Genomic DNA, 47,579 nt, shown 5'->3' with positions numbered 1-47,579 from the left:
TGGCAGTCCTGCTGCTCCTCAGCGGTGCAGTCCTGATCGTCCTGGGACAGAACGACTAGCCCTTTGAGGCCGAACGACGCTGTTGCCAGCATCAATCGCGACGGCCAGTTCCAGGCCCTGAGCAAAAGAAATAGTGACGCCGCCGAGGTCCCGCCAATCATTCTCAGGACCTCCCTGCAGCTCACGGTGACCTGCGTCAGATCGAAAGGATTTCTATGAAAAAAGTGCTAGTGCTGGTCACCACAGCTTTGCTGCTCAGCGGCTGTGTCGTGTATCCGAACGGCTACTACGACGACGGATACAGAAAACCCCACCCTCATGGGTGCCCACCTGGGCAGGCCAAGAAAGGCAACTGCTAGCACTGAACCTCGCTGTGCTCAGCCCATAAGCACTTGCAGGCATGAATCCATCTGATTGACCGTCATTGGCCCACCATGGAGCCACCGTCGACACAGGCTGACTGCCGGCACAGACCGGGACCAGGCGGTCACCAACTAAGGCAAATTTTCTAGACGACGCAGAGCCACCAGTTGCCATATCGACAGAATGAATGTTGCCAGCATCAACGCAATCGACATGGGCTGAATGAACGACTCGCTGCCTTGGAAGAAGAAAAACGCGTGAATGCCTACGGTTAAAAGGCCGAGACAGGCCAAGAGCTTGTAGTAAGGCAAGCCGGTTTTCAGGTTGGCGACAACCCGGCTGTGCGAGTACATGACCAATCCAATGATTGGAATATTGAGGAGCAGGTTGATTTGATTGCCGCCAGGAATGAGGAACAGCTCCCATTCATGCCAGTAGGCTGCGTCAATTTGATGCGTGATCAGGATGGTGGCATTTGCCAGAAAAAGAAGGCGAAGGCGGTCTTGCATGGGCATTGACAGTGCTTCTGTCTATTTTGCCGACATAAAGACTACCCTGGCCGGACTCTTCAACCAATTCAATCGGGGATAGCCTCTCACGACCAAGAGCGATCGGTCATGAGCATTTGCGGACCGCTCGGGCTGAACTTGAGCAAGTGACTTTGACGCCTTGACGCAGGCTGCTCCCCATACAGTCAACGTGCCCCAAACCAGCCGTTGCCCGCAAACCCGTCAGATCCGGCCACGGGAAGACTGCACAGGCCAAGCATTCACTGCCGCAACCAATCCGCAAGAATTCGATTGCCGATGCCTGCTTGGTATCCACTTTCACCGGTCAAGCATCGCCGGTTGGCTGAATGCGTCAGCTCGTCGCGAATGCAGACAGTCTGTTGCCTCGGCCAACTCCATGTAGATATGGACTCAACGCACGATCAAAACCGGCATCCGTGCCAAGCGCAAGACTTTGCAAGTCACAGACCCGAGCAGTACGGCTTCTGTTGCCGTTAGCCCGTGGGAGCCGATGCAAATACCGAAGCAGCCAAGAGATTCAGCCAAACCCACGATAGCGATTGCATCATCACCCATGACGACATGAAGATGCCAGGGGACAAGGGTAGCTGATTCTGCGAGCGCTCGGCGCGCCCGGGCCGTGGCTGCCCAGCCGTATCGACCCAACTCGGTTTCCGCAGCCTCTTTGCTCAACCAGGGCTGCACATTCACGAGGTCAAGCATGCTGCCTTGCCCCATTGCCACCAAACGGGCACCAACGGCAACAGCACGCGAAGAGCATGCAGAGCCGTCCACTGCCACCAGCCAACGTTCGCCACCGGTATTTGCACAACTGCACTTGCCTTTCCACGTCAATGAAATCAGCCTGCCAAGGCTATCGCGCCGCTCGAGATCAGGCGCAGGCATGAGTGCAGGCATCGCTGCATCGCTCATAGAACACTCCTTGAAGATTTTCGGCCTGAGAGCTTCACGCTAAGCAGCACGGAAATCAGGACAATCGAGCCAACAATGAGTAGCGACCAATGCACGGGCATATGAAACCAGGGCATCATCAGCATCTTGCCCCCGATATAGATCAGTACCAGAGCAAGGCCGTACTTGAGCAGATGGAAGCGTTCGGCCATGTCGGCCAGCAGGAAGTACAGCGCCCTCAAACCCAGTATCGCGAAGATATTGGATGTAAAAACGATAAATGGGTCGGTGGTGACAGCGAAGATGGCTGGAATACTATCCACGGCAAAGACTAGGTCACTCGCCTCAATCATCAGAAGCACCAAGAACATCGGTGTTGCATGAAGCAATCCATCGATGCGTACGAAAAACGACTGGCCGTGAAAGCCTGGCGCTATACGCATGTGGCAGCGCAACCAGCGTAGCAGTGGATTCTTTTCCAGATCGGGCTTTTGCTCAGCCATGATCAACATCTTGCCGCCCGTGACCACGAGCAGCAGCCCAAAAACGTAGAGCACCCACTCAAACTCGGAAACGAGCCAGATTCCGCCAAGAATCATTGCTGCCCGCATCACGATCGCTCCAAGAACCCCATACAGCAGCACGCGTCGCTGCAACTCTGGCGGGACAGCGAAGTAGGTAAAGATCATCACGAAGACGAACATGTTGTCTACCGACAATGCCTGCTCGATGAGGTAGCCGGTAAAGAATTCAAGTGCCTTGCGATTGGCAATTTCACGACCTGCGGTAGCGTCCAAATACCACCACAACAACGCGCCGAATGTGGTGGCAAGAGCCACCCAGGTGGCAGTCCAGCTTGCCGCTTCCTTGGCCGACACGCGGTGAGCCTTGTTTCCTCCGAGGACAAATAGATCCAGGCCCAGCATGATGAGCACAAAGACAATGAAGCCGATCCACATCGGGCCGGTTGCCAAGGTTTCGATGTTGTGCATGAAATGGCCCCAAGCGTTTGCTTCTTTGCCTTGAGATACTGCTTGCACCATGGGCCGCTGACATGCCCCGGCCAACCGCAGAGACAAGGCGAAACAACGGCGTAGCGAGGGCAGTGCGAGCGGCTCTCAACGTCGCTGTCGAGCTCTTAACTGGAAGCCATCCATAGAGCCACAATGCCCGCTCCGGCACCGACTCCCGCTGGAATACCAATGCGCTCCAGCTTCGAGGCAGGCTCGCCCGGGATCACCTCTACAGGCACGCTGGTTCGCTCCAGCACCTGATTCGTCACTGAATTCTCGATAAGACGCACCAAGGAACTCTTTCGCGCCGTGCTCATGACAATCAGGTCGCAATGAAGCCTGCGCGCGACATCCACAATGCAGTCAACCTTGTTGCCGACTTCCGAGTGGACAGCATATGGAATCCCGGCGGCATCCAGCATTTGCCGAGTGGTCAAGAGCGCCGACTCCGTCTGCTCATGATGAAACTCCATCCGGTCACTCCTGCTTGAGTAATCGGTGATGAGTTTCGAGAATGGCGGCTGCACGTTCAGGAGATGAATCTCCAGATCTTCGCTCTTCCTGAACTCGTCGATCACGTGACGTATTGCAAACAACGAATTGGCTGATCCGTCTGACGGGACAAGAACTCTCAGCATGGTGCTTCTCCTTTGAGGTGAGCTGCTTGGTGCAGTGACTCACCTGAGTGGATCCTCGTTCAAAGACTGCTTGCGCCTTCTGATTCGAAGGTTCTCCGCCGAGCACTTCTCCTGGCCCTGGACAACACCAACAATAGCGATGCAGCAATTTAATAAAAGCAGATAATTTGGAAGCAATAGCTCCGAAAAGCCGAACAATGAGCCCTGGCTTCAGTTACAGGCACCTTTACTATTTTTGGGTTGTCGCCAAAGAAGGAGGCATGGCCCGTGCTGCCGAGCGCCTGGGCATGGCTGTACAAACTGTTAGCACCCAAGTTCGTGAGCTGGAGCGGTCACTGGGCTATGCACTGCTCAAACCTGCAGGGCGAGGCGTTGTCCTGACAGACGCAGGACTTGCCGCCATGCGGCAGGCAGAGCAAATCTTCCAGCTAGGGGAGCAGCTGCCTGCGGTAGTGCGTGACGCAGTGGGCATGCCGACCATGCGTTTGATCGTCGGCATCGCCGACGAGTTGCCCGAACTGGCGGTGCGAAGCCTGATGCAACCTGTGATGCAGGAACCCCATCTTCGACTTTTGTGCTTGGTTGACGAATTCGAGGATTTGCTGGGTGACCTGGCTTTGCATCGACTTGATGTCGTTCTGGCCGACCGTGCCGCTCCTCCAAATCCCAACCTCAAGGTCTATAGCCACTCTCTGGGCTCATCCCCATTGGCCTGGTATGCACCTGCATCCTTGTTTGCAGCAGCTCGGCAAGACTTTCCGCAGTCTCTGGCCAAAGTCCCCGTGCTTCTGCCAACGGCCCATGCAGCAGTGCGCGCAAGGCTTGATCAGTGGTTTGAACGAGAGTCCATCAAACCGCATGTCATAGGCGAGTTCGAGGACAGTGCATTGCTCAAGACGTTTGGAGCAGCTGGCATGGGTGTCTTTCCAATGGCCAGCTTGGTTCACGAAGACTTGACGACCCGATATGAGGTGAAGCGTTTGGGCGATTGCGAGGGTGTGGAGGAACACTTCTTCGCGATTGGTGCAAGCAGGAAGGTGCTACATCCTCTGGTGCAAAAGCTATTTTCGACAAGAGGCTAGATTTCCTCGTAAAGCAAGCGCTCAGCACTGTCGGCGAATCGAGGTGTAGTGAAGTTCGCGCCTGCGATCCAAAACCGTCTATGGCCGAAATCCCCAAGAGCCATCAAAGCAGACTGTTGTGAAATGTGAAGAAAGCGCTGTGCTGACTTATTCAAGCACAATCTTTACAAGTTCGGTATCACCAGTGCAGGTGCTTAGACAATATGAAATCAACTCATTGGTTTGCTATTGATCGCAGTCACTTCTCCAGCATTTCCTATGCAATGCTCTTCGTGGCTGGAGCAATTGCGCTCTCGATGGCGGCGATCTGCGCGGCAGCTCTTTATCAAAGTCGGCTGGACACGATGAAGCACGCGGTGGAAACATCGCGTAATGTGGCTCTTCTCGCCGAAAATGATGTGGTTCGAAATCTCGAACTCTATGCGCTGTCATTGCAGGCCGTGATTGATGGGTTGAACGATCCCGAAGTGATGGCGGCATCGCCGCACCTGCGCGAAGTTGCCTTGTTCGACAAAGCTGCGACTGCATCCTATTTGGGATCAATTCTGGTCTTGGATACCGAGGGAAACATTGCCATCGATGCACGAAAAGTCAAACCAGACAATGTCAACTTCTCCGGCCATGATTTCTTCACCGTGCATCGAGAAAATTCCGGCAAGGGGCTCTATGTGGGAGACCCATACGCATCACCGCTGCATGGCGGCGCCTTGAGCATTCCTCTGAGCCGTCGGCTTTCTCATGCAGACGGCTCTTTCGCAGGCGTAGTGCTGATCGATGTCCAGCTTGAATATTTCAGAAAACTATTTTCCGGGCTGTCGCTGGGTGAGAATGGATCGCTTGCATTGATAAGAAAAGATGGCGCGATGATGATGCGCCAACCCTTTGATGCCAAGGTCATAGGACGCAATATACGAAACGCAAGCACATTCAAGCGGTTCACTGCTGAGCCTGAGGGCAGCTTTTCAGATATTTCCTACCTTGATGGCACTCATCGCCTGTACTATTTCAAGAATCTTCCGAGCTTGCCGTTCATTATCATGGTCGCGAAAGCGCACTCCGATATTTTCACGGCTTGGCGACAACGTGCACTGATCATTGCCTGTCTGATGGGGGTGCTCACAGCAGCCTTTATCGGCTTGTCCTTTGCTTTCGTGACACAGCTCAAGCGACGAATACGCGCCGAGTCGGAGTTGGCCTTGCTAGCTCGAACCGATGGGCTGACGGGCTTGAACAACCGCCGCAGACTCGACGAAATGCTGGATCAGGAATGGCACCGGGCAAGACGAAACCATAGTATTTTTTCATTGCTATTCGTCGACATTGACAGGTTCAAGGTCTACAACGACACATACGGACACCAAGCTGGGGATGACGTCATCGCAACCATAGCCAAATGCATTGGTGACAGTATTCGCAGGCCAGGAGATATCGCAGCTCGTTATGGAGGCGAGGAGTTCATCGTTGTTTTGCCGGATACATCTCTAGAGGGCGCGTCATGCATTGCGGAAAACATCCGCGCCGCCGTTTCGCAACTCTCTATCGAGCACTCAGGAAGCGAATTCGGCTACATCACAGTCAGCATCGGTTGTGCGGCATGGGAGCCAGAACACGATGCAGATGTAGCCTCGGTGATCCGTTCAGCCGATGAGGCGCTATACAAGGCCAAGACGACAGGTCGCAACAAAGTTGTTGTATTCACCAAAACTCCGACACAGCGAGCAGCAGACTTTCGGGACACAACGCAAAGCCATAGCCAGTCCCTGATCTGAATCCGTCATGGAGGCGGCACCGGTGCTGATGCTCGATGAATCTAAGAAAGAATGACGAAAGGTTGCAATGCCGCTCGACAATGTCTGCTTGCCCTGGCTGCAGCAAAGGCTGCAACGGCTCAGAAGCTGTCTGTCACAAACTTCAGCTTCTGCGCTGGTGAGCTGCATTACGATCAACGCGAAAACTGCCACTACATTCCCAGCGAACCACTCGATCGACATCGAGTTGAGGAGCAGGCTGCATGTGCATTGGCTGCTCAGGTTCCCGGTCGCCACAGGCAATGTTGAAAGGCCATGCTCAGCCTGATTGCTGGAGCGTGATCTGCGAGCTCAAGGGTTCCAGGCTGAGAGCACTGCTGCCACCGGCCCTGCGGGCATTGTGAATGCGGCGCCAGCTACGCATCTAACGGTCAATTCAGCAGGAGTGAAGAGATGTCATATATCGATGGTTTCGTGATCGCTGTCCCCACCGCCAACAAGCAGAAGTTCATCGAGCACGCGCGCAAGCTCGACCCGATATTCATCGAGCTGGGCGCAATCAGGGTGATCGAGGCTTGGGGAGATGACGTCCCCGATGGCAAAGTTACCGACTTCCGCCGCTCGGTTCAGGCCACGGCCGAGGAGACAGTGGCTTTTTCATGGGTCGAATGGCCGGACAAGGCCACGCGCGACGCAGCCATGAAGAAGATGATGGAAGACCCGCGCATGGACCCATCCGCCCCCGGCAATCCGCCCATGCCCTTCGACGGCAAGCGCATGATCTTTGGGGGTTTCGAACAAGTCGTCGAAGTGAAGCCCTGAAGTCTGATGTTCAGCTCATTGAGCTGTCAGGTTCAAGCCCAGGCGACATCCCCCTCTCACCAGTTGCTTGATGCAATGCAGCCTGGTCTCCACCTAGCTGCGCCGGTGATCCCTGCGGCAGTCTCCTCATTGCGATGCACAAAGACATCGCCCTTGCGCATCCGGGCATTCTCTCTAGGGGGAGTGATGGGTGTGGCGGGGCGACATGCAGGGGGCTGTGCGTCATGAACTCCAAGAGCCGTGACGATCAACCGCAACTCATCGCCGTGGGTTGCGCCTGCAATTGCGGCAGTACCGCCACCCCGGGAATTTGAGTCCGGTGGGCTCAGCAAGCAGAAGCAGCCCGCCCTCACTGGATTGATGCGCCACTTGCCGATACCGGCTATCGCCACCTCCGGCACAAAGCCGGCAGCTGAGCGCTGCCTTGTACTGCGTCCAGTTGGTGCTCGATAGCGGGGCTGGACTGCTGCGGCGACACTGATTGATTCAACAATGCCGCCGCAAGCATCTGCCAGATGCGCCCTTTAATGACGGAAGCACCTGGGCACACATGGGCATCCATATGTGGCCGGGTGCATGCCAATCGTGCTTATTTGGGAGAGAACAGGAAGTTCATCACATCGCCGTCCCTGACGATGTACTCCTTGCCTTCGGCGCGCATCTTGCCGGCGTCCTTGGCACCTTGTTCGCCCTTGAAAGCGACGAAGTCTTCAAAGGCAATGGTCTGGGCACGAATGAAACCGCGCTCGAAGTCACCGTGAATCACGCCCGCAGCCTGGGGAGCCGTAGCGCCGACACGCACAGTCCAGGCACGCACTTCCTTTTCACCGGCAGTGAAATAGGTCTGCAGGCCCAGCAGCTTGAAGCCAGCACGGATCAGGCGGTTCAGGCCAGGCTCTTCCAGACCCAGCTCCTGCAGGAACATATCGCGGTCTTCGTCTTCCATCTCGGCCATCTCGGCCTCGATCTTGGCGCAGATGGCGACCACGGGTGCGCCCTGAGCTTCTGCATATTCCTTGAGACGATCCAGAAAAGGATTGTTTTCAAAGCCGTCTTCGGACACGTTGCCCACAAACATGGCGGGCTTGGCAGTGATCAGGCAGAAAGGCTTGAGCAGGGGCGCATCTTCCTTGGACACCGACACCACACGGGCGGGCTTGCCTTCATTCAGGGCTGCCTGAATGGGAGTCAGCAGTGCCACCAGCTTGGCGGCTTCCTTGTCGTTACCGGACTTGGCGGCCTTGCTGTAGCGATTCAAAGCCTTTTCCACCGTGGCCAGGTCGGCCAGGCACAGCTCGGTCTGGATGACTTCGATGTCGGAAATCGGGTCCACCTTGCCCGCCACGTGAATCACGTTGGGATCTTCAAAGCAGCGCACCACGTTGACGATGGCATCGGTTTCACGGATATGGGCCAGGAATTGGTTGCCCAGTCCTTCGCCCTTGGAAGCACCAGCCACCAGGCCGGCGATGTCCACGAATTCCACGATAGCGGGAACGATGCGCTCGGGCTTGACGACCTCGGAGAGCTGATCCAGACGCGGATCGGGCACTTCCACCACGCCGGTGTTGGGCTCGATCGTGCAGAAGGGATAGTTCTCGGCGGCGATGCCGGCCTTGGTCAGGGCGTTGAAAAGAGTGGACTTGCCCACGTTGGGCAGGCCCACGATGCCGCATTTGAGGCTCATGGAAATTCCTTATGTATCAATGCACTATCGAGCACCACACCCATGTGGCGGAAGTGCCCGATCCGCATCGTCGCGAATCCGGTTCTTTTGAAGCGTGACCCATAGGCACTCTGTTCACCCAGAGTTTCGTCCCGGTTTGGCCACGGAAAGCCCCCGATTGTAATGACCCGGCAATCTCTGCTCATCTGCGGTAGATTGCGCCACTGTTCCGGCCAGAAGGCAAAAAAGCCTGCGCAAAGACAGGCCTGGGAGAAAAAGTCCGGGAAATGTCGGATCAATCAGCGGTCAACGCCGGCGAACTCTGTCGCATGGGGCCAAACAGTTGCTCCAGCCCGGCCGTCTCCTCCAGCCGTCGGAACTGGGATTGCGGACTGCACAGATATTTGGTCATGCAGGGAGTCCGACAGCTGCGCATCAAGGCGGGCACCTTCTGGGCAAACTCCAGCACCCAGTCTCCGGCCTCACAGCCAATATGGCCATGACCGTCCGGCAGACAGAAATCTCTGTCGGGGGCACGAAAAGACAGGCGAGCGATCTTTCCGGCAAAAGCACTGCTGCCGGTGAGAACCACGAAATCGCCAGATTTGAATTCAGCCATGTCGCCCTCCCCCTCATTGCTGCTGCCAATGGCCTTATTGGACACTGGTTCTGCTGCATCACTATTACAGGGATGCCCCAAGTCTTTGAGGGTCAAAGGCCTACACCCTCAATCAAAGCGCAGATTGCCCGCCAGTTGCTGACCCACAGCCAGCTCTGCTGCAGCATCCGCAACGTCCGGCAGACCCAGCACCATGGCATTCATACCAAAAGTAATAGCACCATCCACGCGCGGATTTTGGCGATAGCTGGAAATTGAATATCCCACTGCCGTGCCGGGTACGGCGGTGTCGGGATCTATATCGGGAATCGGGCAGCGCGTACAGGGCTTGCAGGGCAGCAGGCTCAGACCGGGCAACTGGGGCAGATCCAGCTGTTCCACACGATCTTCATCATGGGCTTCGATATCGGCAATCACGATATTCGGACGAAAGCGCCGCGCATCGACAGCAGCCTCGCCGGCCTGCGTCAGTCGCTGATTGAGCTCGTCCACGGCCGACTGGCTGAGCAGCAGCAAAGGGTAGCCGTCGGCAAAATGCACCGGAGCGTCGCCATCGCCCACCCAGCGTTCGCTGGCCCGGCGCGGTTGCGAATTATCAAAGCGCACCAGATGGCAGTCCTGCGCCAGAGCCCGGCTCAGCCAGCTGCGTGCAGGCGCGGCCCATTCGCCGAGGTCCCAGGCATCGACCGTATCCTTCCAGACCCGCGCACGGCATTTGCTGCCCTGTACCAGCAAAGGAGTCTGCAAGCTGTCCATACCCGGAAAATGCAGCAGCAAGTATTCATCCGTAATCTCGGGCCTGATCAGCGCCATGCGCGGATGACTGCGCTGGGTCAAGAAATCGCCATTGGCATCGACCACCATCCAGTGCCTGTCCCATTGCAGGCCATGGCGCGAGAGCGCGGCCTTCGGCACGGCAATACCGGCGCAGGATTTGACGGGGTAGATCCACAGTTCGGCAATCCGGCCCTGCACGTCATAGGCGGTGTCGGTCATCACATCTCCTTCGATTACGGATTCATCTCTCATTTTGCCCTCTAGTCCCTGCTTGACCTGCACAGCCCGCTATCAACAACATAGTTGGCTGCGGTCGGCGACCGCATGGCATGAGGTTTCCTCTATGGGCGCAGGCCCTGCCCGCGCCTCCTACAATGCCGGACATGGCGCAAACCTTTGATGTATGTATTCGTGGAGCCGGCATTGTGGGCCGGACCTTGGCTCTTTTGCTGGCGCGTGAGCGTCTGCGTGTGGCGCTGGTGGCGCCGCCACAGCCTCGATCCCCGCAAAAGGATGTGCGCGCCTATGCGCTCAATGCCAGTTCCAGGGCCGTGCTGCAGTCGTTGCGCTGCTGGCCTGACGACGAGGATGCCACGCCCGTGGTCGGCATGCAGGTGTTTGGCGATCTGGACGGCCAGGTTCAGTTCGACGCAGCTTCTCAGGAAGTGCCAGCACTGGCCTGGATTGTCGATGTCCCCGCGCTGGAGCAGCGCCTGGCCGAGGCCGTGCGCTATCAACCCCAGGTGGAAATCGTCAAGGAACCGGTGGAGGCCGCACTCACCGCCGTCTGCGAAGGCCGCTCCAGCAGCACGCGCACCGAATTCGGCGTGGATTTCTCCGTCACGCCCTATTCCCAGCACGCCATTGCCACCCGGTTGAGCTGTGAGCTGCCGCATGGCGGCATTGCACGTCAGTGGTTCACGCCGGAAGGAATCCTGGCCTTTCTGCCCATGGGCGGGCCCGACGGTCACGAAGTGGCCGTTGTCTGGTCGCTGGAGCAATCGCTGGTGCCTGACTGGCTGGAAAGCGACGAAGAGAGCTTTACCACCCGCCTGCAGTCCATCAGCCAGGATGCGCTGGGCCAGCTGGAGCTGGTGGCCGAGCGCGCCACCTGGCCTCTGCAGCAGGCTGTAGCCGATCGTTGGTGCGGACCGCTGGACAGGAACAGCCAACAAAGCTGGGTGCTGGCAGGTGACGCCGCCCACAACGTCCACCCGCTGGCCGGCCAGGGTCTGAACCTGGGCCTGGGCGATGTGCAGACTCTGGCACGCATCCTTCAGGAGCGCGACTACTGGCGCAGCCCCGCCGATCTGAAGCTGCTGCGCCAGTACGAGCGTGAGCGCAAGGCATCTCTGGCCCCCATGGGCCTGGCCATGGACGGGCTGCAGCAGCTGTTTGCCCGTCCCGAAGTGCCTGTGCAGATGCTGCGCAACTGGGGCATGAAGGGCTTTGAGCGCAGCGGCCTGCTCAAGTCCTGGATGGCCAAGCAGGCCATGGGTCTGCTCTGAGACGCGGGCTCAGGGAACCCTTGGCTCAGTCCGTACTCCAAGCAACAGCCCTGCCATCCATGCATAGTGGATGGCAGCCGATCTCATTCTTTCCACGCTGCAGCGCGCTGCAGCCCACGACATCTTCCATGAAACTTGTTGCCTGCCTGCTGGCCACCGCCAGCCTGACCTTCGGCCTGAGCGTGCATGCCCAGGATGCCAACCTCAAGAAGACGCTGACCGAGCGCATTCCCCAGCTCGAGAAAATCGACGAGGTGCGCTCCACCCCCATGAGCGGCCTGTACGAAGTACGCGTGGGCACGGACATCTTCTACACCGATGCCAAGGGCAACTATCTGATTCAGGGCGAGCTGATCGACACCAAGGCGCGCCGCAATCTGACCGAAGACCGCATGACCCAGCTCACGGCCGTGGACTTCAAGCAGTTGCCCATCAAGGACGCCATCACCATCGTGCATGGCAAGGGCGAGCGCAAGATGGCCGTGTTTGAAGACCCGAACTGCGGCTACTGCAAGCGCTTTGAGAAAGACCTGCAGAGCGTGGACAACGTCACCGTCTACCTCTTCCTCTACCCCATCCTGAGCCCGGACTCGGCCGAGAAGTCGCGCAATATCTGGTGCGCCAAGGATCAGGCCAAGGCCTGGCATGAGCAGATGCTGAACAGCAAGAACGCACCAGCCGCCCAGTGCGACCCTGCCGCCATCCAGCGCAATCTGGCTTTCGGCCGCAAGTACAAGATCACCGGCACGCCCACCGTGATTTTTTCCAACAATGTGCGCGTGCCCGGCGCTATCTCGGCTGCCGAGGTCGAAAAGCACCTGGCCGTCGCCAAGTAATCCCTGTCTCATTGCCGGAGCAGCGTGCATCTGATGAAATTTCAGGCACGCTGCGATAGGTTCGCATGCTCCGGCCCGCATTTCTGGAGCTGCCATGACCTCTGCCCCCAATGCCTGCGGCATTCGCCCCGACATCCGCTTTGCCGTGCAGGCCAGCGCGGTGGACGCCCATCTTTTCGATGTGGAGCTGCATATCGCCCAGCCTGCGGCACAGCAGTTGCTGTCGCTGCCGGTGTGGATTCCGGGCAGCTATCTGGTGCGCGAGTTTTCCAAGAACCTGCAGGGCGTGAAGGCCACGCAGAACGGTCAGCCCGTGGCCGTGCAACAGCTCAGCAAGAATCAATGGAAAATCTCCTGTAACGCCGATGCAGATTGCGTTATCAGCTATCAGGTTTGCGCCTATGACACCTCGGTGCGCACGGCCTGGCTGGATCGCCGGCGCGGTTTCTTCAACGGCACCAGCCTGTGCCTGCGCGTGCATGGTCAGGAAAACCGCCCCCATGCGCTGGAGCTGCTCGGCAGCCCCGCCACGCAGGACTGGCAGGTGGCCACCGGCCTGACGCCCGCACAAATCGATGCCAACGGCTTCGGCCTCTACACGGCAGCCCACTACGACGAGCTGGTGGACTGCCCCGTGGAGATGGGCCGGTTCTGGCGCGGCAGCTTTGTAGCCGGAGGCGTGCCCCACGAGTTCGTGGTGGCCGGTGCCGCGCCCAGCTTTGATGGCGAGCGCCTGCTGGCCGATACGCAAAAGATCTGCGAGGCCGAGATCGCCTTCTGGCATGCCGACGGCAGCCAGCTGCCCATGGATCGCTATGTCTTCATGCTCAATGTGGTGGATGACAACTATGGCGGCCTCGAGCACCGCAACAGCACGGCATTGATCTGCGGCCGCCGCGATCTGCCGCGCAAGGGTGAGGCCAAGGCCGGCGAGGGCTATAACACCTTGCTGGGCCTGATCAGCCACGAGTACTTCCACACCTGGAACGTCAAGCGCCTGCGCCCGACCGAACTGGCCCGCTACGACTACGAGCAGGAGAACTACACCGAGCTGCTGTGGTTCTTTGAAGGCTTCACCAGCTACTACGACGATCTGTTCCTGCGCCGCGCCGGACTGCTGGACAACAGCCAGTACCTCAAGCTCGTCACGCGCACCATCAACCAGGTGCTGCAAACGCCGGGCCGCCTGGTGCAGTCCGTGGCCGAGGCCAGCTTCGACGCCTGGGTCAAGTACTACCGCCAGGACGAGAACACCGCCAATCACACGGTCAGCTACTACACCAAGGGCTCGCTGGTCGCTCTGTGCCTCGATCTGGCGCTGCGCGCCAACGGCACCAGCAGCCTGGACGATGTGATGCGCGGCCTGTGGCGCAGCAGTGAAGGCGGCCCCATCAGCGAAGCCGATGTGCTGGCAGTGGTCAGCGAAGTGGGCAACCCTGAGATTGCCGGACAGCTGCAAGCCTGGGTACATTCCACCGAGGACCTGCCGCTGCGCGAGCTGCTGGTCCTGCATGGCATCAAGAGCAAGGCCGAGCCCGCACAGTTGGCGCAGAAACTGGGTCTGCGTGTCCAGGAAAACCACAGCGTGCAGATCAAGACCGTGCTGCGCGGCGGCGCTGCCGAGCAGGCCGGCATGATGGCTGGAGACGAGTGGCTGGCCGTCGAGGCCGATGGTCAGCGCTGGCGCATCAGCAAACTGGACGATGTGCAGCTGTACGCGGCCGGCTCCAATCAGCTCACGGCCTGGGTAGCACGCGACCAGCAGATTCTGCAGCTGACGCTGAACACGGGCAGCCTGCTCGCCAAAGCCGCCAGCGAGGATGCAGATAGCGCCAGCCCCATCAGCAATCTGGGGCTGGAAATCAGCGACAAGGCCGCCGCAGAGCGCTGGCTGACGGGCATTGCGGCCTGAGCCCGGCCCCAAAGTGGCGCTGCAGCGCGACAGCTGGCAGCCAGACTCAGCGGTTATTCTTGGCAGCAGCCATTCATTCTTTAGCAGGAGACAAACTTGGCCTACGAAACCATCGAAGTCCGCGTGGAAGCGGACAAAGTCGGCGTCATCACGCTGAACCGTCCCAAGCAGCTCAATGCCCTGAACGACCAGCTCATGGACGAACTGGGCGATGCGCTCAGGAAGTTCGATGCCGACAAAAGCATTGGCTGCATGATCATCACCGGCAGCGAACGCGCCTTTGCCGCCGGTGCCGACATCGGTGCCATGGCCAAGTACAGCTTTGCCGACGCCTATGGCGGCGACTACATCACGCGCAACTGGGAAACCATTCGCAGCATCCGCAAGCCCGTGATTGCCGCCGTCGGCGGCTTTGCCCTGGGCGGCGGCTGCGAGCTGGCGATGATGTGCGACTTCATCATCGCTGCCGATAACGCCAAGTTCGGCCAGCCCGAGATCAAGCTGGGCGTGATTCCCGGTGCCGGCGGCACGCAGCGCCTGCCCCGCGCCGTGGGCAAATCCAAGGCCATGGACATGGCTTTGACCGCCCGCATGATGGATGCCAGCGAGGCCGAGCGCGCCGGTCTGGTCAGCCGCGTCGTGCCTTTTGACAAGCTCATGGAAGAAGCTCTGGGTGCGGCCATCATCATCAGCGGCTTCTCCCAGCTGGCCGTGATGGCTGCCAAGGAATCCGTGAACCGTGCATTCGAGAGCGGCCTGTCCGATGGTGTGATGTTCGAGCGCCGCCTGTTCCATGCCCTGTTTGCCACCCAGGACCAGAAGGAAGGCATGGACGCGTTTGTGAACAAGCGCCCCGCCCACTTCACCCATCAGTAAGCACCAGATTTTTCGCAAGAAATTTCAGAAAACCACTTGAAGCAGCCATTTTTTGCATATAATCGCTGTCTTCGGTCGTATAGCTCAGTTGGTTAGAGCGCAGCATTCATAATGCTGATGTCGTAGGTTCAAGTCCCACTACGACCACCAAACAGGAAACCGCAGTGCTTGCAAAAGCACTGCGGTTTTTTCTTTATCCCTGAGACCGCTGCAGGCCGCACACAAAAAATCCCAACTTGGCTGCCAAGGCCATTTCTTCCTATACAATTGCGGGCTGTCGGTCGTATAGCTCAGTTGGTTAGAGCGCAGCATTCATAATGCTGATGTCGCAGGTTCGAGTCCCGCTACGACCACCAAATCCAGGCCCCAGTTGCTCACGCAGCTGGGGCTTTTCGCTTTTTACAGAGGCGACATTGCGCCGCACTGCTCTTTCTGCCCCGCAGAAATCAACGCAGTCCGCGCCGCCATGCTCCAGCCGCTCAAACCTCCCCTTCAAGGACTTTTTCGTGCCCGTTGCACCTCAAGGATGCTGCACGCACGCTGCGTGCCCGCGCGCTGGTCTTGCGCCCAGCGAGGGCCTGCTTTTTTCTGCAAAAGCCGGCCTGCAGGCACCCACAGTCCGTCTTCGCTCAAGGACTCTCCCGTGACCATACAAACCACAGGCGCCGTGGCAGGCACAGCCGCGCCCGCCGCTCCAACAGAAGTCAACGGATACAGCTGGAAAGCACTCATGGGTTCGGCCGTCGGCTACGCCATGGACGGCTTTGACCTGCTGATTCTGGGCTTCATGCTCTCGGCCATCTCCAAGGACCTGAACCTCACGCCCGGCCAGGCCGGCTCTCTCGTGACCTGGACCTTGATCGGCGCCGTCTTCGGGGGCATCGTCTTCGGCATGCTCAGCGACAAATACGGCCGCATCCGCGTGCTGACCTGGACGATCGTGCTGTTTGCCGTCTTTACCGGCCTGTGCGCATTTGCACAAGGCTACTGGGACTTGCTGATCTACCGCACCATTGCCGGCATCGGCCTGGGCGGAGAGTTCGGCATCGGCATGGCCCTGGCCGCCGAGGCCTGGCCCGCACGCCATCGCGCACGCGTCTCGTCCTATGTGGCGCTGGGCTGGCAACTCGGCGTGCTGGGCGCAGCCATGCTGACCCCGCTGCTGCTGCCCTCCATCGGCTGGCGCGGCATGTTTCTGGTCGGCGTGATTCCCGCTGTCGTGGCCTGGGTCATCCGCAACAAGCTGCATGAGCCCGAAGTGTTCGTGGCACGCAGCAAGAAGGAGCAGCCCTCGGCCATGCAATGCCTGAAGCTGCTGATGAAGGACAAGGCCACGCGCAAGATCAGCCTGGGCGTGATCGTGCTGACCTCGGTGCAGAACTTCGGCTACTACGGCATCATGATCTGGATGCCCAGCTTTCTGTCCAAGCAGATGGGCTTCAGCCTGACCAAGTCGTCCATGTGGACGGCCGTCACCATCATCGGCATGTCGCTGGGTATCTGGGTCTTCGGCCAGCTGGCCGACCGCATCGGCCGCAAGCCCACTTTCCTGATCTTCCAGCTCGGCTCCGTGATCTCGGTGCTGGCCTATTCCCAGCTCACCGATGCCACGGCCATGCTGTGGGTGGGAGCCATCATGGGTCTGTGCGTCAACGGCATGATGGGCGGCTATGGCGCCGTCATCAGCGAAGCCTATCCCACCGAGGCCCGCGCCACGGCACAGAACGTGCTGTTCAACATCGGCCGCGCCGTCGGCGGCCTGGGCCCGGTCGTCATCGGTGCGCTGGCCATGGCCTACTCTTTCCAGGTGGCGATTGCGCTGCTGGCCGCCATCTATGTGCTGGACATGCTGGCCACGGTCTTTCTGATTCCCGAGCTCAAGGGCAAGGAACTTCATTAAAGATAGCTGCCATCGCAGACCCATCAAGCGCCAGAGCCTTATAGCCTGGCGCTTTTTTATTGCCACTGAGTCATCCCAAGGCAACAAGCCTCCGCTTGGGCGCCCGACGCAGGGGCAGCGGCCACACGAAGCGGGCATGTGTGGGGGCCGAGCACCTTATCTGCGCTGCCCGAACACTTCGCTGACCAGGTCCCGCAGCCACTGGTTCGCGGGCTCCTGCGCAAAGCGCCAGCTCCAGTGCAAAGAGACATTGAAAGCACTCTCTGGCAGATCGGCCTGCAGCACCACATATCCGCCCTGTGCTTCAAAGGTCTCGGCAATCTCGGCGGGCATGATGACGGCCAGATCCGTCTGATGCACGATGGAAGGCACGGCCATGAAGTGGGCCGCCGACAGCCTCACCTGATCCTGCAACTCAAGCTTGCGCAGAATGCGCAGCGTCTCGGAATGCGAGCGCACGGCCACATAGTCGAGCCCGCGCAAATGTTCAGCGCTCAGCCTCTCGGCCTTCAAACCCCTGAGCACCGGATGCGCCTGACGCAGCAACAGGGCGTAGTGGTCGGACAGCAGCACTTTCTGCTGCGTGCCCGTCACACCAGGCAGAAAGCCGATGGCGATATCCAGCGAGCCGCGATCCAGCGCATCGGCAATCTCGCCCATGGGCATGGGCAGGGTTTCGAGCTGCACATTAGGGGCCTTCTCACGCAAGGCCTGCATCAGCGGTGGCAGGAAGCGCGCCTCGCCGATGTCGCTGAGGTGAATGCGAAAGCACTGATTCGCCTGCAAGGGATCAAAACTGTGTGCCTCTGCCAAGGCCACCTCCAGCGTTGCCAGCGCAGTTCTTACCGCCTGGGCCAGCCGCTCGGCACGCGGCGTGGGGCGTACGCCCCCATGCATGCGTTCGAACAGCGGATCGCCCAGCAAATGGCGCAGCCGCGTCACCGCCTGACTGGCTGCGGGCTGGGAAAGACCCAGCTCCTGCGAAGCGCGGCTGACGCTGCCATGGCGGAACACCGCATCGAAAACACGCAAGAGATTGAGATCCAGACCTGATATATCCATTAAACGAATATCTCTTAGATGATTTATTCAATTGCTGGAAATTATCTCCAAAGGCAGGATTGATGCCAACAGTGCCAAGGCCCAGTGCCTGCCCGATCCAAGGAGAATTTTTTGCCCGCCAACACCGCCCCCAATGCCCAGGCCGCCGAGGTCTTCACCGTACGCCACGCCGTCATCAACATGCTGCGCGAGCTGGGCATGACGCGCATCTTCGGCAACCCGGGCTCTACCGAACTGCCCTTGTTTCGCGACTATCCCGAAGACTTCTCATACATCCTCGGCCTGCAGGAAACCGTGGTCGTGGGCATGGCAGACGGCTATGCCCAGGCCACGCGCAATGCCAGCTTCGTGAACCTGCATTCGGCCGCCGGCGTGGGCCACGCCATGGCCAATATCTTCACGGCCTTCAAGAACCGCACGCCCATGGTCATCACGGCCGGCCAGCAGACGCGCTCGCTGCTGCAGTTCGACCCCTTCCTGCATTCCAACCAGGCCGCCGAGCTGCCCAAGCCCTATGTGAAGTGGAGCTGCGAGCCCGCGCGCGCCGAGGACGTGCCCCAGGCCCTGGCGCGCGCCTACTACATCGCCATGCAGGAGCCGCGAGGCCCGGTCTTCGTCTCCATTCCCGCCGATGACTGGGATGTGCCCTGCGAACCCATCACGCTGCGCAAAGTCGGCTTCGAGACCCGGCCCGACCCACGTCTGCTGGACAGCATAGGCCAGGCGCTGGAGGATGCGCGCGCACCGGCCTTCGTGGTCGGAGCGGCCGTGGACCGCAGCCAGGCCTTCGAGGCCGTCCAGGCCCTGGCCGAGCGCCACCAGGCGCGCGTCTATGTGGCGCCCATGAGCGGGCGCTGCGGCTTCCCCGAGGACCATGCGCTGTTCGGCGGTTTCCTACCCGCCATGCGCGAGCGCATCGTGGACAGGCTTTCGGGCCATGACGTGGTCTTCGTCATCGGCGCACCTGCCTTCACCTACCACGTCGAAGGCCACGGCCCCTTCATCGCCGAAGGCACGCAACTCTTCCAGCTCATCGAGGACCCCGCCATCGCCGCCTGGGCACCCGTTGGCGACGCGGCCGTGGGCAATATCCGCATGGGCGTGCAGGAGCTGCTGGCCCGCCCCCTGACGCATCCGCGCCCCGCGCTCCAGCCACGGCCCGCCATACCGGCGCCGGCGGCACCCGAGCCAGGCGAGCTGATGAGCGATGCCTTCCTCATGCACACACTGGCCCAGGTGCGATCACGCGACAGCATCATCGTCGAGGAGGCGCCTGGCTCGCGCTCCATCATCCAGGCCCATCTGCCCATCTACGCTGCCGAGACCTTCTTCACCATGTGCAGCGGCGGGCTGGGCCACAGCCTGCCTGCTTCCGTAGGCATCGCGCTGGCCAAGCCCGACAAGAAAGTCATAGGCGTCATCGGCGACGGCTCGGCCATGTACGCCATCCAGGCCCTGTGGAGCGCAGCCCATCTGAAGCTGCCGGTCACCTACATCATTGTCAAGAACCGCCGCTACGCTGCCCTGCAGGATTTCTCCAGGGTGTTCGGCTACCGCGAGGGCGAGAAGGTCGAGGGAACGGACCTGCCCGACATCGACTTCGTGGCCCTGGCCAAGGGCCAGGGCTGCGACGGCGTGCGCGTCACCGAAGCCGCCCAGCTGCCCCAGGTTCTGCGGGACGCCCTGCGCAGCCCGCGTGCCACGCTGGTCGAGGTCGAGGTCGCCTGACCCGGCCCCGAGCCCTCGGAGACAAGACATGCACAACACACAAGAGTCGCAAGCGGCCACCGTCGGCATCCTGGGAGCGGGGGCCATGGGCACCCTGTTCGGCACCCGGCTGGCCCGGGCCGGCATCCCCGTCACGCTGGTGGATGTCAACGCGCAGCTGCTCCAGGCCATACGCGAGCACGGCGTGCACTGCGAGACCGACCAGGGTCCGCTGCACGCCGGCGTTCAGGCCCTGCTGGCCCATGAGCTGACGCAACCGCCCGCGCGCTGGCTGATCTTCACCAAGGCCGCCCACACCCAGGCCGCGCTGCAAAGCATTGCCCACCTGATAGGGCCCGGGACCCTGCTGCTCAGCCTGCAAAACGGCATAGGACATATCGAGACCCTGCACGGATTTGCCGATGCCCAGCAGATCGCCGTGGGTGTGACGACATGGCCGGCCCGGTTGCTGGCTCCCGGAAAAGTGAGTTCGCTGGGCAGCGGCAAGATCCGCTTCATGCCGCGCACCGGGCAGGTGGACGCCGGCTTCCAGGACTTCTGCGACGACCTCAACCGCGCCGGACTGCATTGCGAGATCGATCCCGAGGTCGAGACCGCCATCTGGGAGAAGCTGGCCTTCAATGCAGCCTTCAACGGCCTGTGCGGCATCACTCGCCAGAGCGTTGACGGACTGGCCAGCCCCCTTGGCCGCAGCCTGATCCGCGAAGTCCTGGACGAGGTCGTTGCCGTAGCTGCGGCCAACGGCATCGCCGTGGACGCCCTGCGCATCCGGGCCACGGTGGAGGACGCCCTGAACCATCATGTGGGACACCAGCCATCGCTGCTGCAGGACCTGCTGGCGGGGCGCCCCACCGAGACCGACTCCATCCACGGCGCGGTGGTGCGCGCGGGCGAGCGGCATGGCATTGCCACGCCCATGACACGCACCCTGCACCAGCTCATCAGCATGGCACAGCAGCGCACGCCATAGACCCCGGACTCGGCGAAGACGCATCGAAGGCTCGGGAAAGACAGCCAACAAAGAGAAAGACAGCAGGGACCGAGCCCACAGATTCAATAACAAGGAGACAACATGCGCAGAACCTTTCTCAAAGCCGGCGCTGCTTGCGGTGTGCAGCTCGTGCTGGGTGCGGCCCACGCCCAGCAGGCGTCCGCCAGGCCCGTGGAATGGGTGGTCGGCTTTGCCGCAGGCGGCGGCTCGGATGCCGTGGCTCGCGGCGTAGCCGAGGCCTGGGCCAAGCCCATCCATCGCAACATCGTGGTGATCAACAAGCCGGGCGCCGGCACTAACATCGCCGCAGAATATGCGGCGCGCTCGCGCGACTATGGCAACCTGGTCTTCACCGCCGACTTCGCCACCCTGGCCGCCAACCCGCATCTGTTCCCCAAGCTGGCCTACAACGCCGAACAGGACTTCGTCCCCATCAGCCTGCTGGCGCGCTTTCCGCTGCTGCTGGTCGTCAACAACGAATTGCCGGTGCGCAGCTTCCAGGAGTTCTCGGCCTGGGCCAAGGCCAACCCCGACAAGCTCAGCTATGGATCTCCCGGGCTGGGCACCCCGCATCACCTGGCCACCGAACTGCTGGCCCAGAAGATGGGCGTGAAGATGACCCACGCGCCCTATCGCGGCGCCGGCCCGGGCATGCTGGATGTGATCGGAGGCCAGATTCCCTTCATGCTGGTGGACAGCGCCGCAGGCCTGCCCCACATCAACACGGGCAAGGTCCGCGCCATCGGCGTGGCCAGCGCGCAGCGGCTCAAGAGCCTGCCCCGCACGCCCACGCTCATCGAGCAGGGCGTGGCCGGCTTCGAGGCCTTCGCCTGGCAGGGCCTGGTCGCCCCCAAGGGCACGGATGACGCCACCATCCAGATGTGGTCCAGGACGCTGCAGGAAGCCCTGAAGACGCCGGCCGTGCAGGCCCGCTTCGAAGCTCTGGCCCTGGAGCCCCTGCCCAGCACTCCCGAGCAGATGCGCGAGTTCTGGCTCTCCGAGAAGAAGCGCTGGGGAGAGGTCATCAAGACCGCAGGCATCAAGCTGGACTGATCGATATCAATGACAAGCAGGAAAACGCATATGGAGACTCCCATCACTCAACGCCCCTTTGCGCACAGGAAGCTGCGTGCCCTGATCACCAAGGGCTGGGCCAGCCTGGGCATGGCGCTTTGTCTGGCACCGGCCGCCCAGGCGCAGACATGGCCGGATCGCCCCATCCGCCTGATCGTGAACTTCGCCCCTGGCGGCGCCGCCGATGTGATGGGACGCGCGATCTCGCCCACCATGAGCCAGGCGCTGGGCCAGTCCGTGGTGGTGGACAACAAGCCCGGAGCCAACGGCAATATCGGTATCAGCGAAACCGTGCGCTCTGCCAAGGACGGCTATACGCTGCTGCTGAGCAGCGGCGGCGGCATCAGCATCAATCCGCTGATCTACAGCAAGCTGCCGTTCAACCCTGAAAAGGACCTGATCCCCGTGGCGGCCGTGGCACGCGTGCATGTGTTTCTGGAAACCAACCCCAGCCTTCCTGTGAGCAATGTGCAGGACTTCATCAAGCACCTGCAGGCCAATCCGGGCAAGCTGTCCTACGGCTCGCCAGGCCCGGGCAGCTCGCCTCATCTGGCCGGTGAAATGTTCAAGCGCGCGGCCAAGGTCGATGCCAGCCATATTCCCTACAAGGGTGCCGGCCCTGCCTTGACCGATGTGCTCAGCGGTCAGCTGCAATACTGGTTCGATCCGGGCCCGGGACTCAAGCAGGTCGAGGCCGGCAAGCTCAAGCTGCTGGCCATAGGCAGCCCGCACCGCTCGCCTCTGTACCCCAAGGTACCCACGCTGGCCGAAAGCGGCCTGCCGGGCTTCGATGCCGACACACTGTTCGGCATCTACGCGCCGGCCGGCACGCCCGCACCCGTGGTGGATGCCGTGCGCGCCAGCGTGATCAAGGCACTGGAGCAAAAGAGCGTGGTCGATGTGATCCAGGGTCTGGGCGCCACGCCCGAGCCGCGCATGAGTCGCCAGGACTTCGTGGACCACCATGCCAAGGAGCGCGCCCGCTTTGCACCGCTGATCAAGGAAATCGGCTTGAAAGTGGACTAAGAAATTTCAGTTCAACGTGGGAGTCCGGTTACCCGAAAACTCCCTTTTGACCGCCCGTCTGAAAGGACCGGCGGTCTTTTTTTGGTTTGCGCAAACAAGAATGCTCAACAGACATACCTGCCGACAAAGCACCAAGCCAGATCCAAACTTGCGCAAGTCGTATTTCAGTGGGAGGCCACCGCCACTACTACCGCAGACTCGGCCACCTCCAGCCAGACATTGTCATTGGCCACCAGCCCGCTCATGGCCGGCGCAAAGCCCACGATCTGAGCACCCCAGCTCAAACGACAGATGGCTTCGTCGGAAGCCAGGCTCTCTTCCGTCACCGTGGCCGCTCCATAGGTCGCGCGCTGCACCACGGCAGGCCAGATATTGATGGGCTGCGTGGACCCTACAGGCCGCTCCTGCCCCAGCCAGACCTTGACGGCCGTGGCCTTGCACAGTGCCAGCACCTGCACGCCGGGTGCCAAACCCAGCAGCTCATAGCTTTCGGGCGTGATACGCGCGGCAATCGTCCAGTCCGAGCCTGCATCGCTTGCGGCACGCAGCCAGACACGGATCTGCCCGCCTATGGACTCGACCTTGAGCACGCTGCAAGGCCACTGATTGCGCATGCTGGTCATCAGGCCCAGATTGGGCTGCCCGCCACCGGGCGTGCCGGCCTGCATGCGCTGCAGCAACTCGCTGCGCAAGCGCATCATGGCCTCGGCAGCATGCAGCAATTCTTCGCCCGCCGGCGTGATCTGTGCACCGCCGCCCCCGGCGCCGCCCACGCTGCGCTCGACCAGCGGCACGCCGGCCAGATTGGTCAGGGTATCGATGGCCTGCCAGGCCGCCTTGTAGCTCACGCCCACATCGCGCGCGGCCTGGGAGATGGAGCCGCTTTGCGCAATCCCGCGCAGGATGGCAATGCGACGGTCGGCCATGTCATAGCCCAGCGCCTGGGAAACCGAGTCGGACGACAGTGCGCCACCCGGCGCCACCTCGTCGCCGGCCATATCCAATTGTTCTTGTTCGAAATTTTCTGTGTCTGACATAGACCGCCATCATGCCCTGACAGTCAATTTCCTCGCTCGACCTCAGTTGTTCATTCACGTTACACTCGCTATTCCATTAATGAATAGCGAAATTTCAATGACTCAGATCACTGCCCGCTCCACCGGTTTTTCCTTTCAACTGGCTCGCTCTGCGGCCGTGATCGGCACAGTCGTGCTGGGCCTGTGGTCTACGCAGGCGCAGGCCGCTGAAGTGGCGGTCGCCGTGGCAGCCAACTTCACCGCGCCCATGAAGAAGATTGCGGCCGAGTTCGAGAAGGATACAGGCCACAAGGCCGAGCTGTCGTTTGGCGCCACCGGCAAGTTCTACGCCCAGATCAACAACGGCGCGCCCTTCGGCATTCTGCTGGCCGCCGACGACACCACACCCGAGAAGCTGGCCAAGGAAGGCAAGGGCGTGACCGATTCGCGCTTTACCTACGCCATCGGTACGCTGGTGCTGTGGAGCCCCAAGGCCGGCTATGTGGACGACAAGGGCGATGTGCTCAAGAGCGGCGACTACAAGCACATCGCGATTGCCAATCCCAAGCTGGCCCCTTACGGAACAGCTGCCATGGAAGTGCTGAACAAGCTCGGCCTAAGCGCACAGGTGCAGCCCAAGGTGGTGATGGGCGAGAACATCGCCCAGACCTACCAGTTCGCTGCCACCGGCAATGCGCAGCTGGGTTTTGTGGCGCTGTCCCAGGTCATGGAGAACGGCAAGATCCGCGAGGGTTCGGCCTGGCAGGTGCCCGGCAACATGCATGAACCCATTCGCCAGGACGCCATTGTGCTCAACAGCGCCAAGGACAACGAAGCCGCTGCGGCTCTGATGAAGTACCTGCGCAGCCCCAAGGCACATGACATCATCCGCTCCTATGGCTACAGCTTCTGACGCTTGACCGGCAAATCCTGGAGCTCAAACCAATCCGCTCTACCCTTGGCGCTGCTCGGCTAAGCTGGGCGCTCCAAGGGTCTTTTTTTTCGACTTGCGCAAATTCGGATCAGACATGGTGCTTTGCCGATAGAAATGTCCGTTGTGCATGCTTGTTTGCGCAAGTCCTGTTTTTGATTCCATGCAACTGAATGCCGAAGACTACGCAGCCATCTGGCTCACGCTCAAGCTCGCGGGCGTGACTACCGTGCTGCTCATGCTGTTGTGCACGCCGCTGGCCTGGTGGCTGGCCCATACCCGTTCGCGCTGGCGCGGCCCGATCGGTGCCGTGGTGGCGCTGCCGCTGGTACTGCCGCCCACCGTCATCGGCTTTTATCTGCTGGTCACCATGGGGCCCAACGGCCCCATAGGCAAGCTCACGCAGGCCATGGGCCTGGGCAATCTACCGTTCACCTTTGCCGGCCTCGTGGTCGGCTCGCTGATCTACTCCATGCCATTCACCGTGCAGCCGCTGCAGCGTGCCTTCGAGGCATTGGGCCCGCGCCCCATGGAGGCTGCCGCCAGCCTGGGCGCCAGTCCGCTGGACCGTTTTCTGACCGTGGCCCTGCCGCTGGCGCGTCCCGGATTCATCACCGCCGCCGTGCTGACCTTTGCCCACACCGTGGGCGAATTCGGCGTGGTGCTGATGCTGGGCGGCAACATCCCCGGCGTCACGCGCGTGGTCTCGGTACAGATTTACGACCATGTGGAAGCCATGGAGTACGGCCACGCCCATATGCTGGCGGCCGGCATGGTGGTGTTCTCCTTCATCGTGCTGCTGGCTTTGAACTGGCTGCAACCCAAAGCGGAGCGCCGCGCATGACAGCCACCAATTTCATCACCGCACAGCTCAGGCTGAGCCGGCCTGACTTTGAACTCGATGTGGATCTGCAACTGCCCGGCCAGGGGGTCACGGCCCTGTTCGGGCCTTCGGGCTGCGGCAAGACCAGCTGTCTGCGCAGCCTCGCCGGGCTGGAGCGGGCGCAAGGTCGCGTCACCGTCAACCAGACTGTATGGCAGGACGATACCAGCCGACAATGGCTGCCCACGCACCAGCGCGCACTCGGTTATGTGTTTCAGGAGGCCAGCCTGTTTCCTCATCTGTCGGTGCAGCGCAATATCGACTACGGTCTCAAGCGCACGCCGCAGGAACGCCGCAAGGTCTCCAAGGAGCGGGCCGTGGAACTGCTGGGCATCAGCCATCTGATGGATCGCATGCCCGCCACGCTTTCGGGCGGCGAACGCCAGCGCGTGGCGATTGCAAGAGCGCTGGCCACCAGCCCCGAAGTGCTGCTCATGGACGAGCCCCTGGCCGCGCTCGACGCCCAGCGCAAGGCCGAGGTTCTGCCCTATCTGGAGCAGTTGCAGCGGCATCTGCGGATTCCCGTGATCTATGTGAGCCACTCCATGGACGAGGTTGCGCGCCTGGCCCAGCATATGGTGCTGCTCGGCGCGGGCAAGGTGCTGGCGCAGGGCTCCGTCACCGAACTGCTCTCCAGCCTCGATCTGCCGCTGGCCCATGGCGACGTGGCCTCCAGCGTGGTCCATGCCACGGTGCAGGCCCATGACGCTGCCGACCATCTGAGCACGCTGATCTTCGACGGCGGACAACTGCAGCTCGTCATGGCCAGACCGCGCGAGCCGGGCAGCACGGTGCCGCTGCGCGTGCAGGCACGCGATGTCAGCCTGAGTCTGCTCAGGCCCGAGGGCAGCAGCATTCTCAACATCCTTCCGGTGCAGGTGCTGGGCCTGCGCGAGGACGGGCCGGGGCAGGTCATGGTTTCGCTGCAGGCGGGCGGCACCCGACTGCTGGCCAGAATCACCCGGCACTCGGCCAAGGCCTTGCAACTGCAGGCCGGCATGCCGGTGTATGCACAGATCAAGGGGATGGCACTGCTGGACTGAGCGCAGCGCATCCGCCCCTTGCCGGCAAGGGATGCGCCTGCTGACTATCATCAGCCCATGACCGAGTCCGCCTGCCCCATCCCTGCCCAGCCGATAGCACCGCTGCACACCCATGCCGTGAGCTTCTTCAACGCCGGGCAGCAGGAGCGGCAGGAGCGCGTGCTGGCGGCCGAGGTGCCGATCGCGCTGGTCTTCAACGGCATCTCGCATGCGGTGATGATGGGCTCGCCCACCGATGTGGAGGACTTTGCGCTGGGCTTTGCGCTGACCGAGGGCATCATCGACAGCGCCACTGACTGCTACGGCATCGAAGCCCGCCCCGTGTCTGCCGCCGCGGCCGGCCTGCCCGAAGGCATGGACGGCATGGAAGTGCAGCTCGACATCGCCTCGCGCTGCTTTGCGCGGCTCAAGGACAAACGCCGCAGCATGACGGGCCGCACGGGTTGCGGTGTCTGCGGAGTCGAGAGCTTTGCGGCGCTGGACCTGTCGTTTGATGCCCTGCCGCCCCGGGACTGGCTGGAGCGGGTCGACGCAGCCACCGTGCTCAAGGCGATTGACGCCCTGCCGCCACACCAGATTCTCAATGCCGAGGCCGGCGCCATCCATGCCGCCGGCTGGGCCACGCTGGCGGGCGACATCACCGACGTGCTCGAAGACGTGGGCCGCCACAATGCGCTGGACAAGCTGGTCGGCCGGCTGGCGCGCACGGGCCGCCTCGGCGAACCCGGCTTTGTGCTGCTGTCCAGCCGCGGCAGCCATGAACTGGTGCGCAAATGCGCCAAGGTCGGCATCGCGGCGCTGGCCACGATTTCCGCGCCCACCGTCATGGGCGTGCGCATGGCGGAGCTGACGGGCCTGCGCTTCTGGGGGCTGTGCCGTCCGCCCAAGGCCGTGCTCTATGCCGCGGGCGGCAAAGCCTGAGCAAGCCCTGCTGCCAAGCGCCAGCCTCTAGAATCACGGCATTGCGGCCATGACTCCAGCTCTGACCGCCCCACGATCAGCCCCTGGATATACACCATGAACCGCTGCACCACCACCCGCTTCAGCCGCCGCCTTTGGGGCTGCGCCTTGCTGGCTGCTGCCGCCAGCGCCAGCCTGCAGGCCCTGGCCCAGGGCCTGCCCTCGGACGACACGCGCAACTTTCCGCCCACGGCGCAGTTCGGCGAACTGACGGTCACCAACTTCCCCGAAGTGGCCATCAACGGCACGACCATTCGCACCACGCCAGGCTTTCGCCTGTTCAGCCGCGAACGCAGCCTGGTCTTTGCCAGCAACTATGCAGGCCAGAAGCTGCTGGTGGGCTATGTGATCGAGCCGCAGACCCAGGGCCTGCACACGGCCTGGATTCTGACCTCGGCCGAAATCGAGAAATACAAGCCGATCCAGCCGCGCACCCTGCTGCAGCGCGTGTTCGGCAGCTGAGTCCGGCCCGCGCCGGCCGCTATTGATTGACGAGCTGCTTGCGCTTTTTCAGCAAGCTTTTCGAACTGTTTCCATATCCAAATCGAGTGATGGCAGGCGCCAGCCGCTATCACTTTGTGCTTGCAGACACTGCAGGCCCACCTGACAAGAGCGCCCCATGAGCAAGAAAGTCTTTATCAAAACCTTTGGCTGCCAGATGAACGAGTACGACTCGGACAAGATGGCCGATGTGCTGGGCGCGGCCCAGGGTTACGAGCCCACGCAGAACGTGGACGAGGCCGATCTGATCCTGTTCAACACCTGCTCGGTGCGCGAGAAGGCCCAGGAAAAAGTGTTCAGCGATCTGGGCCGCATCCGCCATCTCAAGGAAAAAGGCGTGCTGATCGGCGTGGGCGGCTGCGTGGCCAGCCAGGAGGGTGCAGAGATCATCAAGCGCGCTCCGTTTGTCGATGTGGTCTTCGGTCCCCAGACCCTGCACCGCCTGCCCGAGCTGCTCAATCAACGTGCGGCCAAGGCCAAGCCCCAGGTCGATATCTCCTTCCCCGAAATCGAGAAGTTCGACCACCTGCCGCCGGCGCGCGTGGAAGGCGCTTCGGCCTTTGTCTCCATCATGGAAGGCTGCTCCAAATATTGCAGCTACTGCGTCGTGCCCTACACACGCGGCGAGGAAGTCAGCCGCCCGTTCGAGGACGTGCTGGTGGAAGTCGCGGGCCTGGCCGAGCAAGGCGTCAAGGAAATCACGCTGCTGGGCCAGAACGTCAACGCCTACCTGGGCAAGATGGGCGACAGCAGCGAGATGGCCGACTTCGCGCTGCTGCTGGAGTATGTGGCCGAGATTCCCGGCATCGAGCGCATCCGCTACACCACCAGCCATCCCAACGAGTTCACGCCGCGCCTGATCGAGGCCTACGCCAAGATTCCGCAACTGGTCAGCCATCTGCATCTGCCCGTGCAGCATGGCAGCGACAAGATTCTCATGGCCATGAAGCGCGGCTACACGGCCATGGAATACAAGAGCACCATCCGCAAGCTGCGTGCCATCCGCCCCGATCTGGCCATGAGCAGCGACTTCATCGTGGGCTTCCCCGGCGAGACCGAGGAAGACTTCCAGAAGATGATGAAGCTCATCCACGATGTGCGCTTCGACAACTCCTTCAGCTTCATCTTCAGCCCCCGCCCCGGCACGCCTGCAGCCAATCTGCACGACGACACGCCGCACGAAGTCAAGCTGCGCCGCCTGCAGGAGTTGCAGGCCGTGATCAACACCAACATCAAGGAGATCAGCGAAGAGCGTGTCGGCACGGTGCAACGCCTGCTGGTCGAAGGCGTGAGCAAGCGCGACGGCAGCGAGCTGATGGGCCGCACCTATTGCAACCGCGTGGTCAACTTCCCCGGCAACGAGCGTTTGATCGGACAGATGGTGGATGTGAAGATTACCGAAGCCAAGGCCTACACCTTGCGCGGCGAAGTCCTGGTCAAGGATTGACAGCCCGACAGTCCCCAGCCTCATCCACAAAAAGCCTGCCTGCAATTCCAAGGCAGGCTTTTTTCATGACTGGTTATAAATTCTGTAACAAATGGTGATGCCTTGCCGGATGGCACACACCTCTTCAATCCGCAGCTAGGATGATGACCTATTGGGGCCAAGCTGCCTCGGATTGAACTCTGGACACCATGAACCAAACTGCCGCACTGCAGGGCGATGCCATCTACGCCCTGCTGGACCAAGCCCATGAGCTACTGAACGACTACAACGACGACAAGCCCGGCAGCATCAGCCGTCAGGACCGCATCGCTGCTGCGGTGGAGTTGATGGGGCAGCAGAACTTTGCCCCAGCCACCGTGCAGGAGCTCGAGCGCGTTCACGACTTCTGGCTCTACCTCGATCAGCCCGAAGCGGCCAACAAGCTGCTGCAGCAGCATCGCGACACCGCCCTGGCCGCTGCCGACGAACTGAGCCCCGCAGAGGCCGCGCTGCGCCTGAGCCTCAGCGACATCCAGAGCCGCATGGGTTTTGACCAGCCCTCCGCACAAGCCCTGCTGAGTGCCGCAGCACAGGCCATTGCCCGGTTGCCCGAGGATGTGGACAGCGACAACTACTGGCATGGCTGGCACTGGATGGCCTCGCAGCTCCAGGCCTGGGAAGCTGCGGCCACGGGCCTTGAGCTGCAACGCGCCCAGGAGCGTCGCAACCCCGACCTGGCCGAAGATGCGGCCTACCTCGATGCCATCCTCTGCGTTCGCAAGGCGGAAATGGCCCAAAAAAGCGGCCACGCCAGCGAGTCAGCCAGCCTCGTGCAAAACGCCATCAATATATTGCGTGATGCCGCGCCCGATCAGCAGGTGGACTTTGACCGCTGGATGACGCTGGCCGACCATGTGCTGCCGCTGGCCCCGCAAAGCCTGCCCGCCCTGCTCATGGCCTGCGAGCAGCAACTGGCCGCTCTGGAGAATCCCCCGCCCTCGCAAGCCGTCAAGGCGCATCGCCAGGTCAAGATCGTGCGGCTGCAAGCCCAGGCCTGTGCGCAGGCCGGTCAGCTGGAGGCAGCTCTGCAACTGGCGCCTCAGGGACACTTTGGCCTGACGGATGACTCGGGCGATCCCTTCAGCGCTTCCCAACTGGGTTGGCTGGTGCAGGCCGGTCGCTTGAAGGAGGCCGCCGATCTGGCGCTGGAGAGCGTGCTCCACGCCCGCCCCGTCTCGGCCGTGGCCGCTTTTCAACTGGCCAAGGAACAGTTCAGCAACGACCCGGCCAACGCCATCACCTGGGCACTGGTTCTCGCCATTGGCCAGACTGACGAAGACATGCGCCAGCTGCTCGCGCAAGAAGAGATGCCGCTGCATCCGGCGGATTTCTATCTGAACATGGTGCGCGCAGCCCAGCCGGCCCATCCGGTACTGGCTCTGCTCGACGGCCTGCGTCTGGCACGCAAGCGCCAGATGGAGCAGGCTCTGCCGCTGCTGGAAATCGGCGTGGGCCAGCACCCCGAGATGGCCGACAGCGACAAGCTGCCCGCGCTCTGGGCTGCCCGCTTTGCCGCGCTGCCGCTGGAAGAAGCGCTGGCTCGGCCTTTTCCCCAGGGCCATGGCGCGCACTGGTGCTACGCCGCCGGCGTGGTTCTTGACGATGCAGACGATCTGGCACCGCTGATGGGCGGCAAGAAGAAAGTGCCTGCGCAGGAGGTGCGCGAGCCTCTGGTCGTGCGCTACTACGAGGAGGGTCTCGCCCGCTTCGAGCATTTCTGGGCGACTGGCCAGGGCCGCTTCAAGGATGGCGACCTGCATGTGTACTCCATGCTCTGCAACAACCTGGCCATCAAGTACCGCTTCATGGACCGCTACGACGAGGCTGCCGAGCTGCACCACAAGGGCCTGGGCAGCAGCCCGTTTGCCGAACATCACAACGGCCTGCTGTGGTGCGCCGTGGGCAAGGATGACGACGCGCAGACCGTGGTCGAGGCCGAGCGCCTGTGGCATTTCGCCCAGGAGCATGGCTACAGCCGCCACGAACCCACACGTTACTTCTCCACCGTCGCCCTGTCGCTCTACAAGCTCAACCGCGATGACGAGATCAGCATCTGGATGGAGCGTCTGGACCAATGGTTCCACGACCTGGATGAAGACGAGCAGCGCGACGTGCGCCGCAACTACCTGGCGTCCCTGATGTCCATGCTGGACTTTTTCTCCAGCACACGCCCCGAGCTGGTGCTGCCGCGTCTGCGCGCGCATCAGCAAGAAGTCATTGCGCTGCAGGACTGCTATCCGCTGCGCCGCCTGGCCTGTGCGCTGGAAGCCTACCCCGAGCTGCTGGAAGAATCCGTGGCACTGCACAAGCAGGCCAACAGCTATCTGGACAAGGACGACGACGAGGACGAGCGGCGCATGTCGCAGTCCGGCATCGAGCGTGCCGAGCGCAAGCTGGCCGAACGCGACGCCCAGGCCGGTGCTGCGGCATCGGGTCGCAAACCATGGTGGAAATTCTGGTGAATCAGGTCGTCGAAAAAGCCGCTGCCGCCAGTGCCTACAAGGCGCGCGATGTCGTCAACGCCCCGGCCATCAAGCAGCGCATCAAGGAGCGCAGCGCAGAGCGCGGCGACGCAGCCGATGTCGCTGCCTGGCTGGGCAACCACTTCTACCGCCATGTGGTGGGCAATCTGCAGGCCGACGAGCCTGCCGTGCTGCGCATTGCCGACGTCCGGCAGCTACAGGAGCTGGCCGGCCGCCAGCAGCCGCCGGCCTGGGCGCTGGAGCGGCTGGAGCGCAGGCAGGCCGGCTTCGAGCTGCCCGAGCTCTGGTGGGTGCAGCCCGACAGCGCGGCCCTGCTGGCACTGGAGACACGGCTGGTGGAATTTCTCTCCACCCGCAAGGGCACCTCTCTCGAAGGCAAGCTGCAGCGCGTGAACTGCCCACAGGCGCTGGCGCGCTGGACGCTGGAGCATCTGGCTTTCGAGAAAAAACAGAACAGCGGCCGGGTTGAACACAGCCAGAGCGCCGTGCACGGGTTGCTGCGTGGCCAGCACGGTACCTTTGTGGAGTTTGACGGCACAAGTGCGCAGATGCGCCAGGAAATGGCCTATGAAAGCCAGATGATGGGCCACTGCGTGGGCCAGTTTGCCAACCGCAAGTCCTTCAGCGGCGGCTATGGAGAACATTACGCCGAGGGTCTCGAGTCGGGGCGCATGCGGCTGTTCAGCTACCGCACGGGCACGGCCCAGCCCCGCATCACCGTCAATGCCTATGTGCAAAAGGACGGCAAGCTTCAGATCGAGCAGATCAAGGGCAAGCAGAACCGACCGCCGATTGCACGCTATATGCCCGATGTGGTGACCCTGCTCAATCATCTGCCGCTCAATGACGAGGTGCCCGAGGACGCGCTGTCCATGGGCATTGTGCGCCGCCCGCCCGAGCTGCTGAAGTCCCATCCGGGGCTGGCGCCCTGGTGCTCGGTGCAGGAGCTGCAGACCGACGACGAGCAACTGTGGCTGATGCAGCAGCACCCCGCCCTGCTGCCCCGGCTCAATCTGCAGTCACCACTGATGCAGTGGATGGTGGCGGCACGCAAGGACTCGCTGGACAGCGAAGTCATTGAACGCATGCCCAAATCCGCCGCACTGAAACAGAGCTTGCTGATGGCCAGAAAGCGTCCCGGTCGCCCAGGAGTTCGCACATGAGCGGATGGACGATCTTTCTACTCATCGTGGCCCTGGTCTACTGGGTGCTGCGCGGCGGCTTCAAGCGCCTCAAGGAGGCCAGGCAACGCGGCGACATCATCAGCTACCAGGCGGGCAGCCAGGAGCGCAACTGGGCCCTGGCCCTGGCCCACCCCATGGCCTACCACGCCATGCAAGGCGGCTTTGCCAGCGATCTGCATGGCGCTGACGATGCGCTGGCCAGGCAGCTGCGCCCCATGATCCTGCACCATCTTGGCCTGCGCACCGACCTCAGCGACGAACAGGTGCGCCAGCAACTGCCCGACGCACTGCGCCAGCGCTGGTTCATGCTGGATCTGCAGCGCCTGCAGCGCAGCGACGACGTGCGCGCCGCAATGGCGTTTGCCTGCGCGCGCGTGACCTTTTTTGTGCGCAGCGCCAGGCTGCTGGAATGGACGGACGAAGCCCTGCATTGGGATATCCTTCAGCTCAACGCCCAGCGCGCCCAGCAATGCTTCGACAGCTGGCTTGCTTTCGGTCAGGCCTATGCACAGGGCCGCGCTCAATGGCTGGCACAAGGCCGCAGCGATGTGCTGGGCAAGGCCTTCACGTCCGAAGAAGTGGCGCAATGGGTGACGCAGGAGCAGCACCCCTGGCATGCGATGAGCTGGAATCTGCCGCTGACCGGCGATGAGGCAAAGCCCGCCTCCGAGCCTGCGGCATAAGTGCGGGACACCCGCAAAAACCGAGGGACTGCCAAGCAGTCCCTTTTTACATCCGCGGCGCGGGCATTCAGGCAAAGATGCTTCGGGCTTCCGTGAATCGCTTGGCGAAGTACACATTGTCCATGCGTACCCGCTGCACCGTTCCGCCGCTGGACGGCGCGTGCACGAACTGTCCGTTGCCCACAAAAATTCCCATATGGGAATAGCGCCCGCCCAGAGTGTTGAAGAACACGAAGTCGCCGCGCATCAGATCGCGTCCGTCCACCGGGTTGCTGGCCTGCGCCCATTGCGATGTGGTGCGGGGCAGGCGCATTTCCGTGATGCCCCCCACGGCCCACTGAATCAGGCCGCTGCAGTCAAAACCGCCTTCAGGCGAGTTGCCGCCATAGGTGTAAGGCGTGTTGACCACCAGCATGGTTCGCGCCAGCAGCGACTCGCGCAGCTCTGCATCCAGACTCAGGGCATTGGCCGGGCGCACGGAAGATCCGCCTTGCGCAGCAGGCCGGGGCTTGTCTTTGGTGGTGGAACACCCGGCCAGCACCGCAAGCAGCGAGCCCGCCAGCATCAGCGCGCCGCGGCGCTCCAGACATTGAGGCAGAGGTTGCCGCTGACCCGCCTCCACGAAAGTCCTGTCTTGTAGCTTCATGGAAAGGCATGTTCTCAGAAAGCCGCCCATACAGCCACCTTCTACCCACAATTACTGCGCTTCTTTACAAAAAAGTGAGCTGCTCTCGCTCGTCATTCCTTTGATTCAGATGCATTTCTCATCCAAACCTATGAACAACAAGCGCAAGCAGCTCACTTTATATAGATCGCTGATCTCAAACCAAGCACACCCCAACTCAGGGACAGCGAGCAAGCGCCTATGCCGGCCGCGCCGCCGCGCAGCGAGGCTGTCGTCCCCCTTGGGGGCGCCCGGCCAGGGGAAGCCGCGCAGCGGCTCAGGGGGATCAAATATCAGAACGGCAGCTTGGGCATGCCGCCCCCGCCCATCATGCCCTTCATGGCCTTCATGCCGCCCATCTTCTTCATCATCTTCATCAGACCGCCGCCCTTGAACTTCTTCATCATGGTCTGCATCTGCTCGAACTCCTTGAGCAGGCGGTTGACTTCCTGCACCTGCACGCCGGCGCCGTCGGCAATACGCTTTTTGCGCGTGGCCTTGATCAGGGCAGGGTTCTTGCGCTCCTTGAAGGTCATGGAGCAGATGATGCCTTCCTTGCGCTTGATCTCGCGCTCGGCCTTGTCCATATCGACCTGACCGGCCTTGCCGGCCAGCTCGGCGGGCAGCTTGTCCATCAGGGTCGAGAGACCGCCCATCTGCTTCATCTGCTGCAGCTGGGCCAGAAAGTCGTTGAGGTCGAAGCCGTCACCGCTCTTGAGCTTCTCGGCCATCTTCTGCGCGGCTTCCATGTCCACGCCCTTGGTGACCTGCTCGACCAGGGCCACGATGTCGCCCATGCCCAGCACGCGCTGTGCGTGGCGGTCGGCATCGAAGACTTCCAGGCCGTCGATCTTTTCCGAGACACCGGCGAACTTGATGGGCGCGCCCGTGATCTGGCGCACCGACAGCGCAGCACCGCCGCGCGAATCGCCATCGAGCTTGGTCAGCACGATACCGGTCAGCGGCAGCGCTTCCTTGAAGGCCTTGGCCGTGTTGACCGCATCCTGGCCCTGCATGGCATCGACCACGAACAGGGTTTCGACGGGCTTGAGCGTGGCGTGCAAATCCTTGATTTCGGCCATCAGCAGCTCGTCGATGGCCAGACGGCCGGCCGTATCCACCAGCAGCACATCGAAGAAATGCTTTTTGGCGTAGTCGATCGCGGCCACGGCGATATCGTGAGGCTTCTGGTCCGGAGTGGAGGGAAACCACTCGGCGCCAGCCTGGGCCGTCACGGTCTTGAGCTGCTCGATGGCCGCAGGGCGATACACGTCACCCGAGACCGTGAGCACCTTTTTCTTGCGCTTTTCGATCAGATGCTTGGCCAGCTTGGCCGTGGTGGTGGTCTTGCCGGCCCCTTGCAGACCCGCCATCAGAATGACGGCGGGAGGCTGGGCATTGAGGTTGATGTCGGCCACGCCTTCGCCCATGGTCGCCGCCAACTCCTTGTTGACGATGGACACCAGCACCTGGCCGGGCTGCAGCGAGCTGATGACTTCCTGGCCCAGCGCCTTTTCCTTGACGCGGGCAATGAAGTCGCGCACCACGGGCAGGGCCACGTCGGCCTCCAGCAAGGCCATGCGCACTTCGCGCAGCATGTCCTGCACATTGGACTCGGTGATGCGGGCCTGGCCGCGCATCTCTTTGACAAGGCGCGAGAGTTTATCGGTGAGTGCGGAGGCCATAAGCAAAAAGCATTCGAAAGTTATGGATGGACGGGAGTCGTGCGCGAGCGCGCAGCACGACTCTCCGGGCAGCTTGCGGACCCAGCTCAGGCGAGGCGAAGCTGCATGAACAGGCATTTTACCCGCTGCGCTTGATTGACGATGCCCCGCAAGCTTGTCCGTGATCTGCCTCAGGCGTGCAAGGCCGCTGCGCCCTGCCTCACAACTCCCTCGAAAGAGACCAGGCCGGTCCTGAATGGACCTTAATGGACCTGAATCGAGCTCTCCTGCAAGTCCTTGCTCGTGGCGCAGGACTGGCCGGCTGGGCGGGAAGACTGGAGACATCGCCCGGCTGAAGAAAATCATTGAAGAACGGGCTCAAAAGTCGACGATCTGCTCGCAAGCGCTCAAACCCACGCTCATGACCGGGTTCAGACAGCGCTTTATGCGCAAAATTGCCGGACGGCAGCGGCCTGCAAAAGATGAGTGAGGGCCAGCGGCACTATCATAGAAAGCATGCTCTCCCAACCGCTCACCGCAGCTGGCCCCATTGGCTGGATCCTGGCCATGGCCGCAGCCATTGCCTACGCCATTCCTGCACTTGCCACCCAGCACCTGCAAGAAGCCGGTGCCCGTCGCTGCCTGCGCCTGGCCTGGGCACTGCATGCCCTGCTGCTGGGCTGGGGTCTGCTTGGCGAGCTGCCGCACTTCGGCTTTGCTCCTGCACTCTCTATCACTGCCTGGCTGGTGCTGACCGTCTATGTGGTGGAGCAGCAGCTCTACCCGCAGCTGCGCTCGCGCTGGCCGCTGTCCATGCTGGGCAGCGTGGCCGTGCTTCTGGCCGTGGTGTTCCCCGGCACTCCGCTGCACGTCAACGCCTCGCCCTGGCTGCCGCTGCATCTGGCTCTGGGTATTGCTTCCTACGGCCTGTTTGCCGCAGCCGTCGTTCATGGCGCGCTGATGAGCCATGCCGAGCGGCAGATGCGCCAGGGCGGCGACCATGACAGCGGACTGCCGCTGCTGACGCTGGAGCGGCTGACCTTCCGTTTTGTCGGAGCGGGCTTTGTGCTGCTGACCGCCACACTGGCCGCAGGCTGGCTGTTTGGCGAGCAGCTCTACGGCAAGGCCTGGGTGTGGAATCACAAATCCATTTTCTCCCTGCTGTCCTGGCTGGCATTTGCCGTGCTGCTGTTCGGCCGCAAGCGATTCGGCTGGCGCGGCCAGAGCGCCGTACGTGTTCTTTATATCGGCGCCATCTTTTTGCTGCTGGCCTATGCCGGCTCGCGGTTTGTGATTGAAGTCCTGCTGGAGCGCGCAGCATGAAGTATTTGCTGGTCCTGCTGGTCGTGGTGGTGGCTGTCGGAATCTGGCGCAGCAAACGCCGCGCTGAAGTGGCCGATCAGACCAGGCCTGCCAGCACCCCCAAGCAGGCACAGACCATGGTAGCTTGTGCTCACTGCGGCCTTCACCTGCCGCAAGCAGATGCTGTCAACGACGCCTCGGGCAAGATCTTCTGCAGCGCGGAACACCGCCGCCTGGCCCAGCAAGACACTGCCCGCCACTGACCGCATGGTGAACTCCGCCTCGCCCTGGCAGCACACCGCCATCCCGCTCGATGAAGCCATCAGCCGGCGCGCGGACGCCAGTCTCAACGCCCCGTTCGTGCGCCTGTGGCAGGCCTTCCTCAGCGGCCGCGTGCTTCTGGCGCTGGCCCTGGTGCTGCTGCAGACGCTGAATCTGCAGCTGCAGAACATCAGCTCTCCCCTGGCCTGGCTGATCTGCTTCACCTATCTGACGCTGACCGTCGTGCTGCGCCTGGCTGCCGGACGTCATTTGCCGGCGCCTCGCGCAGCCCTGCAATGGCTGCCCGTGATCGGCGTCGACATTGCGGTGATCTTTCTGCTGCAGATCTTTCAGGTCGGCTCGCTCAACTACACCGCGCTGCTGGCCATTCCCGTCCTGATCTCCTCGGCGCTGGGCGGACTGATGCTGGCCTTTGGCACCACGGCCAGCATCACGCTGCTGACGCTGGCCTATACCTTCTGGCAATACCATGGCGGGCTCAACGACGGCGCCCAGTCTTACTACCAGACGGCTTTTTCCTGCGCCGGCTATTTCTGCGTGGCCTATCTCACGCACGAGCTGGCCAAGCGTGTCCGGCGCGAGCGTTCCCAGGCCCTGTTCAACCGCTTGCGCACCCAGACCCAGGAGCAGGTCAACAGCCTGGTGATCAACCACTTCTCCGACGGCGTGCTGGTGGTCGACTCGAGCTTGCTGGTTCTGCAGGCCAACCCAGCTGCCTTGCAGCTGCTGGGCCTGCCCATAGATCACCCCCAGCCTTTTTCCCTGCAGGCCCACAGCTGGTGGGAGCCGCTGGCGCATTCAACACAAGCCAGCTTTGCCCATGCCCGCCCGCTGTCCGCCACGATTCACCTGCAGGCCCATGAACGACACGGCGCCACGGGCATGCATGTGCGCACACGCATCACCGAAGTTTCGGCGCCCTATCTGGACGAGGGTCCGCAGGCGCAAGCCAGCCATTCGCTTTGCGTCATGTTTCTTCACGACCTGCGCGAAATGGAAGCGCAGCTGCGCACAGAAAAGCTGGCCTCCATGGGCCGTATGTCGGCTGCCGTGGCCCATGAAATACGCAACCCGCTGGCCGCCATCACTCAGGCCAATGCGCTGCTGGCCGAAGACCTGGCGAGCCAGCCCGGCCCCCAACAGCTATGCCGGATCGTGGGGCAGAACGCCGACCGACTGGCCCGCATCGCCGAAGAAATCCTCAACCTGGCACGCGTGCAGCAGGGCGCAGAAACCCATCAGGGCCAGTCGCTGCCGCTGGACACCCTGCTGGCCCAGATCAGCCATGAATGGCGCATACAGGCCGCTCCGCCGCGCCAGCTTCTGCTGCGGCTCAATGCAACGGCCCGCCACATCTTGTTCGATGAAGAGCATCTGCGCCGCGTGCTGATCAACTTGCTGGACAATGCCCAGCGCCACCGCAGCCATGCCGGCAATGAGGCGGGCCTGCAGTTGATCAGCGGCCACGGCCCCTTGAACGGTCAGATCCAGGGTCTCGCACCGCAGGACGACACCTGCTGGTTCATGGTCTGGAGTGATGGGGCACCGCTGGAGTCCAGCGTCGAGCGCCATCTGTTCGAGCCGTTCTTCTCCTCCCAAAGCCGCTCCAGCGGCCTCGGACTCTATATATGCCGTGAACTGTGCCAGCGCTACGATGCCTCCATCAGCTATCAACGCCTGGCTCGCAGCACACCGCAAGGCGAGGTGAACGGCAATGCCTTTATCGTGACTCTGCGCAGCGGCCCTTCATCCCTCGCGAGCCACTCCCTGTTTGACTCGATCATGGTGTAAGCCCAGTGACATCATCGCCTCACTCATCCGCAGCGGCCAGCATTCTCGTGGTCGATGATGAACCGGATCTGCGCACGCTCTACGAGCTGACCTTGCTGCGGGAAGGCTACCGCGTGGAAACCGCGGGCTCGGTCCAGGAAGGCATGACTCAGTTGCAAGGCCGCAATTTCGATGTCTTGATTACCGATATGCGCCTGCCCGACGGGATCGGCATGGAGCTGCTGCTGCAGCTGCGCGATCAGTCGCGCAGCGAGCGCTGCATCGTCATGACGGCCTACGGCTCTGCCGAAAACGCCGTCGAGGCCCTGCGCGCGGGTGCGTTCGACTATCTGACCAAGCCCGTGGACCTGCGCCAGTTCCGTCAGGTCGTGGCCTCGGCCGTGCAAGGCATTGGCGCGGTGCCCAAGCCCGGCAACCCGCAGACCAGCGACAGCTCGGCCGCCAGCGGCACTGGTGCGGGAACGCCAGCTGGCGCCCTGGAGGCTCTGGTTGGCAGGTCTCAGGCCATGCAACTGGTCAAGCAGCGCATTGCCAAGGTCGCCAAAGGCATGGCTCCCGTGCTGATCCACGGTGAATCCGGCACGGGCAAGGAACTGGTGGCACGCGCCCTCCACGGCTGCAGCCAGCGGGCCGGCGGCCCCATGGTCGCGGTCAACTGCGGCGCCATCCCGGAAAGCCTGCTCGAAGCCGAGTTCTTCGGTGCCCGCAAGGGCTCCTACACCGGTGCCACGCAGGACAGGCCCGGCTACTTCCAGGCCGCACAGGGCGGCACCTTGTTTCTCGATGAAATCGGCGACCTGCCCCTGGCCATGCAGGCCAAGCTGCTGCGCGCCATTCAGGAGCGCAAGATTCGTCCACTGGGCAGCACCCAGGAAGAAGCCGTCGATGTGCGCATCGTCAGCGCCACCCACCGCGATCTGGGAGCGGAAGTGCAGGCAGGCAATTTCCGCCAGGACCTGTTCTACCGCCTCAACGTCATCGAAATCGAGCTGCCCGCGCTGCGCGAGCGCCGTGAAGACCTGGGCCAGCTATGCCAGGCTTTGCTGCAAAAGCTGGCCCGCGAATCCGGACTGGCTACGCCGGAGCTGGACGACATCAGCCTGAGCCAGATAGCCCGGCTCCCGCTGCCTGGCAATGTGCGCGAGCTGGAGAACGTGCTGCACCGCGCCATTGCACTGGGCGAGGAAGGCCCGCTGCGTCTGCCCGAATCCGGCGTGCCGGCCGAGTGCGCTGGTGTGGCGGTAGCGGCCTCCTCGGGCGCTTGGGCATCGAGCGCACCGCCGCCGCAAACTCAGCACGCAGGCAGTCCGGCCATGCTGCCGGAGGATCTGCAAGGCTGGCTTGATGAGCAGGAGCGCAGCATCCTGGTCAGAGCGCTGCAGGACAACGGCTTCAACCGCACAGCCACGGCGGCCAGACTGGGCATCAGCCTGCGCCAGATTCGCTACCGCATCGACCGTCTGGGCATAGACCTGCCGGCCGAAGGCAGCAAACACCAGAGCGACAATGTCTGATTCCACGCCCCTTTCCTCCTCCCTGACCCAGCCCTGGCAGGCCGGCTGGTATGGTGCGGCGCGTCAGCTGAGATCTCCCAATTTCGGCCCTCGCCCCGAGGATGCGCAGATCGATCTCGTCGTCATCCACTCCATCAGCCTGCCTCCGGGCCAGTACGGCACAGGCGCGGTGCAGCAACTGTTCACCAATCAGCTGGACTGGGACGCCCACCCCTATTACCAGGGCATTCGCGGCCTCGAAGTCTCGTCACATTTCTTTATCACGCGTCAGGGCGAGATCTGGCAGTTCGTCAGCTGCGACGACCGCGCCTGGCATGCCGGTGTCAGTCAGTGGCGCGGGCGCGAGCGCTGCAACGACGACTCCATCGGCATCGAACTCGAAGGCCTGGAAGGCCTGAGCTTTGAAGCTCCGCAGTACCAGGCCCTGCAGCAGCTTTGCATGGCTATCGCGGCGCACTATCCGGTGCGCTACATCGCCGGACACGAGCACATCGCGCCTGGGCGCAAGCAGGACCCCGGACCCGGTTTCGACTGGCAGCGGCTGCAGCAGCAGCTGGCCAGCACAGACGGCACGCGCAGCTGGGAATTCCCCCCCAATCCTGCAGCCTCAGGCGCAGCCTGAAATTTTCATAGCACCTACCGCCTTTCAGCACTCGATTTCATACATATTCGCAGCTGAAATCTTTTATTCGCAGGCGCCATGTGCTCCTCATTTTGAGAATCCCAATCATCCATCGTTGCGGGGCGTCGAAACGGCATGTCAATGGCGCGCGCGCAACAACTGTCGCCTGCATCAAACACGCAAATTTTTTACATATTTCCGGCCCGATCTGCCGCCGCGCGCAACCGCGCCACAGGCCTTTATTCATGCGGGATGAAGTCATTTTTGCGGCTGTCAAGCGGCGCTTGAAATGCCAGATTCAGTAGTTTCATCAGGTCGCTCGGATTTAAGCGAGATACACTACCGGTAGTGTTTTGAAGAGCCTCAGACCCCATATCTAGTGTTTACAAGTTGTGCACACCCTGTGCAAACCATGTGTAAACCGAGGCGCCGAATCGTGTTTTTGATGGCCTGCCCACAGTGCAGGCCTTTGTCTGCCTATCCACATACTGACTCAGAGGAACTTATGCAAGAAGCGTTGAACTCACTGCCTTCTGCCGCGCCTGCCGGCGCAGCCAATTCTTCCTCCCCCAATGACAGCTATCAGATCATCCGCCGCAGCGGCGATGTGGTGGCTTTCGCGCCCCAGAAGATTGCCGTGGCCCTGACCAAGGCTTTCCTGGCTGTGCGCGGCGCGCAGGGCGCGGCGTCTGCCAGCGTGCGCGACACCGTCAACGAACTGACCGAAGGCGTGGTGCGCGCACTGGTGCGCTCGCGTCCCGATGGCGGCACCTTCCATATTGAAGATGTGCAGGACCAGGTCGAGCTGGGCCTGATGCGCGCCGGCCACCAGGACGTGGCCCGCGCCTATGTGCTGTACCGCGAGCGCCGCAACCAGGAACGTGCCGAGCAGAAGAAGGCCGCCGAAGTGGCCGCCGCTGCCGCCGCCAAGCCCGTGCTGCATGTGACCGACAACGGCCAGCGCGTGCCCCTGGACCAGGAGCGCCTGGAGGCTCTGATCGTCGCTTCCTGCCGCAATCTGAATGCCGACATCCAGTCCGCGCCCATCGTGGCCGAGACCCTGCGCAATCTGTACGACGGCGTGCCTCTGGCCGAGGTCTACAAGGCGTCCATCCTGGCCGCCCGTACGCTGATTGAAAAAGACCCCGACTACACCTACGTCACCGCCCGCCTGCTGCTGCACACCATCGTGCGCGAAGTCATGGGCCGCGACGTGCAGCCCGCAGAAATGCAGGCCGCCTATGCCGACTACTTCCCCGGCTTTGTGCAAAAGGGCGTGGACAACGAGCTGCTCAACCCCGAGCTGCTGAGCTACGACCTGCCCCGTCTGGCCAAGGCCCTGAAGGCCGAGCGCGACGAACAGTTCGACTACCTCGGTCTGCAGACCCTGTACGACCGCTACTTCCTGCACGTGCGCAAGACCCGCATCGAGCTGCCCCAGTCCTTCTTCATGCGCGTGGCCATGGGCCTGGCGCTGAACGAGCCCGACCGCAATGCACGTGCCATCGAGTTCTACGAGCTGCTGTCGTCCTTCGACTTCATGTCGTCCACCCCGACGCTGTTCAACAGCGGCACGCTGCGCTCGCAACTGTCGTCCTGCTACCTGACCACCGTGCCCGACGACCTGGACGGCATCTACGAATCCATCAAGGAAAACGCTCTGCTGTCCAAGTTTGCCGGCGGCCTAGGCAATGACTGGACCCGTGTGCGTGCCCTGGGCTCGCGCATCAAGGGCACCAACGGCGAATCGCAAGGCGTGGTTCCCTTCCTCAAGGTGGTCAACGACACGGCCGTCGCCGTGAACCAGGGCGGCAAGCGCAAGGGCGCAGTCTGCACCTATCTGGAATCCTGGCACCTGGACATCGAAGAATTCCTGGAGCTGCGCAAGAACACCGGCGACGACCGCCGCCGCACCCACGACATGAACACGGCGAACTGGATTCCCGACCTGTTCATGAAGCGCGTGATGGAAAAAGGCCAGTGGACCCTGTTCTCGCCCGCCGACGCTCCCGATCTGCACGATCTGTACGGCGAAGCCTTCGAGAAGGCCTACACCGCCTATGAAGCCAAGACCGACAGCGGCGAGCTCAAGCTGTTCAAGCGCGTGCCTGCCGTGGACCTGTGGCGCAAGATGCTCTCGATGCTGTTCGAGACCGGCCATCCCTGGATCACCTTCAAGGACCCCTGCAACATCCGCTCGCCCCAGCAGCACGTGGGTGTGGTGCACTCGTCCAATTTGTGCACCGAGATCACGCTCAACACCAGCGACACCGAAACTGCGGTCTGCAACCTGGGTTCCGTGAACCTGGTCCAGCACATCAAGGACGGCAAGATCGACCACGACAAGCTGCGCAAGACCGTGAACACGGCCATGCGCATGCTGGACAACGTGATCGACATCAACTACTACGCCGTGCAAAAGGCCAAGGACTCCAATCTGCGCCACCGCCCCGTGGGCATGGGCCTGATGGGTTTCCAGGACGCGCTGTATGAAATGCGCACCGCCTACGCCAGCCAGGGCGCCGTCGAGTTCGCCGACGAAGCCATGGAAGCCATCTGCTACTACGCTTACTGGGCGTCGACCGAGCTGTCCAAGGAACGCGGCACCTACTCCACCTTCAAGGGATCGCTGTGGGATCAGGGCATCCTGCCTCCCGACACCCTGAAGCTACTGGAAAAGGCCCGCGGCGGCTATGTGGAAGTGGACCGCTCCGCCAAGCTGGACTGGGATGCCCTGCGCGCCAAGATCGCCCAGGACGGCATGCGCAACTCCAACTGCGTGGCCATTGCGCCCACCGCCACCATCTCCAACATCGTGGGTGTGGATGCCTCGATCGAGCCTTCGTTCGGCAACCTGTCCGTGAAGTCCAATCTGTCTGGCGAATTCACCGTCATCAACCAGTACCTGGTGCGCGACCTCAAGCGCTTGGGCCTGTGGGACGACGTGATGGTCATGGACCTCAAGCATTTCGACGGCTCGCTGCGCGCCATCGACCGCGTGCCGCAAGAGATCAAGAACCTCTACGCCACCGCGTTCGAAGTCTCGCCCGAATGGCTGGTGGAAGCCGCCTCGCGCCGCCAGAAGTGGATCGACCAGGCCCAGAGCCTGAACATCTACATGGCCGGTGCATCGGGCAAGAAGCTGCACGACACCTACATGCTGGCCTGGCTGCGCGGTCTGAAGACCACCTACTACCTGCGTACCACCAGCGCGACCAATATCGAGAAGTCCACCGTGCAAAGCCGTGTGCTGAACGCCGTGTCCTCCGGCGCTCCTGCCGCTTCGGCGGCCCCTGCGGCCAAGCCTGCGGTGAGCGCACTGGAAGCCGCTGCCGCCGCTGCCCGTGCCCAGGCACCCGCCACGGACATCAAGTTCTGCGCGATCGACGATCCAGGCTGCGAGGCTTGCCAATAACTGGCTGGCTCCCCCTGAGGCGCTTGGCCTAGGCGGCCCCGCGCCTTCCCCCTCTCTGGCGCTGAGCGCCGGAGGGGGACGACACCCTCGGTGCGCGGCGGCGCTTCCTCGGTGTCTCTCGCTTTAGAGTGCGCCAGTATTTGAGTGGCGCCACTCCATCAATAAATGATTGAAAAGCTGGATGTCGATTGCATTGCACCCAGCCTTTTCCCCCCTCAAGGAATAAATATGCTGAGCTTTGACGACGACACCTTTGCCCCTTCCGCCACCAGCGCAGAAGCCGGCGCGTCCACCAGCACCCACAAGCGCGTGAATGCCGCCGACAAGCGCATCATCAACGCCAAGACCGACGTGAACCAGCTGGTCCCCTTCAAGTACAAGTGGGCCTGGGAAAAGTATCTGGCCACCTGCGCCAACCACTGGATGCCGCAGGAAGTGAACATGACGCGCGACATCGCGCTGTGGAAGGACCCCAACGGCCTGACCGAAGACGAGCGCCGCATCGTCAAGCGCAATCTGGGCTTCTTTGTGACGGCCGACTCGCTGGCCGCCAACAACATCGTGCTGGGCACCTACCGCCACATCACGGCGCCCGAGTGCCGCCAGTTCCTGCTGCGCCAGGCCTTCGAGGAAGCCATCCACACTCACGCCTACCAGTACATCGTGGAATCGCTGGGCCTGGATGAATCGGAAATCTTCAACGCCTACAACGAAGTCCAATCCATCCGCGACAAGGACGAGTTCCTGATCCCCTTCATCGAAGCGATCATGGACCCCAACTTCCACACCGGCACGCCCGAAACCGACCAGACTCTGCTGAAGTCGCTGATCGTTTTTGCCTGCCTGATGGAAGGTCTGTTCTTCTACGTGGGCTTCACGCAGATCCTGGCCCTGGGCCGCCAGAACAAGATGACGGGCGCCGCCGAGCAGTACCAGTACATCCTGCGCGACGAGTCCATGCACTGCAACTTCGGCATCGATCTGATCAACCAGCTCAAGCTCGAGAACCCCCATCTGTGGACGGCCGAGTTCAAGCAGGAAATCACGGAGCTGTTCCAGAAGGCTGTGGAACTCGAATATCGCTATGCCGAGGACACCATGCCACGCGGCGTGCTGGGCATGAATGCATCCATGTTCAAGGGCTATCTGCGCTACATCGCCAACCGTCGCGCCACGCAGATCGGTCTGGAGGAACTGTTCCCCGGTGAAGAAAATCCCTTCCCCTGGATGAGCGAAATGATCGATTTGAAGAAAGAACGTAACTTCTTTGAGACACGAGTGATCGAGTATCAGACCGGAGGCGCACTTTCTTGGGATTAATTGCTTCTAAGCAGGCACAATGCGAGTCATGACTTGCTTCACTTCATTGCTACAAAAAACTGAGATTTTTGGCGTGAAGCAAATTTGTGTTCCTAGCGATGCGTAACTCCACATCGCTTTGAATCGTCCGGCACCGCAAGGAACCGGACGTCTTATGCAAATCAACGAAGGAGAAAATGATGGCAACTGCGAAGAAGACGGCCGCCAAGGCCACAACCGAGAAAAAGACACCTGCCAAGAAGGCGGCCGCGCCCAAGGCTGAAGCTGTGAAGAAGGCAGCTGCAACCAAGACCGCAGCCCCCAAGGCCGCTGCTCCAGCAAAGGCTGCACCCAAGAAGGCTGCCACCGCTGCCAAGGCTGCTGCTCCTGCAAAGGCTGCGCCCAAGAAGGCTGCAACCGCTGCCAAGGCTGCTGCTCCTGCTAAGGCTGCACCCAAGAAGGCTGCAACCGCTGCCAAGGCTGTTGCTCCTGCTAAGGCTGCACCCAAGAAGGCTGCAACCGCTGCCAAGGCTGCTGCTCCTGCTAAGGCTGCACCCAAGAAGACTGCAACCGCTGCCAAGGCTGCTGCTCCTGCAAAGGCTGCACCCAAGAAGACTGCAACCGCTGCCAAGGCCGCTGCTCCTGCGAAGGCTGCACCCAAGAAGGCTGCAACCGCTGCCAAGGCCGCTGCTCCTGCAAAGGCTGCCCCCAAGAAGGCGGCAACTGCTGCCAAGGCCACCGCTCCCAAGAAGGCTGCAACTGCTGCCAAGGCCGCTGCCCCCAAGAAGGCTGCA

40 protein-coding genes and 2 tRNA genes are annotated in these 47,579 nt (G+C 61.8%); 31 read left to right on the top strand and 11 right to left on the bottom strand.

Annotation, left to right across the window (positions count from 1 at the left end; translation table 11 throughout):
* Nucleotides 1-494: 494 nt before the first annotated feature.
* The 4 genes from AAIL66_RS21925 to AAIL66_RS21910 all read right to left on the bottom strand — a co-directional run bounded on the left by AAIL66_RS21925 (nucleotide 495) and on the right by AAIL66_RS21910 (nucleotide 3,435).
* Nucleotides 495-878, bottom strand: a complete 384-nt coding sequence (locus AAIL66_RS21925; RefSeq protein WP_034357754.1) for a DUF6713 family protein — start codon at nucleotides 876-878, stop codon at nucleotides 495-497.
* 405 nt (nucleotides 879-1,283) lie between these two features.
* Complete coding sequence (locus tag AAIL66_RS21920) at nucleotides 1,284-1,805, bottom strand: universal stress protein (protein WP_034357756.1); 522 nt, start codon at nucleotides 1,803-1,805, stop codon at nucleotides 1,284-1,286.
* Nucleotides 1,802-2,776: a TerC family protein gene (locus AAIL66_RS21915; RefSeq protein ID WP_034357758.1), complete on the bottom strand. Its 975-nt coding sequence runs from the start codon at nucleotides 2,774-2,776 to the stop codon at nucleotides 1,802-1,804. The genes AAIL66_RS21920 and AAIL66_RS21915 overlap by 4 nt, the downstream gene beginning before the upstream one ends.
* Before the next feature lie 146 nt (nucleotides 2,777-2,922).
* Nucleotides 2,923-3,435, bottom strand: coding sequence for a universal stress protein (locus AAIL66_RS21910; protein WP_034357759.1), 513 nt, complete (start codon nucleotides 3,433-3,435; stop codon nucleotides 2,923-2,925).
* Between the two features lie 197 nt (nucleotides 3,436-3,632).
* Here AAIL66_RS21910 and AAIL66_RS21905 point away from each other — a divergent pair, with 197 nt between their 5' ends.
* The 3 genes from AAIL66_RS21905 (at nucleotide 3,633) to AAIL66_RS21895 (ending at nucleotide 7,087) form a co-directional block, all read left to right on the top strand.
* Entirely contained in the window at nucleotides 3,633-4,517 is an 885-nt protein-coding gene (locus tag AAIL66_RS21905) for a LysR family transcriptional regulator (protein ID WP_034357761.1), read from the top strand.
* A 203-nt stretch (nucleotides 4,518-4,720) separates the two neighbouring features.
* On the top strand, nucleotides 4,721-6,286 hold the full coding sequence (locus tag AAIL66_RS21900) for a sensor domain-containing diguanylate cyclase (protein WP_343497746.1): 1,566 nt from the start codon (nucleotides 4,721-4,723) through the stop codon (nucleotides 6,284-6,286).
* Between the two features lie 432 nt (nucleotides 6,287-6,718).
* Nucleotides 6,719-7,087: a DUF1428 domain-containing protein gene (locus AAIL66_RS21895; RefSeq protein WP_003071059.1), complete on the top strand. Its 369-nt coding sequence runs from the start codon at nucleotides 6,719-6,721 to the stop codon at nucleotides 7,085-7,087.
* 589 nt (nucleotides 7,088-7,676) lie between these two features.
* Here the strand turns inward: AAIL66_RS21895 and ychF are convergent.
* The 3 genes from ychF to AAIL66_RS21880 form a co-directional block, all read right to left on the bottom strand.
* Complete coding sequence (gene ychF / locus AAIL66_RS21890) at nucleotides 7,677-8,774, bottom strand: redox-regulated ATPase YchF (protein ID WP_003071057.1); 1,098 nt, start codon at nucleotides 8,772-8,774, stop codon at nucleotides 7,677-7,679.
* 274 nt (nucleotides 8,775-9,048) lie between these two features.
* A complete protein-coding gene (locus AAIL66_RS21885) occupies nucleotides 9,049-9,468 on the bottom strand; it encodes a hypothetical protein (protein ID WP_241781199.1) in 420 nt (139 codons plus the stop codon).
* Between the two features lie 12 nt (nucleotides 9,469-9,480).
* A complete protein-coding gene (locus AAIL66_RS21880; RefSeq protein WP_343497745.1) occupies nucleotides 9,481-10,368 on the bottom strand; it encodes an MOSC N-terminal beta barrel domain-containing protein in 888 nt (295 codons plus the stop codon).
* A 164-nt stretch (nucleotides 10,369-10,532) separates the two neighbouring features.
* Between AAIL66_RS21880 and AAIL66_RS21875 the strand changes: the two genes are divergently transcribed.
* The 7 genes from AAIL66_RS21875 (at nucleotide 10,533) to AAIL66_RS21845 (ending at nucleotide 17,181) form a co-directional block, all read left to right on the top strand.
* A complete protein-coding gene (locus AAIL66_RS21875; protein ID WP_174447016.1) occupies nucleotides 10,533-11,657 on the top strand; it encodes an FAD-dependent monooxygenase in 1,125 nt (374 codons plus the stop codon).
* Between the two features lie 128 nt (nucleotides 11,658-11,785).
* A complete protein-coding gene (locus AAIL66_RS21870) occupies nucleotides 11,786-12,493 on the top strand; it encodes a DsbC family protein (RefSeq protein WP_034381286.1) in 708 nt (235 codons plus the stop codon).
* Between the two features lie 94 nt (nucleotides 12,494-12,587).
* Nucleotides 12,588-14,405: a peptidase M61 gene (locus AAIL66_RS21865; protein ID WP_343497744.1), complete on the top strand. Its 1,818-nt coding sequence runs from the start codon at nucleotides 12,588-12,590 to the stop codon at nucleotides 14,403-14,405.
* A gap of 96 nt (nucleotides 14,406-14,501) precedes the next feature.
* Nucleotides 14,502-15,281, top strand: coding sequence for an enoyl-CoA hydratase (locus AAIL66_RS21860; protein ID WP_034394305.1), 780 nt, complete (start codon nucleotides 14,502-14,504; stop codon nucleotides 15,279-15,281).
* Between the two features lie 73 nt (nucleotides 15,282-15,354).
* A tRNA-Met gene (locus tag AAIL66_RS21855) sits at nucleotides 15,355-15,431 on the top strand.
* 129 nt (nucleotides 15,432-15,560) lie between these two features.
* A tRNA-Met gene (locus tag AAIL66_RS21850) sits at nucleotides 15,561-15,637 on the top strand.
* A 374-nt stretch (nucleotides 15,638-16,011) separates the two neighbouring features.
* Complete coding sequence (locus AAIL66_RS21845) at nucleotides 16,012-17,181, top strand: MFS transporter (RefSeq protein ID WP_012839789.1); 1,170 nt, start codon at nucleotides 16,012-16,014, stop codon at nucleotides 17,179-17,181.
* Between the two features lie 156 nt (nucleotides 17,182-17,337).
* Here the strand turns inward: AAIL66_RS21845 and AAIL66_RS21840 are convergent, their stop codons facing one another.
* The gene (locus tag AAIL66_RS21840) at nucleotides 17,338-18,243 is read right to left on the bottom strand and encodes a LysR family transcriptional regulator (RefSeq protein ID WP_343497743.1); all 906 of its coding nucleotides are present in this window, start codon (nucleotides 18,241-18,243) and stop codon (nucleotides 17,338-17,340) included.
* A gap of 111 nt (nucleotides 18,244-18,354) precedes the next feature.
* Between AAIL66_RS21840 and mdlC the strand changes: the two genes are divergently transcribed.
* The 4 genes from mdlC (at nucleotide 18,355) to AAIL66_RS21820 (ending at nucleotide 23,062) form a co-directional block, all read left to right on the top strand.
* Nucleotides 18,355-19,971 carry a benzoylformate decarboxylase gene (gene mdlC, locus AAIL66_RS21835; protein WP_343497742.1) on the top strand — a complete coding sequence of 539 codons (1,617 nt, stop codon included), beginning with the start codon at nucleotides 18,355-18,357 and terminating at the stop codon, nucleotides 19,969-19,971.
* A gap of 28 nt (nucleotides 19,972-19,999) precedes the next feature.
* Nucleotides 20,000-20,941, top strand: a complete 942-nt coding sequence (locus AAIL66_RS21830; RefSeq protein WP_343497741.1) for a 2-dehydropantoate 2-reductase — start codon at nucleotides 20,000-20,002, stop codon at nucleotides 20,939-20,941.
* A 102-nt stretch (nucleotides 20,942-21,043) separates the two neighbouring features.
* Nucleotides 21,044-22,015 carry a tripartite tricarboxylate transporter substrate binding protein gene (locus AAIL66_RS21825; RefSeq protein ID WP_343497740.1) on the top strand — a complete coding sequence of 324 codons (972 nt, stop codon included), beginning with the start codon at nucleotides 21,044-21,046 and terminating at the stop codon, nucleotides 22,013-22,015.
* A gap of 30 nt (nucleotides 22,016-22,045) precedes the next feature.
* The gene (locus AAIL66_RS21820; protein WP_034357787.1) at nucleotides 22,046-23,062 is read left to right on the top strand and encodes a tripartite tricarboxylate transporter substrate binding protein; all 1,017 of its coding nucleotides are present in this window, start codon (nucleotides 22,046-22,048) and stop codon (nucleotides 23,060-23,062) included.
* Nucleotides 23,063-23,226: 164 nt separating this feature from the next.
* Here AAIL66_RS21820 and AAIL66_RS21815 read toward each other — a convergent pair whose 3' ends face one another.
* Nucleotides 23,227-24,099 (bottom strand): TOBE domain-containing protein, encoded by an 873-nt coding sequence (locus AAIL66_RS21815; RefSeq protein WP_343497739.1) that lies wholly within the window; start codon nucleotides 24,097-24,099, stop codon nucleotides 23,227-23,229.
* Nucleotides 24,100-24,196: 97 nt separating this feature from the next.
* On the opposite strand from AAIL66_RS21815, the gene modA reads away from it, so the two are divergent.
* From modA to AAIL66_RS21770, 9 genes are all read left to right on the top strand, one after another.
* Nucleotides 24,197-24,991 (top strand): molybdate ABC transporter substrate-binding protein, encoded by a 795-nt coding sequence (gene modA, locus AAIL66_RS21810; RefSeq protein ID WP_343497738.1) that lies wholly within the window; start codon nucleotides 24,197-24,199, stop codon nucleotides 24,989-24,991.
* Between the two features lie 181 nt (nucleotides 24,992-25,172).
* On the top strand, nucleotides 25,173-25,853 hold the full coding sequence (gene modB, locus AAIL66_RS21805) for a molybdate ABC transporter permease subunit (RefSeq protein WP_003075261.1): 681 nt from the start codon (nucleotides 25,173-25,175) through the stop codon (nucleotides 25,851-25,853).
* Nucleotides 25,850-26,935 carry a molybdenum ABC transporter ATP-binding protein gene (modC, locus tag AAIL66_RS21800; protein WP_034404943.1) on the top strand — a complete coding sequence of 362 codons (1,086 nt, stop codon included), beginning with the start codon at nucleotides 25,850-25,852 and terminating at the stop codon, nucleotides 26,933-26,935. Before modB ends, modC begins: the two co-directional genes overlap by 4 nt.
* 57 nt (nucleotides 26,936-26,992) lie before the next feature.
* Complete coding sequence (gene fdhD, locus AAIL66_RS21795; RefSeq protein ID WP_343497736.1) at nucleotides 26,993-27,856, top strand: formate dehydrogenase accessory sulfurtransferase FdhD; 864 nt, start codon at nucleotides 26,993-26,995, stop codon at nucleotides 27,854-27,856.
* A gap of 96 nt (nucleotides 27,857-27,952) precedes the next feature.
* Nucleotides 27,953-28,357: a hypothetical protein gene (locus AAIL66_RS21790; RefSeq protein ID WP_343497735.1), complete on the top strand. Its 405-nt coding sequence runs from the start codon at nucleotides 27,953-27,955 to the stop codon at nucleotides 28,355-28,357.
* Nucleotides 28,358-28,514: 157 nt separating this feature from the next.
* Nucleotides 28,515-29,843, top strand: a complete 1,329-nt coding sequence (gene miaB / locus AAIL66_RS21785) for a tRNA (N6-isopentenyl adenosine(37)-C2)-methylthiotransferase MiaB (RefSeq protein WP_003071003.1) — start codon at nucleotides 28,515-28,517, stop codon at nucleotides 29,841-29,843.
* A 188-nt stretch (nucleotides 29,844-30,031) separates the two neighbouring features.
* A complete protein-coding gene (locus AAIL66_RS21780; RefSeq protein ID WP_034394325.1) occupies nucleotides 30,032-32,344 on the top strand; it encodes a hypothetical protein in 2,313 nt (770 codons plus the stop codon).
* Entirely contained in the window at nucleotides 32,326-33,528 is a 1,203-nt protein-coding gene (locus AAIL66_RS21775) for a hypothetical protein (protein ID WP_343497734.1), read from the top strand. Before AAIL66_RS21780 ends, AAIL66_RS21775 begins: the two co-directional genes overlap by 19 nt.
* Nucleotides 33,525-34,232 (top strand): DUF1266 domain-containing protein, encoded by a 708-nt coding sequence (locus AAIL66_RS21770; RefSeq protein WP_034357799.1) that lies wholly within the window; start codon nucleotides 33,525-33,527, stop codon nucleotides 34,230-34,232. Before AAIL66_RS21775 ends, AAIL66_RS21770 begins: the two co-directional genes overlap by 4 nt.
* A gap of 67 nt (nucleotides 34,233-34,299) precedes the next feature.
* Here the strand turns inward: AAIL66_RS21770 and AAIL66_RS21765 are convergent, their stop codons facing one another.
* Together AAIL66_RS21765 and ffh are read right to left on the bottom strand one after the other, a co-directional pair.
* A complete protein-coding gene (locus AAIL66_RS21765; RefSeq protein ID WP_034357801.1) occupies nucleotides 34,300-34,878 on the bottom strand; it encodes a C40 family peptidase in 579 nt (192 codons plus the stop codon).
* A gap of 311 nt (nucleotides 34,879-35,189) precedes the next feature.
* Nucleotides 35,190-36,581, bottom strand: coding sequence for a signal recognition particle protein (gene ffh, locus AAIL66_RS21760; protein WP_003070990.1), 1,392 nt, complete (start codon nucleotides 36,579-36,581; stop codon nucleotides 35,190-35,192).
* 495 nt (nucleotides 36,582-37,076) lie between these two features.
* Between ffh and ccsA the strand changes: the two genes are divergently transcribed.
* The 8 genes from ccsA to AAIL66_RS21720 form a co-directional block, all read left to right on the top strand.
* Nucleotides 37,077-37,883, top strand: a complete 807-nt coding sequence (ccsA, locus tag AAIL66_RS21755) for a cytochrome c biogenesis protein CcsA (protein ID WP_034357803.1) — start codon at nucleotides 37,077-37,079, stop codon at nucleotides 37,881-37,883.
* Nucleotides 37,880-38,125: a PP0621 family protein gene (locus tag AAIL66_RS21750; protein WP_034357805.1), complete on the top strand. Its 246-nt coding sequence runs from the start codon at nucleotides 37,880-37,882 to the stop codon at nucleotides 38,123-38,125. The genes ccsA and AAIL66_RS21750 overlap by 4 nt, the downstream gene beginning before the upstream one ends.
* 4 nt (nucleotides 38,126-38,129) lie before the next feature.
* Nucleotides 38,130-39,935, top strand: a complete 1,806-nt coding sequence (locus AAIL66_RS21745) for an ATP-binding protein (RefSeq protein ID WP_034357807.1) — start codon at nucleotides 38,130-38,132, stop codon at nucleotides 39,933-39,935.
* 47 nt (nucleotides 39,936-39,982) lie between these two features.
* Nucleotides 39,983-41,449, top strand: a complete 1,467-nt coding sequence (locus tag AAIL66_RS21740) for a sigma-54 dependent transcriptional regulator (RefSeq protein ID WP_080745856.1) — start codon at nucleotides 39,983-39,985, stop codon at nucleotides 41,447-41,449.
* Nucleotides 41,442-42,071 carry a 1,6-anhydro-N-acetylmuramyl-L-alanine amidase AmpD gene (gene ampD, locus AAIL66_RS21735; protein WP_034404960.1) on the top strand — a complete coding sequence of 210 codons (630 nt, stop codon included), beginning with the start codon at nucleotides 41,442-41,444 and terminating at the stop codon, nucleotides 42,069-42,071. The genes AAIL66_RS21740 and ampD overlap by 8 nt, the downstream gene beginning before the upstream one ends.
* Before the next feature lie 505 nt (nucleotides 42,072-42,576).
* Entirely contained in the window at nucleotides 42,577-45,486 is a 2,910-nt protein-coding gene (locus tag AAIL66_RS21730) for a ribonucleoside-diphosphate reductase subunit alpha (RefSeq protein WP_034357813.1), read from the top strand.
* Between the two features lie 228 nt (nucleotides 45,487-45,714).
* Complete coding sequence (locus AAIL66_RS21725) at nucleotides 45,715-46,806, top strand: ribonucleotide-diphosphate reductase subunit beta (RefSeq protein ID WP_034357815.1); 1,092 nt, start codon at nucleotides 45,715-45,717, stop codon at nucleotides 46,804-46,806.
* Nucleotides 46,807-46,985: 179 nt separating this feature from the next.
* A partial coding sequence (locus AAIL66_RS21720; RefSeq protein WP_343497733.1) for a hypothetical protein occupies nucleotides 46,986-47,579 on the top strand: 594 nt, incomplete at its 3' end.

It is taken from the genome of Comamonas sp. F1-6, from assembly GCF_039581415.1.
Taxonomy (GTDB): Bacteria; Pseudomonadota; Gammaproteobacteria; order Burkholderiales; family Burkholderiaceae_C; genus Comamonas; species Comamonas thiooxydans.
Note: the sequence above shows the minus strand (reverse complement) of the source record. Positions and strands in the feature narration are given on the sequence as shown.

What these genes read in the sequence shown, in the direction of transcription:
- AAIL66_RS21765 (WP_034357801.1), bottom strand. Translation starts at nt 34,878, where the DNA reads ATGAAGCTACAAGACAGGACTTTCGTGGAGGCGGGTCAGCGGCAACCT.
- AAIL66_RS21880 (WP_343497745.1), bottom strand. Translation starts at nt 10,368, where the DNA reads ATGACCGACACCGCCTATGACGTGCAGGGCCGGATTGCCGAACTGTGG.
- AAIL66_RS21900 (WP_343497746.1), top strand. Translation starts at nt 4,721, where the DNA reads ATGAAATCAACTCATTGGTTTGCTATTGATCGCAGTCACTTCTCCAGC.
- AAIL66_RS21730 (WP_034357813.1), top strand. Translation starts at nt 42,577, where the DNA reads ATGCAAGAAGCGTTGAACTCACTGCCTTCTGCCGCGCCTGCCGGCGCA.
- ampD (WP_034404960.1), top strand. Translation starts at nt 41,442, where the DNA reads ATGTCTGATTCCACGCCCCTTTCCTCCTCCCTGACCCAGCCCTGGCAG.
- AAIL66_RS21845 (WP_012839789.1), top strand. Translation starts at nt 16,012, where the DNA reads ATGGGTTCGGCCGTCGGCTACGCCATGGACGGCTTTGACCTGCTGATT.
- AAIL66_RS21825 (WP_343497740.1), top strand. Translation starts at nt 21,044, where the DNA reads ATGCGCAGAACCTTTCTCAAAGCCGGCGCTGCTTGCGGTGTGCAGCTC.
- AAIL66_RS21905 (WP_034357761.1), top strand. Translation starts at nt 3,633, where the DNA reads ATGAGCCCTGGCTTCAGTTACAGGCACCTTTACTATTTTTGGGTTGTC.
- AAIL66_RS21915 (WP_034357758.1), bottom strand. Translation starts at nt 2,776, where the DNA reads ATGCACAACATCGAAACCTTGGCAACCGGCCCGATGTGGATCGGCTTC.
- AAIL66_RS21725 (WP_034357815.1), top strand. Translation starts at nt 45,715, where the DNA reads ATGCTGAGCTTTGACGACGACACCTTTGCCCCTTCCGCCACCAGCGCA.
- AAIL66_RS21770 (WP_034357799.1), top strand. Translation starts at nt 33,525, where the DNA reads ATGAGCGGATGGACGATCTTTCTACTCATCGTGGCCCTGGTCTACTGG.
- AAIL66_RS21750 (WP_034357805.1), top strand. Translation starts at nt 37,880, where the DNA reads ATGAAGTATTTGCTGGTCCTGCTGGTCGTGGTGGTGGCTGTCGGAATC.
- AAIL66_RS21870 (WP_034381286.1), top strand. Translation starts at nt 11,786, where the DNA reads ATGAAACTTGTTGCCTGCCTGCTGGCCACCGCCAGCCTGACCTTCGGC.
- ffh (WP_003070990.1), bottom strand. Translation starts at nt 36,581, where the DNA reads ATGGCCTCCGCACTCACCGATAAACTCTCGCGCCTTGTCAAAGAGATG.
- AAIL66_RS21780 (WP_034394325.1), top strand. Translation starts at nt 30,032, where the DNA reads ATGAACCAAACTGCCGCACTGCAGGGCGATGCCATCTACGCCCTGCTG.
- miaB (WP_003071003.1), top strand. Translation starts at nt 28,515, where the DNA reads ATGAGCAAGAAAGTCTTTATCAAAACCTTTGGCTGCCAGATGAACGAG.
- AAIL66_RS21875 (WP_174447016.1), top strand. Translation starts at nt 10,533, where the DNA reads ATGGCGCAAACCTTTGATGTATGTATTCGTGGAGCCGGCATTGTGGGC.
- AAIL66_RS21840 (WP_343497743.1), bottom strand. Translation starts at nt 18,243, where the DNA reads ATGGATATATCAGGTCTGGATCTCAATCTCTTGCGTGTTTTCGATGCG.
- AAIL66_RS21895 (WP_003071059.1), top strand. Translation starts at nt 6,719, where the DNA reads ATGTCATATATCGATGGTTTCGTGATCGCTGTCCCCACCGCCAACAAG.
- ychF (WP_003071057.1), bottom strand. Translation starts at nt 8,774, where the DNA reads ATGAGCCTCAAATGCGGCATCGTGGGCCTGCCCAACGTGGGCAAGTCC.
- AAIL66_RS21745 (WP_034357807.1), top strand. Translation starts at nt 38,130, where the DNA reads ATGGTGAACTCCGCCTCGCCCTGGCAGCACACCGCCATCCCGCTCGAT.
- modB (WP_003075261.1), top strand. Translation starts at nt 25,173, where the DNA reads ATGCAACTGAATGCCGAAGACTACGCAGCCATCTGGCTCACGCTCAAG.
- AAIL66_RS21920 (WP_034357756.1), bottom strand. Translation starts at nt 1,805, where the DNA reads ATGAGCGATGCAGCGATGCCTGCACTCATGCCTGCGCCTGATCTCGAG.
- AAIL66_RS21815 (WP_343497739.1), bottom strand. Translation starts at nt 24,099, where the DNA reads ATGTCAGACACAGAAAATTTCGAACAAGAACAATTGGATATGGCCGGC.
- AAIL66_RS21910 (WP_034357759.1), bottom strand. Translation starts at nt 3,435, where the DNA reads ATGCTGAGAGTTCTTGTCCCGTCAGACGGATCAGCCAATTCGTTGTTT.
- modC (WP_034404943.1), top strand. Translation starts at nt 25,850, where the DNA reads ATGACAGCCACCAATTTCATCACCGCACAGCTCAGGCTGAGCCGGCCT.
- AAIL66_RS21775 (WP_343497734.1), top strand. Translation starts at nt 32,326, where the DNA reads ATGGTGGAAATTCTGGTGAATCAGGTCGTCGAAAAAGCCGCTGCCGCC.
- AAIL66_RS21925 (WP_034357754.1), bottom strand. Translation starts at nt 878, where the DNA reads ATGCCCATGCAAGACCGCCTTCGCCTTCTTTTTCTGGCAAATGCCACC.
- modA (WP_343497738.1), top strand. Translation starts at nt 24,197, where the DNA reads ATGACTCAGATCACTGCCCGCTCCACCGGTTTTTCCTTTCAACTGGCT.
- AAIL66_RS21865 (WP_343497744.1), top strand. Translation starts at nt 12,588, where the DNA reads ATGACCTCTGCCCCCAATGCCTGCGGCATTCGCCCCGACATCCGCTTT.
- ccsA (WP_034357803.1), top strand. Translation starts at nt 37,077, where the DNA reads ATGCTCTCCCAACCGCTCACCGCAGCTGGCCCCATTGGCTGGATCCTG.
- fdhD (WP_343497736.1), top strand. Translation starts at nt 26,993, where the DNA reads ATGACCGAGTCCGCCTGCCCCATCCCTGCCCAGCCGATAGCACCGCTG.
- AAIL66_RS21830 (WP_343497741.1), top strand. Translation starts at nt 20,000, where the DNA reads ATGCACAACACACAAGAGTCGCAAGCGGCCACCGTCGGCATCCTGGGA.
- AAIL66_RS21790 (WP_343497735.1), top strand. Translation starts at nt 27,953, where the DNA reads ATGAACCGCTGCACCACCACCCGCTTCAGCCGCCGCCTTTGGGGCTGC.
- AAIL66_RS21820 (WP_034357787.1), top strand. Translation starts at nt 22,046, where the DNA reads ATGGAGACTCCCATCACTCAACGCCCCTTTGCGCACAGGAAGCTGCGT.